At 72.6% G+C, this 56,868-nt stretch carries 49 protein-coding genes, 1 tRNA gene and 2 pseudogenes (2 of these 52 running past the window's edge); 20 read left to right on the forward strand and 32 right to left on the reverse strand.

The window, feature by feature from the left end; translation table 11 throughout:
* Both EKH77_RS12715 and EKH77_RS12720 read right to left on the reverse strand, forming a co-directional pair.
* Nucleotides 1-1,482, reverse strand: partial view of an SUKH-4 family immunity protein gene (locus EKH77_RS12715; protein WP_126914508.1) — the 5' portion only. It extends 1,146 nt beyond the left edge of the window; 1,482 of the gene's 2,628 nt are visible here — the first part of the coding sequence; its start codon is at nt 1,480-1,482; the stop codon falls past the left edge of the window.
* The gene (locus tag EKH77_RS12720) at nt 1,476-2,468 is read right to left on the reverse strand and encodes an SMI1/KNR4 family protein (protein ID WP_126914509.1); all 993 of its coding nucleotides are present in this window, start codon (nt 2,466-2,468) and stop codon (nt 1,476-1,478) included. Before EKH77_RS12720 ends, EKH77_RS12715 begins: the two co-directional genes overlap by 7 nt.
* Nucleotides 2,469-2,800: 332 nt before the next feature.
* Here EKH77_RS12720 and EKH77_RS12725 point away from each other — a divergent pair, with 332 nt between their 5' ends.
* The 3 genes from EKH77_RS12725 (at nt 2,801) to EKH77_RS12735 (ending at nt 5,326) form a co-directional block, all read left to right on the forward strand.
* Nucleotides 2,801-3,331 (forward strand): YwqJ-related putative deaminase, encoded by a 531-nt coding sequence (locus EKH77_RS12725; protein WP_126914510.1) that lies wholly within the window; start codon nt 2,801-2,803, stop codon nt 3,329-3,331.
* 9 nt (nt 3,332-3,340) lie between these two features.
* Nucleotides 3,341-3,847 carry an SUKH-3 domain-containing protein gene (locus EKH77_RS12730; protein WP_126914511.1) on the forward strand — a complete coding sequence of 169 codons (507 nt, stop codon included), beginning with the start codon at nt 3,341-3,343 and terminating at the stop codon, nt 3,845-3,847.
* Nucleotides 3,848-4,117: 270 nt separating this feature from the next.
* Entirely contained in the window at nt 4,118-5,326 is a 1,209-nt protein-coding gene (locus EKH77_RS12735; RefSeq protein ID WP_126914512.1) for an IS110 family transposase, read from the forward strand.
* Nucleotides 5,327-5,400: 74 nt separating this feature from the next.
* Here the strand turns inward: EKH77_RS12735 and EKH77_RS12740 are convergent.
* A pseudogene (locus EKH77_RS12740) lies at nt 5,401-6,776 on the reverse strand (sensor histidine kinase).
* A 167-nt stretch (nt 6,777-6,943) separates the two neighbouring features.
* On the opposite strand from EKH77_RS12740, the gene EKH77_RS12745 reads away from it, so the two are divergent.
* The 6 genes and pseudogenes from EKH77_RS12745 to pth all read left to right on the forward strand — a co-directional run bounded on the left by EKH77_RS12745 (nt 6,944) and on the right by pth (nt 11,534).
* A complete protein-coding gene (locus EKH77_RS12745; protein WP_126914513.1) occupies nt 6,944-7,624 on the forward strand; it encodes a hypothetical protein in 681 nt (226 codons plus the stop codon).
* 23 nt (nt 7,625-7,647) lie between these two features.
* A tRNA-Gln gene (locus EKH77_RS12750) sits at nt 7,648-7,720 on the forward strand.
* 118 nt (nt 7,721-7,838) lie between these two features.
* Complete coding sequence (glmU, locus tag EKH77_RS12755; protein WP_126914514.1) at nt 7,839-9,296, forward strand: bifunctional UDP-N-acetylglucosamine diphosphorylase/glucosamine-1-phosphate N-acetyltransferase GlmU; 1,458 nt, start codon at nt 7,839-7,841, stop codon at nt 9,294-9,296.
* 73 nt (nt 9,297-9,369) lie between these two features.
* Nucleotides 9,370-10,347, forward strand: a complete 978-nt coding sequence (locus tag EKH77_RS12760) for a ribose-phosphate diphosphokinase (RefSeq protein ID WP_126914515.1) — start codon at nt 9,370-9,372, stop codon at nt 10,345-10,347.
* 219 nt (nt 10,348-10,566) lie between these two features.
* Nucleotides 10,567-10,848 (forward strand): annotated as a pseudogene (locus EKH77_RS12765) (50S ribosomal protein L25); the annotation flags it as partial.
* Between the two features lie 95 nt (nt 10,849-10,943).
* Complete coding sequence (gene pth / locus EKH77_RS12770; protein ID WP_126914516.1) at nt 10,944-11,534, forward strand: aminoacyl-tRNA hydrolase; 591 nt, start codon at nt 10,944-10,946, stop codon at nt 11,532-11,534.
* 63 nt (nt 11,535-11,597) lie between these two features.
* On the opposite strand, the gene ppc is transcribed toward pth, so the two are convergent.
* Entirely contained in the window at nt 11,598-14,321 is a 2,724-nt protein-coding gene (ppc, locus tag EKH77_RS12775) for a phosphoenolpyruvate carboxylase (protein ID WP_126914517.1), read from the reverse strand.
* A gap of 202 nt (nt 14,322-14,523) precedes the next feature.
* On the opposite strand from ppc, the gene EKH77_RS12780 reads away from it, so the two are divergent.
* On the forward strand, nt 14,524-15,525 hold the full coding sequence (locus EKH77_RS12780; protein ID WP_206279850.1) for an acyl-CoA desaturase: 1,002 nt from the start codon (nt 14,524-14,526) through the stop codon (nt 15,523-15,525).
* Entirely contained in the window at nt 15,522-16,217 is a 696-nt protein-coding gene (locus tag EKH77_RS12785) for a TetR/AcrR family transcriptional regulator (RefSeq protein WP_126914518.1), read from the forward strand. Before EKH77_RS12780 ends, EKH77_RS12785 begins: the two co-directional genes overlap by 4 nt.
* 158 nt (nt 16,218-16,375) lie before the next feature.
* On the opposite strand, the gene EKH77_RS12790 is transcribed toward EKH77_RS12785, so the two are convergent.
* Nucleotides 16,376-17,209, reverse strand: a complete 834-nt coding sequence (locus tag EKH77_RS12790) for a trans-aconitate 2-methyltransferase (RefSeq protein ID WP_430980990.1) — start codon at nt 17,207-17,209, stop codon at nt 16,376-16,378.
* A 56-nt stretch (nt 17,210-17,265) separates the two neighbouring features.
* Here EKH77_RS12790 and EKH77_RS12795 point away from each other — a divergent pair, with 56 nt between their 5' ends.
* On the forward strand, nt 17,266-17,763 hold the full coding sequence (locus EKH77_RS12795; RefSeq protein WP_126914519.1) for a MarR family winged helix-turn-helix transcriptional regulator: 498 nt from the start codon (nt 17,266-17,268) through the stop codon (nt 17,761-17,763).
* On the opposite strand, the gene EKH77_RS12800 is transcribed toward EKH77_RS12795, so the two are convergent.
* The 4 genes from EKH77_RS12800 to galT all read right to left on the reverse strand — a co-directional run bounded on the left by EKH77_RS12800 (nt 17,722) and on the right by galT (nt 22,171).
* Nucleotides 17,722-18,510: a helix-turn-helix transcriptional regulator gene (locus EKH77_RS12800; RefSeq protein WP_240667336.1), complete on the reverse strand. Its 789-nt coding sequence runs from the start codon at nt 18,508-18,510 to the stop codon at nt 17,722-17,724. The two genes, EKH77_RS12795 and EKH77_RS12800, sit on opposite strands and share 42 nt — an antisense overlap.
* A 483-nt stretch (nt 18,511-18,993) precedes the next feature.
* Nucleotides 18,994-20,142, reverse strand: a complete 1,149-nt coding sequence (gene galK, locus EKH77_RS12810) for a galactokinase (RefSeq protein WP_126914521.1) — start codon at nt 20,140-20,142, stop codon at nt 18,994-18,996.
* Complete coding sequence (gene galE, locus EKH77_RS12815) at nt 20,139-21,128, reverse strand: UDP-glucose 4-epimerase GalE (RefSeq protein WP_126914522.1); 990 nt, start codon at nt 21,126-21,128, stop codon at nt 20,139-20,141. The genes galK and galE overlap by 4 nt, the downstream gene beginning before the upstream one ends.
* Complete coding sequence (gene galT / locus EKH77_RS12820) at nt 21,125-22,171, reverse strand: galactose-1-phosphate uridylyltransferase (protein ID WP_126914523.1); 1,047 nt, start codon at nt 22,169-22,171, stop codon at nt 21,125-21,127. Before galT ends, galE begins: the two co-directional genes overlap by 4 nt.
* A gap of 96 nt (nt 22,172-22,267) precedes the next feature.
* On the opposite strand from galT, the gene EKH77_RS12825 reads away from it, so the two are divergent.
* Both EKH77_RS12825 and EKH77_RS12830 read left to right on the forward strand, forming a co-directional pair.
* Nucleotides 22,268-23,923 (forward strand): sodium:solute symporter family protein, encoded by a 1,656-nt coding sequence (locus tag EKH77_RS12825; RefSeq protein ID WP_126914524.1) that lies wholly within the window; start codon nt 22,268-22,270, stop codon nt 23,921-23,923.
* A gap of 9 nt (nt 23,924-23,932) precedes the next feature.
* Nucleotides 23,933-24,172, forward strand: coding sequence for a hypothetical protein (locus EKH77_RS12830; protein ID WP_126914525.1), 240 nt, complete (start codon nt 23,933-23,935; stop codon nt 24,170-24,172).
* On the opposite strand, the gene EKH77_RS12835 is transcribed toward EKH77_RS12830, so the two are convergent.
* From EKH77_RS12835 to EKH77_RS12845, 3 genes are all read right to left on the reverse strand, one after another.
* Nucleotides 24,111-24,860: a response regulator transcription factor gene (locus tag EKH77_RS12835; RefSeq protein WP_126914526.1), complete on the reverse strand. Its 750-nt coding sequence runs from the start codon at nt 24,858-24,860 to the stop codon at nt 24,111-24,113. The genes EKH77_RS12830 and EKH77_RS12835 overlap by 62 nt on opposite strands.
* Nucleotides 24,861-25,097: 237 nt before the next feature.
* Nucleotides 25,098-26,921: a PQQ-binding-like beta-propeller repeat protein gene (locus EKH77_RS12840; RefSeq protein WP_240667337.1), complete on the reverse strand. Its 1,824-nt coding sequence runs from the start codon at nt 26,919-26,921 to the stop codon at nt 25,098-25,100.
* A gap of 347 nt (nt 26,922-27,268) precedes the next feature.
* A complete protein-coding gene (locus tag EKH77_RS12845; RefSeq protein WP_126914528.1) occupies nt 27,269-29,071 on the reverse strand; it encodes an ABC-F family ATP-binding cassette domain-containing protein in 1,803 nt (600 codons plus the stop codon).
* Nucleotides 29,072-29,311: 240 nt separating this feature from the next.
* On the opposite strand from EKH77_RS12845, the gene EKH77_RS12850 reads away from it, so the two are divergent.
* Nucleotides 29,312-30,400 (forward strand): acyltransferase family protein, encoded by a 1,089-nt coding sequence (locus tag EKH77_RS12850; RefSeq protein ID WP_164737791.1) that lies wholly within the window; start codon nt 29,312-29,314, stop codon nt 30,398-30,400.
* On the opposite strand, the gene EKH77_RS12855 is transcribed toward EKH77_RS12850, so the two are convergent.
* From EKH77_RS12855 to EKH77_RS12905, 11 genes are all read right to left on the reverse strand, one after another.
* Entirely contained in the window at nt 30,389-31,309 is a 921-nt protein-coding gene (locus tag EKH77_RS12855) for a 4-(cytidine 5'-diphospho)-2-C-methyl-D-erythritol kinase (RefSeq protein ID WP_126914530.1), read from the reverse strand. The two genes, EKH77_RS12850 and EKH77_RS12855, sit on opposite strands and share 12 nt — an antisense overlap.
* Nucleotides 31,306-32,196 carry a 16S rRNA (adenine(1518)-N(6)/adenine(1519)-N(6))-dimethyltransferase RsmA gene (rsmA, locus tag EKH77_RS12860; RefSeq protein ID WP_126914531.1) on the reverse strand — a complete coding sequence of 297 codons (891 nt, stop codon included), beginning with the start codon at nt 32,194-32,196 and terminating at the stop codon, nt 31,306-31,308. The genes EKH77_RS12855 and rsmA overlap by 4 nt, the downstream gene beginning before the upstream one ends.
* Nucleotides 32,193-33,491 carry a ubiquitin-like domain-containing protein gene (locus EKH77_RS12865; RefSeq protein WP_430981030.1) on the reverse strand — a complete coding sequence of 433 codons (1,299 nt, stop codon included), beginning with the start codon at nt 33,489-33,491 and terminating at the stop codon, nt 32,193-32,195. Before EKH77_RS12865 ends, rsmA begins: the two co-directional genes overlap by 4 nt.
* Nucleotides 33,492-34,028: 537 nt before the next feature.
* A complete protein-coding gene (locus EKH77_RS12870) occupies nt 34,029-34,937 on the reverse strand; it encodes a TatD family hydrolase (protein ID WP_126914533.1) in 909 nt (302 codons plus the stop codon).
* Between the two features lie 50 nt (nt 34,938-34,987).
* Complete coding sequence (locus tag EKH77_RS12875; protein ID WP_126914534.1) at nt 34,988-35,434, reverse strand: hypothetical protein; 447 nt, start codon at nt 35,432-35,434, stop codon at nt 34,988-34,990.
* Nucleotides 35,435-35,620: 186 nt separating this feature from the next.
* A complete protein-coding gene (rsmI, locus tag EKH77_RS12880; protein ID WP_126914535.1) occupies nt 35,621-36,472 on the reverse strand; it encodes a 16S rRNA (cytidine(1402)-2'-O)-methyltransferase in 852 nt (283 codons plus the stop codon).
* A gap of 34 nt (nt 36,473-36,506) precedes the next feature.
* The gene (locus tag EKH77_RS12885; RefSeq protein WP_126914536.1) at nt 36,507-36,959 is read right to left on the reverse strand and encodes a DUF6299 family protein; all 453 of its coding nucleotides are present in this window, start codon (nt 36,957-36,959) and stop codon (nt 36,507-36,509) included.
* Nucleotides 36,960-37,050: 91 nt separating this feature from the next.
* The gene (locus EKH77_RS12890; RefSeq protein WP_126914537.1) at nt 37,051-37,902 is read right to left on the reverse strand and encodes a DMT family transporter; all 852 of its coding nucleotides are present in this window, start codon (nt 37,900-37,902) and stop codon (nt 37,051-37,053) included.
* A gap of 117 nt (nt 37,903-38,019) precedes the next feature.
* The gene (locus EKH77_RS12895) at nt 38,020-39,639 is read right to left on the reverse strand and encodes a penicillin-binding transpeptidase domain-containing protein (RefSeq protein WP_126914538.1); all 1,620 of its coding nucleotides are present in this window, start codon (nt 39,637-39,639) and stop codon (nt 38,020-38,022) included.
* 134 nt (nt 39,640-39,773) lie between these two features.
* Nucleotides 39,774-41,543: a dolichyl-phosphate-mannose--protein mannosyltransferase gene (locus EKH77_RS12900; RefSeq protein WP_126914539.1), complete on the reverse strand. Its 1,770-nt coding sequence runs from the start codon at nt 41,541-41,543 to the stop codon at nt 39,774-39,776.
* Between the two features lie 69 nt (nt 41,544-41,612).
* A complete protein-coding gene (locus EKH77_RS12905; RefSeq protein ID WP_126914540.1) occupies nt 41,613-42,089 on the reverse strand; it encodes a DUF6415 family natural product biosynthesis protein in 477 nt (158 codons plus the stop codon).
* Nucleotides 42,090-42,210: 121 nt separating this feature from the next.
* Here EKH77_RS12905 and EKH77_RS12910 point away from each other — a divergent pair, with 121 nt between their 5' ends.
* Entirely contained in the window at nt 42,211-43,551 is a 1,341-nt protein-coding gene (locus EKH77_RS12910; protein ID WP_126914541.1) for a hypothetical protein, read from the forward strand.
* A gap of 74 nt (nt 43,552-43,625) precedes the next feature.
* Here the strand turns inward: EKH77_RS12910 and EKH77_RS12915 are convergent, their stop codons facing one another.
* Nucleotides 43,626-44,441 carry a DUF6159 family protein gene (locus tag EKH77_RS12915; RefSeq protein WP_126914542.1) on the reverse strand — a complete coding sequence of 272 codons (816 nt, stop codon included), beginning with the start codon at nt 44,439-44,441 and terminating at the stop codon, nt 43,626-43,628.
* A 397-nt stretch (nt 44,442-44,838) separates the two neighbouring features.
* On the opposite strand from EKH77_RS12915, the gene EKH77_RS12920 reads away from it, so the two are divergent.
* Both EKH77_RS12920 and EKH77_RS12925 read left to right on the forward strand, forming a co-directional pair.
* Nucleotides 44,839-45,540 carry a hypothetical protein gene (locus EKH77_RS12920; RefSeq protein ID WP_126914543.1) on the forward strand — a complete coding sequence of 234 codons (702 nt, stop codon included), beginning with the start codon at nt 44,839-44,841 and terminating at the stop codon, nt 45,538-45,540.
* Nucleotide 45,541: 1 nt separating this feature from the next.
* Entirely contained in the window at nt 45,542-45,895 is a 354-nt protein-coding gene (locus EKH77_RS12925) for a GntR family transcriptional regulator (RefSeq protein ID WP_126914544.1), read from the forward strand.
* Here EKH77_RS12925 and EKH77_RS12930 read toward each other — a convergent pair.
* The 5 genes from EKH77_RS12930 to EKH77_RS12950 all read right to left on the reverse strand — a co-directional run bounded on the left by EKH77_RS12930 (nt 45,833) and on the right by EKH77_RS12950 (nt 50,566).
* Nucleotides 45,833-46,675, reverse strand: a complete 843-nt coding sequence (locus EKH77_RS12930) for an SDR family NAD(P)-dependent oxidoreductase (protein ID WP_126914545.1) — start codon at nt 46,673-46,675, stop codon at nt 45,833-45,835. The two genes, EKH77_RS12925 and EKH77_RS12930, sit on opposite strands and share 63 nt — an antisense overlap.
* A gap of 10 nt (nt 46,676-46,685) precedes the next feature.
* Nucleotides 46,686-47,885: a serine hydrolase domain-containing protein gene (locus EKH77_RS12935; protein ID WP_126914546.1), complete on the reverse strand. Its 1,200-nt coding sequence runs from the start codon at nt 47,883-47,885 to the stop codon at nt 46,686-46,688.
* A gap of 96 nt (nt 47,886-47,981) precedes the next feature.
* Nucleotides 47,982-48,704, reverse strand: coding sequence for an energy-coupling factor ABC transporter ATP-binding protein (locus EKH77_RS12940; protein WP_126914547.1), 723 nt, complete (start codon nt 48,702-48,704; stop codon nt 47,982-47,984).
* A 52-nt stretch (nt 48,705-48,756) separates the two neighbouring features.
* Complete coding sequence (gene cbiQ / locus EKH77_RS12945) at nt 48,757-49,521, reverse strand: cobalt ECF transporter T component CbiQ (protein WP_126914548.1); 765 nt, start codon at nt 49,519-49,521, stop codon at nt 48,757-48,759.
* 1 nt (nt 49,522) lies between these two features.
* On the reverse strand, nt 49,523-50,566 hold the full coding sequence (locus tag EKH77_RS12950; protein ID WP_126914549.1) for an energy-coupling factor ABC transporter permease: 1,044 nt from the start codon (nt 50,564-50,566) through the stop codon (nt 49,523-49,525).
* Nucleotides 50,567-50,873: 307 nt separating this feature from the next.
* On the opposite strand from EKH77_RS12950, the gene EKH77_RS12955 reads away from it, so the two are divergent.
* Complete coding sequence (locus EKH77_RS12955) at nt 50,874-52,118, forward strand: GmrSD restriction endonuclease domain-containing protein (protein WP_126914550.1); 1,245 nt, start codon at nt 50,874-50,876, stop codon at nt 52,116-52,118.
* 116 nt (nt 52,119-52,234) lie between these two features.
* On the opposite strand, the gene EKH77_RS12960 is transcribed toward EKH77_RS12955, so the two are convergent.
* From EKH77_RS12960 to EKH77_RS12970, 3 genes are all read right to left on the reverse strand, one after another.
* Nucleotides 52,235-53,434, reverse strand: coding sequence for a MarP family serine protease (locus tag EKH77_RS12960; protein WP_126914551.1), 1,200 nt, complete (start codon nt 53,432-53,434; stop codon nt 52,235-52,237).
* Between the two features lie 209 nt (nt 53,435-53,643).
* Nucleotides 53,644-55,860, reverse strand: a complete 2,217-nt coding sequence (locus tag EKH77_RS12965; RefSeq protein ID WP_126914552.1) for an MMPL family transporter — start codon at nt 55,858-55,860, stop codon at nt 53,644-53,646.
* 110 nt (nt 55,861-55,970) lie between these two features.
* Complete coding sequence (locus EKH77_RS12970) at nt 55,971-56,570, reverse strand: TetR/AcrR family transcriptional regulator (protein WP_126914553.1); 600 nt, start codon at nt 56,568-56,570, stop codon at nt 55,971-55,973.
* Nucleotides 56,571-56,719: 149 nt separating this feature from the next.
* Here EKH77_RS12970 and EKH77_RS12975 point away from each other — a divergent pair, with 149 nt between their 5' ends.
* Nucleotides 56,720-56,868, forward strand: the 5' end (the start) of a protein-coding gene (locus tag EKH77_RS12975) for a S41 family peptidase (RefSeq protein WP_126914554.1). Its footprint extends 3,112 nt past the window's final position; the window shows 149 of its 3,261 coding nt (coding positions 1-149); the start codon lies at nt 56,720-56,722; the stop codon falls past the right edge of the window.

Genomic DNA, 56,868 nt, shown 5'->3' on the forward strand with positions numbered 1-56,868 from the left:
CGCCGCGTGCACACCACCGCCGGGCGGCTGCGGCGGCGCGGCGGGGGCGCCGGGAGCACCAGGGGCTCCCGGCATACCGGGCCCGCCCGGGCTCGCCAGCATGGTCGCCGCGTGGGCGACCCCGCCCGGCCCCTGCGGGGTCCCGGGCTGCGCGGGGGCGCCGGGCGCGCCGGGCGGGGCGGGGGGCACGGGACCGCCGGGGCTCGCCAGCATCGTGGCGGCGGCGTGGGCGTCGCGGCCGGGGGTTTGGGGGGTGGCGGCGGGGTCGGCGCCGGGGGCACCAGGGACCGGTGGCATGCCGGGCTGGCCGGGGGCACCGGCGGGGGCGGGGACGCCCGGAGCACCCGGAACCGGCGCGCCCGGGGCCTGACCCGGGGCAGCCGGAACACCCGGCGCCGGGACGGGCGGGACACCCGGCCGGCCGGACTGGGCCGGGGCCTGCGGCGCACCGGGCTGACCGGCGGCGGAAGCCGACGGCATCCCCGGCTGCGCCGGGGCACCCGGAACCGGCGGCACGGCGGGCTGACCCGGCATGCCCGGAACCGGCGGCATCCCCGGCGCGGCACCCGGAACCGGCGGCACGCCGGGCTGACCGGGGGCACCGGACGCCTGCGCGCCCGGCACGCCAGGCTGACCCGGGACACCCGGCGCGGCGGGCGCACCCGGGACACCGGGCGCCTGCGCACCCGGCGCGTCCAGGCCGTCGATCGCCGGGGCGATCGCCGTGCGCGGCAGGGCGCTGCCCTGCGGCAGGAGCTCGGTCTTGGCCTCCGGGCGCGTGCTCGGCGGCGGGGTGTCGTCGAGGTCCGAGCCCGAAAGGGCGGGAGCCAGGACCGTGGCGGGCAGGCCGACGGACAGGTCGTCGTCATCGTCGTCCGGCCGGACGTCCGCCCCCGCCCACGGCTCGGCCGCACCCGGCGCCGCCGCAGCGTCCTCCGCGGAAGCCGGCGCCTTGACCAGCCCGGGACCGGGCACGGACGAAGGCGCGGCCACAGGCTCAGGCGCGTCAGTCACAGGCTCGGGCTTGACCTCCGGCTCAGCCTCCGGCTGCGCGGGCACCGACACCTGCGACGACGACCCCGACCCCGACCTCCGGTCCGGAATCCCCATCGCGTCCGCCGCGTCCTGCAGCCACTGCGGCGGACTCAGCAGGAACGACGTCGCCTCCAGGTCGAGCCGCCGCGGCGCGGCGTCACCCGACCCCGCCGCGGGCTGCTCCTCCACCGTCCCGTACTCCTCCTCGTACCGCCGGATCACCTCGCCCACCGGCAGCGCGGGCCACAACGTCGTCTCACCGCTGTCCCGCGCGATGACCAGCCGCACCCGGCCGCCGTCGCCCCGAGGGCCGTCCTCACGGTCCTCCGCCCAGCAGACGAAGCCCAGATCGAACTCCCGGACCTGCACCTCCCGCTGGAGATAGGCCGGCACATCGCCGTTGACCCAGCGCTCCGCGCGCTCCTGCGCCTGCGCGAACGTCACCATTGCGCCGATCGTCCCTCCACCGGGACGGCGTGCGCGAAGCCACCGTCCACCATCAGGTTCGCCACCGTCTCCAGCTCCGGCGGACCACCCGCCAGCCGCGACAGGAACACGTCGAAGTCCTCGCCGCAGGGCAGCAGCAACCGCTCCACCCTGTCCCGCACCGTCCAGCCGTCACGGTCGCGCGCGTCGTCGTACGGGCAGAACCACACCGAACCGGTCGCCTCGCCCCGGACCTTCACCGCCAGCACACCGCCCTGCACGAAGGCGACGCCCAGATAGTCCTTGGTGAAGTGGTCACGCAGACACTTGTTGACGTACACGAGGTCGTTGACCGCCGCCTCGTCACGAACCGTGAAGAACGGCTGGTCCAGCAGCAAACCCAGCTCCGCGTCGAGCGCGGCGCCCACCGGCGCGCAGCCGCCCGCCGCCTTCAGGAACGCCCGGTACGCACCGGGCAGCCGGTAGCCGAGATCCTCCTCGACACCCTGGACCTGCTCCTCCGTCACCGCCAGATCCCGCTGCGGCAGCGCGAAATGCACCGGACGCGTCTCCTGCAGCGGACGCGTCCCCCGCTTCTCCTGATCGACGGCGGCCGAAGCCAGCCCACCGTGATGCCGCAGCAACGCCTTGACCTCCACGGGAACCAGCTCCAGCCGGCGCGTCCCCGCGACGTGGTGCCACGTCCAGCCGTGCGGCGTCACCACCGGCGACAGACTCGCCCACAGCTCATGGCCGTCGGCATGCTGCGCGGCGTTGGCCGACACATAGTCGGTCAGCCGCAGCTCGTCGACGCCGAAACCCTCCGGCGGCTCGGCGATCTCCGCGGCCGCCCGCGCATACGGCGAGAAGTCCGGCAAACCGTCGTCGTCGACGCGCACGCCCTTGGGGTGACGGCTGCGACGCACCGGATCCGGGAAGTGCACGACCTGCCCGGCATAGGCCGCGTTCGGTGGCGCGGCCTGCTGCCCGAGCCGACCTGTCGTCATGGCGGAAGCCCCCTGCTGAACTGTCTCCCCCACCGGACCCCGAAGAGCCCCGCGGGCCTGCTGAACACCCCGGCCATGCGGCGAACGCCGGGAACACTCGTGCCCGACAGCCTATGCGCTGCCGCAAGAAGCACCCCGCCCGCGAAGCCGCACCCGTATGCGAATGCGTACGAACCCCGTGCACCGACGACCGGGACGCGACGACTAGTGACCTCACGGTGACCGTTCGACACACCAGACCCGTACAACCCCGACCTGCCTTCCACACCCGCCGCCCCGTTTGGCAGGCTGATCCCCGCAACAGGGGGATTGCACGGGAGGGAAGAACCGCCATGCACACGACTCAGGAACGGCACACCGACACGAGCGCCCCAGGCGACCCCCGGCTCACCTGGAGCTCCACCGAGGACGCCGAGCGCCCGCCCGCCCTGCTCCACCGCCGCGACGGCTTCCTGCCCGCCGTGGCCGCCGCCCTGTCCGTCCGCGGCGAAACACTCACCTGCACCGCGGCCAAATCCGACCAACCGCCCAGACTCCACCCCCTCGTCCAGGACTTCCTCGACACCCTCACCCACGAACGCCGCGAACGCTTCACCGGCCGCTGCCCCGAAGCCGTCCTCCTCACCCGCTACCTCACCGCCCACGAAGCCGGCCGCAGCAAACGCGCCGCCCGCAAACCCCTCACCCACGGCGAAGCACGCCGCGCCCTCAAACAAGCCAAGGTGACCGCCCGCCACATCCGCGAGGACGGCGACCCCCGCCACGGCGGCTACGCCCCGCCCTGCCGCTCCTGCACCGAACTCCTGGCCCACTTCGGCGTACGGGCCGTCGACCCCGCCGCCCCCACCAACGGCAGGAACTGACCCCCCACCATGCGCGCATTCGACCGCACCGCCACCGACCGCTTCCCCGTCGCCGTCGACGCCGCCCTCCGCGAATCGGGCTGGCAACCGGGCCGCTGGGACATCAAGGCCGCCGAGAACTGGGCCGACGCACTGCGCGCCCACGTCTCCCCCGCCGGACACCGGCACACCGTCTTCCCCGCCGCCGTCGAGGCCTGGGCGGAATTCGGCGGACTGCACATCACCGGGGCAGGACCGGGCCGCCACATCGCCCCCACCCCCTTCCACATCGACCCCCTGCACGGCCTCCACCTCGCCCGCACCGTCGCCGACCTCGGCCGCGCGCTCGGCACCGAGGTCTGCCCCCTCGGCCAGGAACTCGACGGCCAGGCCCTCCTCGCCATCGACGCCCACGGCCGCGTCTACAGCCTTGACCACACCGGGGACTGGTACCTCGGTTCCGACATCGACCACGCGATCGGAACCCTCGTGACCGGCGTCAGGCCATCACGACTGTCGGCGGCCGGACCGCTCTAGCGGGAGCCCCCGTTATGTTCTCCGTGGTCCTGCAAGAGGGCCGCTGGCCTCCGGGTCCGGCATGACTGTTCCCCCCTGTCGAACGGATGACCTGGGGGGTGGTGTCACCGGGCCCGGGAGGTGCCGTCGGAGACGCTGATAAGAGGTCCGACTACCGCCTGGCCTGGTGCAACGCCAGGCCGCTCGCGGGCGGCAGGTCTGCATAACGTGGATGCGCGCGTACGACACCGACGCCGAGGCCAGCACCGGCAACGTTCCTGGAAGGGTGCGATGTTCGACACCGAAGACGTGGGCGTCTTCCTCGGCCTGGACGTCGGCAAGACCGCTCACCACGGCCACGGACTCACCCCGGCCGGCAAGAAGGTCTTCGACAAGCCGCTGCCCAACAGCGAGACGAAGCTGCGGGCGGTGTTCGACAAACTGACCGCCAAGTTCGGCACCGTGCTCGTCGTGGTGGACCAGCCCGCATCCATCGGCGCCCTCCCGCTGACCGTCGCCCGCGACGCGGGCTGCCAGGTCGCCTACCTGCCCGGACTGGCCATGCGCCGGATCGCCGACCTCTACCCCGGCGAAGCGAAGACCGACGCGAAAGACGCCGCGGTCATCGCGGACGCCGCCCGCACCATGCCGCACACCCTGCGCTCGCTGGAACTCACCGACGAGATCACCGCCGAGCTGACCGTGCTGGCCGGCTTCGACCAGGACCTCGCCGCCGAGGCCACCCGCACCTCCAACCGGATCCGCGGCCTGCTCACCCAGTTCCACCCCAGCCTCGAACGCGTCCTGGGGCCACGTCTCGACCACCAGGCCGTGACGTGGCTGCTGGAACGCTACGGATCCCCGGCCGCCCTGCGAAAAGCCGGACGCCGCAGGCTCGTGGAACTGATCCGGCCCAAGGCTCCCCGCATGGCCGCCCGGCTGATCGATGACATCTTCGACGCCCTGGACGAACAGACGGTCGTGGTTCCGGGGACCGGCACGCTCGACGTGGTCATCCCGTCCCTGGCCCGCTCGCTCACGGCCGTGCACGAACAGCGCCGGGCCCTGGAAACCCAGATCAAGACCCTGCTGGAGGCTCACCCTCTTTCCCCGGTCCTGACCTCGATGCCGGGGGTCGCGGTCAGGACCGCAGCCGTCCTGCTGGTCACCGTCGGCGACGGCACCAGCTTCCCCACCGCCGCCCACCTCGCCTCCTACGCCGGCCTCGCCCCGGCCACCAAGTCGTCCGGGACCTCGATCCACGGCGAACACGCACCCCGAAGCGGCAACCGGCAGCTCAAACGGGCCATGTTCCTGTCCGCGTTCGCCGCCCTGCACGACCACGCCTCCCGCACCTACTACGACAAATGCCGGGCCCGGGGGAAAACTCATACGCAAGCCCTCCTCCGCCTCGCCCGGCACCGCATCAGCGTGCTCTTCGCGATGCTCCGCGACGGCACCTTCTACGAACCACGCACCCCCGAAACCACCCCCGCATAACCCACCCAGCCTTGACGAAGGACATAGAGGCCCCCCCCGGCCGGGGCGGGGCAAACCCCCGCCCCCGGAACCCGCTACGCCGCCGCCGCGTCCGGAATGACCGCCGACACCCGGAATCCCCCCGCGTCCGTCGGCCCCGAAACAAACACCCCGCCCAGCGCCGTCACCCGCTCCCGCATGCCCACCAGGCCATTGCCACCACTCGGCAACCCCGCGTCCGTACCCGCACCGTCCGACGGCCCGTTCTCCACCTGCAGGGCCACCTCCGCGTCCCGGTGCGCCAGCCGCACGACCGCCTTGGCACCCGGAGCGTGCTTGTGGACGTTCGTGAGCGCCTCCTGCACCACCCGGTAAGCGGTCCGCTCCACACCCGGCGCGTACGAACGCTCCGCGCCCACCACCGACAGCTCCACGGCCATCCCCGCCTCCCGGGACTGACCCACCAGGTCCTCAAGCCCCTCCAGCGTCGGCCCGCCGTCCACCACGGCCACCACGGGGGCGCCCGGCACGCTCGCCGCCGCACCCGACGCCGCCCGCACCCGCGCCGACGCGGCCACCGCCACCTCCGCCAGCCGCTGCGACTCCGCCGCCCCCGGCCGCTCGGCAGCCGGCGCACCGTCCTGCGACGTCCGCAGCACGCCCAGCATCTCCCGCAGCTCCGTCAGCGCCTGCCGCCCCATGTCACCCACCAGCCCCGCGTTCCGCGAGGCCTTCTCCGGATCCTTCAGAGCCACAGCCTGCAACGCGGCAGCGTGCACCACCATCAACGAGACCCGGTGCGCCACCACGTCGTGCATCTCCCGGGCGATCCGGGTCCGCTCCTCGTTACGGGCCCACACGGCCCGCTCCTCCGCCCGGTCGGCCAGCAGCGACAGCTCCCGCTCCAGACCGTCCGCCCGCTCCCGCAGACTCTCCACCAGCCGACGTCTCGCCCCCACGTACAGCCCCATCAGCACCGGAGGCGCGGTCAGCCCCAGCGCCAGCAGCACGGAGATCGCGAGCATCGACCACCAGCCAGGGTGGTAACCGTCCTGCGCCATGTCCTGATGGAACCGGGCCACCGCCACGACCAGCGTGCCCAGCAGCGACGCCGCCGACAGCACCACGATGATCCGCCGGGGCACCTCGGAGGCCGCCAGCGAGTAGAGACCGACGATGCCGAGCAGGAAACCCAGCTCGGCCGGAGTCGTCGCTATGGAGAGCAGCACCACGGCGACCGGCCAGCGCCGCCGCACCACCAGAGCGGCCCCCACGGGCACGCCTATGAGCCCCCGAGCACGGCGGGCATCCCCACCTCGTGCGCGAAGGAGACGCCCTCCAGCAGACACTCCAGAGCCGACACCAGAGCCAGCGCCACATCGAGCACCATGCTCCGCCGCCGAGCCCACCACCACGGCCCGGAGGGCGCGCCCCGCGCGCCCTCTTCCACGATTGCCCCCGTTGCGGTCATACCACCCAGACTACGGGCGGGCGCCATCGGTTTTCCCGTGCGCGCGGCAGCCACGTGGGTGCACGGAGCGGATCCGAACGGGGGCGAAAGCTGCACGTTTCGCCCGAACTGTTGAATCGATCGCGGATTCGATGCGTCCGGTGGGGCCGGGCGCGGAGGCTGGCGTCATGGTTCCACCGAAGACGGACATGCAGGCCCGCGCCCGCGAGCTACGGCTGGCCGGGAAGACGTACGACGAGATCGTCGCCGAGCTGGGTGTGGCGAAGAGCTCGGTGTCGCTGTGGGTGCGGGATCTTCCGAAGCCGCCGAAGACACACCAGCAGATGCACGAGATGCGGGAGGCGCGCTGGGTCCCGCACAGACGGGCTCAGGCGATCAAGCGGATCGCGACGAAGCTGGAGGCCGCGTACGAGATCGGCCGGATGACGGACCGCGAGCTGTTCCTGGTCGGAGTCGGGCTCTACTGGTCCGAGGGCGCCAAGAGCAAGCCCCACCGGCTCAGCGAGCGCGCCACCTTCATCAACAGCGACCCCGGGATGATCCGGGTGTATCTGGCGTGGCTGGCACTGCTCGGCGTGGAGCCGGAGCGGATTCAGTACCGCGTGATGATCCACGAGAACGCCGACATCACACGGTCCGAGAAGTTCTGGGCGGATCTGGTCGGCGTCGACACCGCGACGCTCAAGAAGACGACCCTGAAGAAACACAACCCGAAGACGGTCCGAAAGAACGTGGGTGAGGACTACCACGGCTGCCTCGTCATCGACGTCCTGAAGAGCGCCGATCTGTACCGTCGCATCGAAGGCTGGTGGTACGGCATAGTAGTGGGGGTCGAGGCGGCGATCTAGGAATCGTCCGTTTTGGCCTGCTTTCCGCCGTAGTGTAATTGGCAGCACGGGAGCTTTTGGTGCTCTTCGGTCCGGGTTCAAGTCCTGGCGGCGGAGCTTAAAGTTCGAATCCCCGGGTCCTGACCTCCCAGGTCAGGACCCGCGCGCGTTTCGACCTTCTTACGCCCCGGTATCCTGCGGATGTCCACCCCCCTCGAAGCCGAAGGGCACACCCGTGAGCGCCAACCGCCCGGCAGCCGTCGTCGTCCTCGCAGCGGGTGAGGGCACCCGCATGAAGTCCGCGACCCCCAAGGTCCTCCACGCGATCTGCGGCCGCTCCCTCGTCGGGCACGTCGTCGCCGCCTCCCGTGAGCTCGACCCCGAGCACCTCGTCGTCATCGTCGGCCACGCCCGTGAGCAGGTCTCCGCGCACCTCGCCGAGATCGACCCCGAGGTCCGTACCGCCGTGCAGTACGAGCAGAACGGCACCGGCCACGCCGTGCGCATGGGCCTGGAGGAGCTGTCGAACAGCGGTATCGCCCTCGACGGCACCGTGGTCGTCGTCTGCGGCGACACCCCGCTGCTGACCGGTGAGACCCTGAAGCGCCTGGCGGACACCCACGCCGCCGACGGCAACGCCGTGACCGTGCTCTCCGCCGAGGTGCCGGACTCGACCGGCTACGGCCGCATCGTGCGGGACGAGGCGACCGGTGCCGTGACCGCGATCGTCGAGCACAAGGACGCCACCGACGCGCAGCGCGCCATCCGTGAGATCAACTCCGGGGTGTTCGCGTTCGACGCCCAGCTGCTGACCGACGCGCTCGGCAAGGTCCGGACGGACAACAGCCAGGGCGAGGAGTACCTGACCGACGTCCTGGGGATCCTGCGCGAGGCCGGGCACCGGGTCGGTGCGGCCGTCGCGGGTGATCACCGGGAGATCCTGGGCATCAACAACCGCGTCCAGCTCGCGGAGGCCCGCAAGCTGCTCAACGAGCGGCTGCTGCACGACGCGATGATGAGCGGTGTGACGGTCGTGGACCCGGCGACCACCTGGGTCGACGTGACGGTGACGTTCGAGCCGGACTCGCTGGTGCAGCCCGGCACCCAGCTGCTGGGGGCCACGCATGTGGCCTCGGGTGCCGAGGTCGGCCCGAACACGCGGCTGACGGACACGACGGTGGGCGAGGGTGCCCGGGTGGACAACACCGTGGCGGACTCCGCCGTCATCGGCGAGGGCGCGCTCGTGGGCCCGTACGCCTACCTGCGGCCGGGGACGAGGCTGGGCCGGAAGTCCAAGGCCGGTGCCTACGTCGAGATGAAGAACGCCGAGATCGGCGAGGGGACGAAGGTCCCGCACCTGTCGTACGTGGGCGACGCGACGATCGGCGAGTACACCAACATCGGCGCCGCGAGCGTCTTTGTGAACTACGACGGCGTGGCCAAGCACCACACCACGATCGGCTCGCACTGCCGGACCGGATCGGACAACATGTTTGTGGCTCCGGTCACGATCGGGGACGGCGCGTACACCGCCGCCGGCTCGGTCATCACCAAGGATGTGCCCCCGGGCTCGCTGGCCGTCGCCCGTGGCCAGCAGCGGAATATCGAGGGCTGGGTGGCCCGCAAGCGTCCCGGGAGCGCGGCCGCGCAGGCCGCTTCCGCGGGCCTGCCGGACACCGGCGACGAGCAGTGACCGTGACACCGGCACGCCGCGCGGGGCGTACCGTGATAAGCGCACACAAAGCGACATCCAAGGAGACTGTGCTGTGACCGGGATCAAGACGACCGGCGAGAAGAAGCTGATGCTCTTCTCCGGCCGCGCCCACCCCGAGCTTGCCGAGGAGGTCGCGCACCAGCTGGGCGTCGGCCTGGTCCCGACCAAGGCCTTCGACTTCGCCAACGGCGAGATCTATGTCCGCTTCCAGGAGTCGGCGCGTGGCGCCGACTGCTTCCTGATGCAGAGCCACACGGCTCCCATCAACAAGTGGGTCATGGAACAGCTGATCATGATCGACGCGCTGAAGCGCGCGTCGGCCCGCAGCATCACGGTGATCCTGCCGTTCTACGGCTATGCCCGTCAGGACAAGAAGCACCGCGGTCGTGAGCCGATCTCGGCCCGTCTGATCGCGGACCTGATGAAGACGGCCGGTGCCGACCGCCTCCTGACGGTCGACCTCCACACCGACCAGATCCAGGGCTTCTTCGACGGCCCGGTGGACCACCTGTTCGCGCTGCCGATCCTGGCGGACTACGTGGGCGCCAAGGTGGACCGCGACAAGCTGACGGTCGTCTCCCCGGACGCCGGCCGTGTGCGTGTCGCCGACCGCTGGTGCGACCGTCTGGGCGCGCCGCTGGCGATCGTCCACAAGCGTCGTGACAAGGACGTCGCCAACCAGGTGACCGTTCACGAGGTCGTCGGTGACGTCAAGGGCCGCGTGTGTGTGCTCGTCGACGACATGATCGACACGGGTGGCACGATCTGCGCCGCCGCCGACGCGCTGTTCGCGCACGGTGCCGCGGACGTGATCGTGACCGCGACGCACGGTGTGCTGTCGGGTCCGGCGGCGGACCGTCTGAAGAACTCGAAGGTGAGCGAGTTCGTGTTCACGGACACGCTGCCCACCCCGGGCGAGCTGGAGCTCGACAAGATCACGGTGCTGTCGATCGCGCCGACGATCGCCCGCGCCGTGCGCGAGGTCTTCGAGGACGGTTCGGTCACGAGCCTCTTCGACGAGCTGGGCTGAGTCGGGCCGAGTGCTGTAACGATCATGCAGTCGCGTCGGTGACGCGGTGATCGATTTCTGAGCGGCCTCCCCCGCCGGGTAGACTCCTGGAGTTGCTCGGCGAGGGAGGCCGCACTGCTGTTCGCAGTGTGCGGCGGTCCGTTATCGACGCGCTCTTCGTAGCAGGCCTGTCGTGGGCCGGGTGACCGTCCACAACAGCTGTTACTCGAGGAGTGCACCATGGCTGAGATCAAGCTCACCGCCGCCGTCCGCACCGACTTCGGCAAGGGCGCCGCCCGCCGTATCCGTCGCGCCGACCAGGTTCCCGCCGTCGTCTACGGCCACGGTGCCGAGCCGGTTCACGTTTCCCTGCCGGGTCACGACCTGATGATGGCCCTGAAGAACCCGGGCGTCGTCCTCTCCCTGGACATCGAGGGCCGCAACGAGGTCGTCGTCCCGAAGCAGGTTCAGCGCGACCCGCTGAAGGGCTTCCTGGAGCACGTCGACCTGCTGGTCGTCAAGGCCTGAACCACGCCCCTCGCGGGTTTTCTTTCCGACCGCCGTCCCGTTCCCTCGCCGGAGCTGGGCGGCGGTTGGCGTATGAAGGAGGTATGCGCATGACGGACGACTCCAGCCCCTGGCTGATCGTGGGCCTCGGCAATCCCGGCCCGGAGTACGCGGGAAACCGCCACAACGTGGGGTTCATGGTCGCGGATCTGCTGGCGGAGCGGATGGGCGGCAAGTTCAAGGCGCACAAGGCGCGGGCGCAGGTCGTCGAGGGCCGGGTCGGCCCGCCGGGGCCGGGGAGCCGCCGGGTGGTGATCGCCAAGCCGATGTCGTTCATGAATCTGTCGGGTGGTCCGACGACCGCGCTGCGCGACTTCTACAAGGTGCCGGTGGAGCGGATCGTGGCGGTCCACGACGAGCTGGACATCGATTTCGGGCAGCTGCGGCTGAAGCTCGGTGGCGGGGACAACGGCCACAACGGTCTGAAGTCCATCACCAAGGCGATGGGGCCGGACTACTGCCGGGTGCGGTTCGGGATCGGCCGGCCGCCGGGGCGGATGCAGGTGGCGGATTTCGTGCTGAAGGACTTCTCGTCCACCGAGCGCAAGGAGCTGGCCTTCGAGGTCGACCGTGCGGCGGACGCGGTGGAGACGCTGATCGTGGACGGTCTGGAGCGGGCGCAGAGCACGTACAACTCGTGACCGGGTGCGCCGGACGGGCAGGGATCGTCGCGATCCCTGCCCGTCCGGCGTTTCCGTGTGGGATCAGCCGGTGTTGCGGAGGCCCGCCGCGACGCCGTTGACGGTCAGGAGCAGGGCTCGTGACAGCAGCGGGTCCGCGTCCCGGCCCTCTTCGGCGGCGCGTCGCTGGCGGTCCAGCAGCGTCACCTGGAGGTAGGAGATCGGGTCCAGGTAGGCGTCGCGGATGTGGAAGGTCTGGCGCAGCACCGGGCTCGCCGCCAGCAGCTCGTCCTCGCCCGTGATGCGCAGGACTTCCTGCACCGTCAGCTCGTGCTCCGCCCGGATGGTGGCGAAGACGTGCTTGAGGTCGTCGGGGACGAGGGTGTCGACGTAGTGCTGGGCGATGCGCAGGTCGGTCTTGGCGAGGGTCATCTCGACGTTGGACAGGAAGTTCTGGAAGAAGTGCCAGTGGGTGTGCATTTCGTCCAGGACGGTGTCCAGGCCGGCTTCGCGGGCGGCCTTGAGGCCGGAGCCGACGCCGAACCAGCCGGGGACGATCTGGCGGGACTGGGTCCAGCCGAAGACCCAGGGGATGGCGCGGAGGCCGTCGAGGCCGGCGCCGGAGTCGGGGCGGCGGGAGGGCCGTGAGCCGAGGTGGAGTTCGGCGAGCTGGTCCACCGGTGTGGAGGCGAAGAAGTACGCCGGCAGGTCCTTGTCCTCCACGAGGCGCCGGTAGGCGGCGTGGGCGGCGTCGGAGACGGTGTCCATGGCCGCGTCCCAGCGGGCGAGGGCCTCGTCGGACTGGCGGGGGGCGGTGTGGAGGGCGGAGGCCTGGAGGGTGGCGGCGACCGTCAGCTCGAGGTTCTCGCGGGCGAGTGCCGGGATGAGGTACTTGTCGGAGATGACCTCGCCCTGTTCGGTGACCTTGATCTCGCCTTCGAGGGTGCCCCAGGGCTGGGCGAGGATCGCGTCGTGGGTGGGGCCGCCGCCGCGGCCGACGGTGCCGCCGCGGCCGTGGAAGAGGCGGAGGCGGACGCCGTAGCGGTGGGCGACGTCGCGGAGGCGGCGCTGGGCGCGGTGGATCTCCCACTGGCTGGTGGTGATGCCGCCGAACTTGGAGGAGTCGGAGTAGCCGAGCATGACTTCCTGGACGTCGCCGCGGAGGGAGACCAGGCGTCGGTAGGAGGGGTCGGCGAGCATTTCGTCGAGGAGGCGGTCGGCTTCCTTGAGCTCGTCGGTGGTCTCCAGGAGGGGGACGATGCCGATCTTCGCCCAGCCGGCGTGGAGGTCGACGAGGCCGGCTTCGCGGGCGAGGACGGCGGCGGCGAAGACGTCGTCGGCGCCCTGGCACATGGAGATGATGTAGGACTCGACGACCTCGGGGCCGAACTTCTCCAGGGCTTCGCGGATGGTGCCGAAGACGCCGAGGGTCTTGGCGCCGGCCGCGTCGAGCGGTGCCGGGCTGGGGGCCAGGGGGCGGCGTGAGCGGAGTTCCTTGGCGAGGAGCTTGCGGCGGTAGTCGCGGGGCATGTCGGCGTAGCGCCAGGATTCCTCGCCGAGGCGGTCGAAGAGCTGGCCGAGGGCGTGGTGGTGGGCGTCGGCGTGTTCGCGGACGTCCATGGTGGCGAGGTGGAGGCCGAAGGCCGCGAGGGTGCGGATGGCTCGCTCCAGGCGGCCGTCGGCGATGAGGCCGCCGCGGTGGACGCGGAGGGAGTCCTGGATGAGCTGGAGGTCGGTGAGGAGGTCGGCGGCGCCGAGGTAGTCGCGGCCTTCCTGGTGGGGGGTGCCCTTGGCGAGTCGCTCTCGGGTGTTGACGAGCTTCTGGCGGACGCAGGTGGCCTTCAGGCGGTAGGGCTCCTCGGCGTTCAGCCGCTTGTAGCGGGGGCTGATCTCGGGGAGCGCTTCGAGGTCGCGCTGGAGGGAGGTGAGGAGTTCCTCGGTGGCGCCGCTGTTGCGGATGGAGTTGGAGAGGGCGCCGCGGAGGGCGTCGACGAGTTCGAGGGCGTCGGTGATGCCGTGCTCGTGCTGCAGTATCAGCACGTCCCAGGTGACCTGGGGGGTGACGTTGGGGTTGCCGTCGCGGTCGCCGCCGATCCAGGTGCCGAAGGTGAGGGGGCGGGTGCCGGCGGGGAGGCCGACGCCGACGCGGTCGAGTTCGGCGGCGAGGTCCTCGAGGACGTCGCCGACGGCGTCGGCGTGGAGTTCGTCGAGGTAGTAGATGGCGTTGCGGGCCTCGTCGGTGGGCTCGGGGCGGGCGACGCGCAGTTCGTCGGTCTGCCAGAGCAGGTCGATGTTCTCGGCGAGGCGGAGGTCGGTGCGGCGCTTGTCGCCGGTGCCGGTGGCGGGGGTGTCGAGGAGTTCGGCGATGCGGCGGAGCTTGTTGAGGACGCTGCGGCGGGCGGCTTCGGTGGGGTGGGCGGTGAAGACGGGGCGCACGCCGAGGTTCTCGACGGTCTGGCGGAGGTGCTCGGGGTCGGCTTCCTTGAGCTGGTCGGCGGTGCGGGCGAGGATCGAGCCCTTGGCGTCGCGCCGGGCGCGCAGTTCGCGGCCGCGGTGGACCTGCTCGGTGACGTTGGCCAGGTGGAAGTAGGTGGAGAAGGCGCGGACGAGCTTGGCGGCGGTCTCCGGGTCGGTGCGGGCCAGGAGCGCGGCGGCGGCCTCGCCGTCCGTCCGGGTCAGTGCCCGTACCCGTTCGACGAGGTCGAGGAGCTCTTCACCCTCCTGGCGGACCAGGGTCTCCCCGAGGAGATCACCGAGACGGCGGATGTCGGCGCGCAGGGCGGCATTGGTCTGGTCGGCACTGCTCACAGGTGCTGCTCCTTGCAGAGTTTCCGGCACTTCTGGAGGGGTGGCGGACCGCGCTGTCCGACGGCAACAGCATAGGTCGCCGCCCGACGCGCGGTTGCCCGTGGCCCTCTTGCTCACGCGCCCGGCCCTGCCATACTTACGAAGCCGTAGGTTACGGAACCGTAGGAACCGTGACCAAGATCCGACCCCCATGAGGGAACCCATGACTGCAAGCCCCGACGTGCTCGAAGACGCGCCGAAGGCCCAGGAGACCTCGCTCCCCTCCGCCACGCTGGGCGGGGAGCAACGCCGGTCGATCGAGCAGTTCACCCTGCTGCTGTTCATCGTCGTTCCGTTCGTCGCCCTGCTCGCCGCCGTTCCGCTGGCCTGGGGCTGGGGGGTGAGCTGGCTGGACCTGGGCCTGCTCGTGGCCATGTACTACATCGGCTGCCACGGCATCACGATCGGCTACCACCGGTACTTCACCCACGGCGCTTTCAAGGCCAAGCGGCCGCTGCGGATCGCGCTGGCGGTCATGGGCTCGCTGGCGGTCGAGGGCCCGGTGGTCCGCTGGGTCGCGGACCACCGCAAGCACCACAAGTTCTCCGACGCGGAGGGTGACCCGCATTCGCCGTGGCGTTACGGCGAGACCGTCCCGGCCCTGCTGAAGGGGCTGTGGTGGGCGCACGTGGGCTGGATGTTCGACCAGGAGCAGACGCCGCAGCAGAAGTACGCGCCGGATCTGATCAAGGACCCCGCCGTTCGCGCGGTCTCGCGGCAGTTCGTGCTGTGGACGATGGTCTCGCTGCTGGTGCCCCCGCTGGTGGGCGGGCTGGTGACCTGGTCGTGGTACGGCGCGGTGACGGCGTTCTTCTGGGGTTCGCTGGTGCGGGTGGCGCTGCTGCACCATGTGACGTGGTCGATCAATTCGATCTGCCACGCGGTCGGCAAGCGTCCGTTCAAGTCGCGGGACCGTTCGGGGAACGTGTGGTGGCTGGCCGTGCTGTCGTGCGGCGAGTCCTGGCACAACCTCCACCACGCCGATCCGACGTCGGCGCGGCACGGTGTGCTGAGGGGGCAGCTGGACTCCAGCGCCCGTATCATCCGCTGGTTCGAGCGGGCGGGCTGGGCGTACGACGTGCGCTGGCCGAACGCCGCCCGGATCGAGTCCCGGCGGGCGTCCGGGGAGAAACGGGATAAGGAGGATGCCGCGCACGCGGCATGATTGACAGCGTGGCGATCGACAGCAACACCAGTGACAAGGACCTGCCCGCTGCCTCCGGAAGCAGGCGCGGCCGGCCCCGCCGTGTGCGGATGACCGGTGCGGAGCGCCGTGAGCAGCTGCTGGACATCGGTCGCACGCTCTTCGCCGAGCGGGGCTTCGAGGGGACGTCGGTGGAGGAGATCGCGGCGAAGGCCGGGGTCTCCAAGCCGGTGGTCTACGAGCACTTCGGCGGCAAGGAGGGGCTGTACGCGGTGGTCGTGGACCGTGAGATGCGGCGGCTCCTCGACATGGTCACGGGCGCGCTGACGGCGGGCCACCCGAGGGAGCTGCTGGAGCAGGCGGCGTTCGCCCTTCTGGACTACATCGAGAAGTCCACGGACGGCTTCCGGATCCTGGTGCGGGATTCGCCGGTGGCGCAGTCGACGGGTACGTTCGCGTCGCTGATCAGCGATATCGCCACGCAGGTCGAGGACATCCTGGGCCTGGAGTTCAAGGCGCGCGGCTTCGACCCGAAGCTGGCGCCGCTGTACGCGCAGGCGCTGGTGGGCATGGTCGCCCTCACGGGCCAGTGGTGGCTGGACGTCCGCAAGCCGCGGAAGGCGGAGGTGGCGGCGCACCTCGTGAACCTGGCCTGGCACGGCCTGGACGGCCTGGAGCCCAAGCCCCGCCTGGTAGGCCACCGCAAGTCCTGACCCGCCCGGGCCGGGTGGCCCCGCCCCGGGGCGCCCCGGCCCCCGGGTGGGGGTCTGGGGGCTTGCCCCCAGGAAACGGGAGGGGGCGGGACCGGGGCTCACTCCCGCCGCGACGGTGATCAGCCACCGCCGGGGAGCCCGGCGGTGCCGAACCCTGCTCAGGCCGGCGCGGCCTTCCGTGCCACCACAAAAATCCGCCGGAAGGGGAACGGCGTTCCCGCCGGGCCCGCCGGGTAGGCGTCCCGCAGGAGCGCCCCGTACTCGGCGAGGAACGCCTCCGTGGCGGGCGGATCATCGGCGAGGCCGGTCAGGACCGGCCGAAGCCCCGTGCCGCGGACCCAGTCGAGGACGGGGTCCTCGCCCGTCAGGACGTGGACGTACGTCGTCTCCCACGCGTCCACCTCGCAGCCGAGCGCCGTCAGCTCCTCCAGGTACGCGGCGGGCGGGCGTACGTCGAGGGTGCGGCGGCCCGCCGCGCCCAGGCGGTCGCGCCAGCGCGGGGACGCGCACAGCTCGCGCAGCAGCGCGTGGCTGGGGGCGTCGCCGTTCCCCGGGACCTGGAAGGCGAACGTGCCGCCGGGCGCGAGGCCGGCCAGCCAGGCCGGGAAGGCCCGTACGTGTTCCGGCACCCACTGGAGCGCGGCGTTGGAGACGATCAGGTCGTAGTGGCCGTGCGGCGGCGTCCAGTCCGTCAGGTCGGCGTGGGCGAAGTCGATACGGCCGCCGCCGGGTGTCGGGCCGGAGTGGGCGGCGGCCTCGGCGAGCATGGGGGCGGAGTTGTCGTAGCCGGTGATGTGGGCGTCCGGCCAGCGGTCGGCGAGCAGCGCCGTGACGTTGCCGGCGCCGCAGCCGAGGTCGGCGATGCGGGCGGGCCGGCCGCCCCGGCCCGGCGGTTCCGGTACTCGGGCGAGCAGTTCGTGGAAGGGCCGGGTCCGGTGCCCGGCGTGGCGGAGGTACTGGCCGGGGTCCCAGTCGGGGGTTTGGCGCACCATGGGACCTATCTTGACATCAAGAGACTTCATGTCGACAGACCTACTACACTGATCCCATGGAGGACGAGGTCGATCGGCTGGTCGCGGCGTGGCGTCGAGAGCGCCCCGATCTCGACGTGGAACCACTCGAAGTGCTCAGTCGCGTCTCCAGACTCGCCCGGCACCTGGACCGGGCGCGCAGGATCGCCTTCGCCGAGCACGAGCTCGAGCCCTGGGAGTTCGACGTCCTGACCGCCCTGCGCCGCGCCGGGGACCCGTATCAGCTCTCCCCCGGGCAGCTGCTGACGCAGACCCTGGTCACCTCGGGCACCATGACCAACCGCATCGACCGGCTCGCGAAGAAGGGCCTGGTCCAGCGGGAGCCGGACCCCAGCGACCGACGCGGGGTGCTCGTCCGGCTCACCGCCGAGGGGCGGGACCGCGCGGATCAGGCGCTCGCCGGGCTGCTCGCCCAGGAGCGCGCGATCCTCGGCGAGCTGTCGACCGGCCAGCGCGCGGAACTGGCGGGTTTGCTACGCCAGTTGACCGCCCCGTTCGACAACGTCCCCGGCTAGGTCCACCGGGCCCACCCCGGCCCGGCGGGCCAGCGCGACGGCGGCCAGGGTGGAGTGCACCCCGAGCTTGCCGAGCACGTTCTGCATATGGGTGCGGACCGTGTGCGGGGAGAGGTAGAGCCGCTCGGCGACGGCCTTGCGGCCCAGCCCGGCCACCATGCAGCGCAGCACCTCGCGCTCGCGCGGGGTCAGCGATTCCACCAGCCGTTCGCTCTCCGTGCGGTGCTTGCGCGCGGCCGTCAGCTCGCGCAGCACGCCCGTCAGCAGGGCGGGCGGGAGGTGCGTCTCGTCCCGCAGCACGCCTCGTATCACCGACAGCAGGCGTGAGAGCGAGCAGTCCTTGGCCACCCAGCCGCCGGCTCCCGCCTGCAGCGCGGCGGCCGCGCGCCGCGGGTCGTCGCGCTCGGCCAGGACGACCGTGCGCACCCCCGGATGGCCCGAGCGGACCCTCGCCACCAGCGAGATGCCGTCCACCGCGCCCTCGCCCTGCCCCGAGCCGTCCTGGCCCGGGCCCCGCGACTGCGCGGGTACGTGCGCGACGTCCGGGCCCACCGTGCCGAGGTCGGCATCGATCAGCAGCACGTCGAAACGCCGCCCTTCGCCCGCCGCGCGCTCCAGCGCGCGCAGCGCCGCCGGCCCGCTGCCGGCCGCCGAGACGTCCACGTCCTGCTCCGCCGCGAGGGCGGCGGCGAGCGACTCGGCGAAGATGCGGTGGTCGTCGACCACCAATACCCGAATACGTGCCACAACCACCCCCATGTCCCGGTAGGCGGAGGCAGTGCGGGTACGGCGCCCGAACCCGGGGCCGCCACGCGCGCACGGCCGCCGCCGTGCCCTGACAACCACCCCGCCCCGGGCGTCGTACCTGCCTGTCTCGCCCCCTGATCAGCGCCGGCCCCCACCGGCACTGTGCATCAGCGTACGGCCGGGGTCGGGCGACGGAAGCCGATTGGCAAAACTGCTTGACCCGGGTGTTTATCGTGAGCTTTATGTTCAGTATTGAGGCGGTGAACGACTCGGAACGACGTGATGTGGTCCTCGCACGACTCCGCGCGACCAATACCGAACGTTCGTCCGTCATGCGGGCGTTGCGGGGCACATCCGTCGAGCGCAGGGGGCTCCGCCCCGGACCCCGGACGCGACTGCGCCGCGATTGAGGACCGCGCGCCCAGCGCGGACAAGGGGGCTGGGGCACAGCCCCAGGAAACCGTGAAAGGGCGGGACCGGGGCTTATCCCACCCGCCGCGCGCCCTCGCCCGCCTCCACCGCGAAGACGCGCGGCGTGGCGTATCCGGCGGCCGCGAAGGCGGCCGTCACGGCGCGTTCGACCGTGTCGGCCGTCGTCTCGTCCGTGAGGACGACGGCCGAGCCGCCGAAGCCGCCGCCCGTCATCCGTGCGCCCAGCGCGCCCGCGCCGGTCGCCGTGGCGACCACCAGGTCCAACTCGGGGCAGGAGACGGCGAAGTCATCCCGCAGGGAGGCGTGTCCGGCCGTCAGGAGGGGGCCGGTGGCGCGGGGGTCGCCCGCGTCGAGCAGCGCGGCCACGGCCCGTACGCGCTCGTTCTCGGAGACGACGTGCCGCACCAGCGCGCCCGCCCCGGGCACGGCCCGCAACTCCCGTACCGCCACGTCGAGTTCCCCGTACGGGACATCACGCAGGGCGCGCACCCCCAGTGCGCGCGCCGCCGCCTCGCACCCCGCGCGCCGCCGTGCGTACTCGCCCTCCCCCAGGTCGTGTTTGACGCGCGTGTCGACGACCAACAGGCGCAGGCCGTGCGCCGCCAGGTCGAAGGGGAGGTGGCGCCGGGTGAGATCCCGGGTGTCCAAAAAAAGCACGTGGCCGGCCTCGCAGCACGCCGCGGCGGTCTGGTCCATGATCCCGCAGGGGACGCCGGCGAAGGCGTTCTCGGCCCGGCGCGCCAGCCGGGCCAGTTCCGGGCGGGCGAGCCCGAGCCCGTACAGCCCGTCGAGGGCGAGCGCGGTGGCGACCTCCAGGGCGGCGGAGGACGAGAGCCCCGCCCCCACCGGCACGTCGCTCTCCACGTGCAGGTCCGCGCCCGCCACGGCGTGCCCCGCCTCGCGCAGTGCCCACAGGACGCCCGCCGGGTACGCGGCCCAGCCCCGCACCGCCCCCGGCCGCAGCTCGTCCGGTGCCACGGTCACGACGCCGCCCGGTATGTCCGCCGAGTGGAGCCGCAGCCGTCCGTCGGCGCGGGCGCGGGCCGCCACCCCGGTGCGCAGGGGCAGGGCGAGCGGCATCACGAAGCCGTCGTTGACGTCCGTGTACTCGCCGATGAGGTTGACCCGGCCGGGCGCCGCCCAGACGCCCTCGCAGCCGGTGCCATACACACCCCGGAAGGCAGTCGCAGCGGCGGTCATGGGCGTTTCCGGGCAGCGGCGCCGTGCCGCGCGAAGTCCCAGGCGTCCTCGACGATCGAGACCAGGTCGGGGCGGCGCGGCCGCCAGCCGAGCAGCCGGTGCGCCCGTTCGGCGGAGGCGACGAGCACGGCGGGGTCGCCCGGCCGGCGGGGGCCGGTGGTCTCCGGGACGGGGTGCCCGGTGACCTTGCGGACGGTCTCGACGACCTCGCGGACGGAGAAGCCGCGCCCGTTGCCGAGGTTGCAGATCAGATGCTCGCCGGGGCTGGCGGCGCCGAGGGCCAGGAGGTGGGCGTCGGCGAGGTCGGCGACGTGGATGTAGTCGCGGACGCACGTGCCGTCGGGGGTCGGGTAGTCCTCGCCGTGGACGGAGATCGCCTCGCGCTCCCCCAGGGCGACCTGGAGGACGAGCGGGATCAGGTGGGACTCGGGCGCGTGCCGCTCGCCGTGCCGCCCGTACGCCCCCGCCACGTTGAAGTAGCGCAGGGAGACGGCGGCCAGGCCATGGGCCGCGCACTCCCCGGCGATCATGTGGTCGACGGCGAGTTTGGTGGCGCCGTAGGGGTTGGTGGGGGCGGTGGGGGCGTCCTCGGTGACCGGGACGGCGGCGGGTTCGCCGTAGGTGGCGGCGGTGGAGGAGAAGACGAGGGTGCGCACGTTCGCGTCCCGCATGGCGGTGAGCAGTTCGAGCGTGCCGCCGACGTTGTTGCGCCAGTACCGGTCGGGGTGCGTCACCGACTCCCCCACCTGCGAGAACGCGGCGAAGTGGAGCACGGCGTCATGGCCGGCGACCAGCTCGCGGGACGCCTCCTGCACCCGGCCCTCGACGAAGCGAGCCCCTTCGGGCACGGCGTCGCGGTGGCCGGTGGAGAGGTCGTCGAGGACGGTCACCCGGTGGCCGGCGGCCAGCAGATGCGCGGCCACGACGCTGCCGACATAGCCGGCACCGCCCGTGACCAGGTACGTTCCATCGCCTTCGGGGCTCATGCGCTCGCCACCTCGCGTAGTCGGCCGGCCGCGGCCTCCGGCCGCACGTCGTTGATGAACACGTTCATGCCCGCCTCCGAACCCGCGACGAACTTGAGCTTTCCGGGGGCCCGGCGGCTGGTGAAGAGCTCGAGGTGGAGCGCGAATTCACTCCTGTGGGGGTGCCGGAAGGGCGCCTGGTGCCAGCCGGAGACATAGGGCGTCGGTGGCTGTCCTGGGCCGAAGATCCGGTCGAAGCGGCGCAGGAGCTCCAGGTAGACCCGGGGGAACTCCGCGCGGGCCGCGTCGTCGAGGGACGGCAGGTCGGGCACCCGGCGGCGGGGGTGGAGCCGGATCTCGTAGGGCCAGCGGGCGGCGTACGGCACGAAGGCCAGCCAGTGCTCGCTGTCGAGGACGATCCGGCGGCCGTCGGCGAGCTCGTCGGCCACGACGTCGTCGAAGAGGTTCCGGCCGCCCGTGCGCTCGCGGTGGGCGGCGGCGGAGTCGAGCATCCGCCCGGTGCGCGGGGTGACGAAGGGGTAGCCGTAGATCTGGCCGTGGGGGTGGCCGAGGGTGACGCCGATCTCGTGGCCGCGGTTCTCGAAGCAGTAGACCTGTTCGACGGCGGGGAGCAGGGCGAGTTCGGCGGTGCGGTCGGTCCAGGCGGCGAGGACGAGCGCGGCGCGGTCCTCGTCCAGGTCGGCGAAGGAGGCGTCGTGGTCGTCGGTGAAGCAGACGACCTCGCAGCGGCCGCTGTCGCCGGAGAGGGCGGGGAAGCGGTTCTCGAAGACGGCCACCTCGTAGGCGCGGTCGGGGATTTCGGTGGGCCGGCCGTCGCGCGAGGGGCACAGCGGGCAGGAGTCGGCGGCCGGGTGGAGGGGGCGGTCCTGGCGCTGGGCGGCGATGGCGACGCCGTCGCCGACGAGCGGGTCGTGGCGGATCTCGCTTGCCGCAGCCGGGAGTTGGAGTGGGCGCCGGTCGGCGGTGTCACGCACGGCGTCGTCGCGGGAGTCGAAGTAGAGCAGTTCGCGGCCGTCGGCGAGCCGGGTCGCCGTTTTCTTCATCCGACGTCTCCTCACACACCTTCACACATAACCGAACACAAGGAATCATGACCCGACAGCACGGTCAACAGCGCCCGAGCGACCGAGAGGTGAAGCATGCGCTATTCGGCCGAGAGTCTGCGGCTCCCCGTCAACTGGCTCGACTACGTCATCCTCGCGAGCTACTTCGCCGTGGTCCTGGGCATCGGCGTCGCGGCGCGCCGTTCGGTCCGTACCAGCCTGGACTTCTTCCTCTCCGGCCGGTCCCTGCCCGCCTGGATCACCGGGCTCGCCTTCGTCGCCGCCAACCTCGGCGCCACCGAGATCCTGGGCATGGCCGCCAACGGCGCCCAGTACGGCGTGTACACCGTGCACTGGTACTGGATCGGGGCGATACCGGCCATGGTCTTCCTGGCCCTGGTGATGATGCCGTTCTACTACGGGTCGAGGGTCGGCTCGGTGCCCGAGTTCCTGCTGCGGCGCTTCGGGCCCGCCTCGCATCTGCTCTCCTCGGTGATCTTCGCGGTGTCGTCGGTGCTGATCGCGGGCGTCAACCTCTACGCGCTGGCGCTGGTGCTGCGGGCGCTGCTGGGCTGGCCGCAGGGCGTGGCGATCGTCGTCGCGGGTCTCTTCGTCCTGGCGTACATCACGCTCGGCGGGCTGTCCTCCGCGATCTACAACGAGGTCCTCCAGTTCTTCGTCATCCTGGCGGCGCTGGTGCCGCTGACGGCCGTGGGCCTCGCGCGCGTCGGCGGGCCGGGCGGGCTGTGGGACGCGCTCTCCGCCGAGCGGGGCGAGGACTTCCTGAGCGCCTGGGGCGGTACGGGCATCGGCCACGCCAATCCGCTGGGAGCCAACTGGCTGACCATCGTGCTGGGCCTGGGCTTCGTGATGAGCTTCGGGTACTGGACGACGAACTTCGCCGAGGTGCAGCGGGCGCTGTCCGCGAAGGATCTGGGCGCGGCGCGGCGGACGCCACTGATCGCGGCCTTCCCGAAGCTGCTGGTCCCGCTGGTGGTGGTCATGCCGGGGCTGATCGCCCTGGTGCTGGAGCCGTCCCTGGGCCGGGCCGGCAGCGGGCTGAGCTACAACGACGCCATCCCCGTGCTGATGCGCGACCTGCTGCCCAACGGCATGCTGGGCGTCGCGGTGACGGGCCTGCTCGCGGCGTTCATGGCGGGCATGGCCGCCAACGTGTCGTCCTTCAACACGGTCTTCACCAGCGACATCTGGCGGGCGTACGTACGGCCGGGCCGCCCCGACGCCTACTACCTGGCGACCGGCCGCGTGGTGACGGCGCTCGGGGTGTTCGCGGGGATGGGCACGGCGTTCATCGCCTCGTCCTTCTCCAACATCATGAACTATCTCCAGACGCTGTTCTCGTTCTTCAACGTGCCGCTCTTCGCGGTCTTCGTCATCGGGATGTTCTGGCGGCGGGCCACGGCCGCGGCGGGCTTCTGGGGGCTGCTGTCGGGCACGGCGGCCGCGATGGTCAACTACTTCTGGCTGTACCGGCGGGGCGTCATCGGCATCCCCACGGACCAGGGCGCCAACTTCGTCTCGTCCATCGTGGCGTTCGGCGTCGCGGCCGTCGTGATGCTCGTGGTCTCGCTCGTCACCGAGCCGAGGCCCGCCGGGGCGCTGACGGGGCTGGTGTACGGGACGGCCGCCGCGCCCGTCGAGGACGGGACCGTCTGGTACCGCAGGCCCGCGCCGCTCGGCTGGGGCGCCGTGCTCCTGGCCGCCCTCTGCTACGTCCCCTTCTCGCTGTAGGAGCAGAGCATGAAACGCGCCTTCGACATACGGCGGGTCATCGGCGGCCTGTTCACCGGCTACGGGCTGCTGCTCACCGCCGCCGGGCTCGCCGCCTCCGACGCGGACCTGAGCAAGGCCCAGGGGGTGAACGTCAACCTCTGGGCCGGTCTCGGCATGCTCGCGTTCGGCGGTCTCCTCCTCTGGCTCAGCCGCCGCCCTGCTGACCCGGCACCCCCCGGCCGGGCACCGGGGGACGGGGAGGACTGACCGGCGCGGGAGCGCTCGCGGCACCGCCCGTGGCGCGGTCCAGCAGGCCCGTACGGGCGGCCAGGGCGGCCGCCTCCAGCCGCGAGCCCACCCCGAGCTTCATCAGGACGCGCTGGACGTGGGTGCGGGCCGTGCTGGGCGCTATCCCCATGCCCGCGGCGATCAGCCGGGTGTCCTCGCCCTCGGCGACCCGCACCAGGACCTCGACCTCGCGCGGGGTGAGCAGCTGGAGCAGCCGCGCGCCCTCGTCGTCGGGCTGGGTGGCGGGGTTGAGGAGCTCGGTGAAGGCGCCCTGGAGCAGCTGGGGCTCCACGGCGGCCTCGCCCGCGCGGGCCTTCATCATGGCCCGCTCGACGCCTTCGATGCGTTCGTTGTGCCGGACGTAGCCGGAGGCGCCGGCGGCGAAGGCGGCCGCGATGCCCAGGGGGCTCGGCACGGGGCCGAGCACGACGACGGCGACCTGGGGGCGCTCCCGTTTGATCCGGACGACCGGGTCGAAGGCGCCCGGCTCGGCCGGGGACGCCGTGCCCAGCAGGCACACCTCGGGGGCGCGGCTGATCACCAGGTCGGCCGCGCCGGCGCTGGGCGCGGCCGCGGCCAGTACCCGGTGCCCGCGCAACTTCAGTGCCGAGGCGAGGGCCTCGGCCAGCAGACGATGGTCGTCGACGACCATGAGCCGCACGCCCATTGAGCTTCCCCCCTGTCGCCCGCTGCCGCCCACTGCCGCTCGCGCACGTCTCCCCGGCACCCTCTTGCCCGGGAAGCTACACGCTTGTTCGACGTTCCGCGCCCCTTACCGGTGAGAAGTCCCCCGGAATGCCGAAATCCCTGCCAATCACGTGTACTTCGCGACTGAAACGGATCGTTCAGGCATGCACACGCGGCGGGCAGGGATACGGCTGGAGTGCTCGTCAAGCGATCAGTATCAACTACCGCCGAAAATCATCACCAGATACTGCTTCCCGAAACTCACGGAGCTGGGCTTGTTGGCGAAACTGCCGCCCAAGTAGAGGCGGCCCTGGGACCAGAGGGTCGGCTGGATGGTCGGCGAGAGCATGCGCTCGCTCTGCGCCGACGCGGCCGGATTCTTCAGCAGGACATCGGTCTTGAACGACTTCGGATCGATCCGGACCACCTGGCCGCCGGCCTTGTAGGTCGGGTCCTGGTAACCGATGGGGTAGCCGTCCTTGTCGACGCCCAGCGGGGTCAGCGTGGATCCCGGGAGGCCCTCGGCCTTGCCCCGGGACTGGCCGGTGGCCAGGTCGAAGCCGACGATCTCGTTGACGCGGCCGACCTGCTGGGCGTTGCCGCTGGAGTGCTCCTCGGAGGGCAGGAAGAGGGTGTCCTTGGTGACGGCGAGCTTGGTGCAGCCCTCGACGTTCGTCGAGGGGCACTTCGGCGTGAATCCGCCGTTGCCCGTGGAGATCTTGGAGCGCAGCTTGCCCTCGGTGGCGCTGTCGTCGATCGCCAGGAAGTCGGAGGCGCCGCTGCCCTTGTCCCCTCCGGCGTCGACCGCGATGACCAGCGGGTCGGTGGACGCGATGTGCACCCACTGGAGGCCGGCGGGGGCCTTGTAGACGGACTTGGGCGCGCCCGACGCCGGGTCGAGGGTCTGCACCTGCATCTGGGGGCGCGCGTAGTCGCCGCAGCGGCGGACGGCGACGAGCTTGGAGCCGCCGCCGTAGCCGTCGTCCCGGCAGTCGTCGCCCGGCTTGGGCTTCCACAGCTCCTTGCCGCCGTCCAGCGACCAGGCGGCGCCGCCCGACGTGCCGCCCGCGGCGACGGTGCCGCCGCCGACGGTGACCTCGCCGAAGCGGAGGTCCTGGTCGCCGCTCTTGGCGGACTTCTGCCAGAGCTTCTTCCCGTTGTTCAGGTCGAGGGCGACGACCTGGGTGCACTGGGCGTTGTTGGCCTTGCTGTCCTTGACGACCAGGGCGGTCTTGCCGTCGGCCGTGGTCTGCTGGGACGGCCAGCAGATCTCGCCGTCGAGCGGGACCTCCCACTGCTTGCCGCCGGAGAGGCCGTAGCCGACGATCTTGTAGATGTCGGCCTTGGCGAAGACCTTGTCCGTCGCCCACATGCCCTTGACGCTGATGAGGTCGTCGGCCTTGGGCTGGTCGACGGTGAAGAGCAGCTTGCCGTCGACGGTCTTGGGGGCCTTGCCGCCGCCGCCCTGGGCCTGGCCGCCCTGGGTGCCGGCGCTCGAGCCGGCCTCGGTCTTCTTGTCGTCGTCACCGCCGCCGCCCTTGGTGGCGAACCAGATGCCGCCGCCGGCGACGACCAGTACGGCGGCCACCGCGCCGGCGATGAGCGCCATCCGCTTCTTGGGGCCGTTGCCGCCCGGGGCGCCGGTGGGCGCGCCGGCGGGGAACTGGGCGGTGGGCCCGTATCCGCCGTACTGCGGCTGCGGCTGACCGGGAACGCCAGGGGCGCCGGGCGCACCGGGGGCGCCGGGGTAGCCGTAACCGCCGGGGGCGCCGGCCGGGCCGGGGTAGCCGTAGCCGGGAGCGGCGGGCGCGGCCGGGTAGCCGTAGCCGCCGGGGGCGGCGGGCGGCGGGGCCTGCGGGGCGGCGCCCGGGGCGGGCGGGACCGCGGGGGCGCCGGGCGGGGGGTTCTGCGGGGCGCCCGGCGGCGGGACCGCGGGCGTGCTGAGCATCGTGGGCGGCGGGGCCTGGGGCGGGGTCTGCGGGGCCGCGCCCGGCTGGGGCGGCTGCGGCGGCTGCTGGGGCGCGCCGGCGGGCGGGGGCACGGGCGGGCTGACCATGGTGGGCGGCGGGGCCTGCGGGGCGGCGCCCGGGGGCGGGCCCTGCGGCGGCTGCGGGGCGCCGAAGCCGCCCCGGGGGTCCTGAGGTGCGCCGAAGCCGCCGCCCGGCGGTCCCTGCGGTGGCTGGGGGGCTGCGGCGGCTGTGACATCAGCTTTCCTCTTTACGCGCGACCGGGGCTTCCTGCACCGCATGAATCCCGCCAGTGTGCGGCAGGCGAGCGGGTGTTCTTTGTACCACCCGGCGCGGACACCCCAAGGGCCGATCCCGGATGTATCCACCACCTGAGACCGGCCCGTGACGAGACTGTTGCGCCTGACGGCGCCTTACGGCCTCAGGCGTCCTCGGCGAGTTCGAGCCAGCGCATCTCCAGCTCGTCGCGCTCGTCGGCCAGTTCCCGCAGCTCGGCGTCGAGCTTGGCCACGGCCTCGAAGTCGGTCGCCTGCTCGGCGATCCTCGCGTGGAGCTTGGCCTCCTGCTCGCTGATGCGGTCCAGGCGGCGCTCGATCTTCTGGAGCTCCTTCTTCGCCGCGCGGGCGTCGGCGGCGGGCTTGGCCTTGACGGCGGCGGGCGCGGCAGGGGCGGCCGGCGCGGCGGCCTCGATGACGCGCTGGCGGCGCTCCAGGTACTCGTCGAGGCCGCGCGGCAGCATCCGCAGCGCCCGGTCGCCGAGCAGCGCGTAGACGCGGTCCGTGGTGCGCTCGACGAAGTACCGGTCGTGGCTGATGACGACCATCGAGCCGGGCCAGCCGTCGAGGAGGTCCTCGAGCTGGGTGAGGGTCTCGATGTCGAGGTCGTTGGTGGGCTCGTCGAGGAAGAGGACGTTGGGCTCGTCCATCAGCAGGCGCAGGATCTGCAGGCGGCGGCGCTCACCGCCGGAGAGGTCGCCGACGGGCGTCCACTGCTTCTCCTTGGTGAAGCCGAACTTCTCGCAGAGCTGTCCGGCGGTCATCTCCCGGCCCTTGCCGAGGTCGACGCGGTCGCGGATCTGCTGGACGGCCTCCAGGACGCGCTTGGCCGGGTCGAGTTCGGCGACCTCCTGGGAGAGGTAGGCGAGCTTCACGGTCTTGCCGACGACGACCTTGCCGGCCGCCGGCTGCTTCTCGCCCTCGGTGCGGGCGGCCTCGGCGAGGGTGCGCAGCAGCGAGGTCTTGCCGGCGCCGTTGACGCCGACGAGGCCGACGCGGTCGCCGGGGCCCAGCTGCCAGGTGAGGTGCTCGATGAGCGACTTGGGGCCGGCCTGGACGGTGACGTCCTCCAGGTCGAAGACGGTCCTGCCGAGCCGGGAGCTGGCGAACTTCATCAGCTCGGAGGTGTCGCGCGGCGGCGGCACGTCGGCGATGAGCTCGTTGGCGGCCTCGATGCGGAAGCGGGGCTTGCTGGTGCGGGCGGGGGCGCCGCGGCGCAGCCAGGCGAGCTCCTTGCGCATCAGGTTCTGCCGCTTGGTCTCCTCGGTGGCGGCGATCCGCTCCCGCTCGGCGCGGGCGAAGACGTAGTCGCTGTAGCCGCCCTCGTACTCGTGGACGGCGCCGCGCTGGACGTCCCACATGCGGGTGCAGACCTGGTCGAGGAACCAGCGGTCGTGGGTGACGCACACCAGTGCCGAGCGGCGGGCCTGGAGGTGGCCGGCCAGCCAGGAGATGCCCTCGACGTCGAGGTGGTTGGTGGGCTCGTCCAGGACGATGAGGTCCTGCTCGGAGATGAGCAGCTTGGCCAGCGCGATGCGGCGGCGCTCGCCGCCGGAGAGCGGGCCGATGACGGTGTCGAGGCCCTGCGGGAAGGCGGGCAGGTCGAGGCCGCCGAACAGGCCGGTGAGCACGTCGCGGATCTTGGCGTTGCCGGCCCACTCGTGGTCGGCCATGTCCCCGAGGACCTCGTGCCGCACGGTCGCGGCCGGGTCGAGGGAGTCGTGCTGGGTGAGGACGCCCATGCGCACGTGACCGGCGTGGGTGACGCGGCCCTTGTCGGCGTCCTCCAGCTTGGCGAGGATGCGGATGAGCGTGGTCTTGCCGTCACCGTTGCGGCCGACGACGCCGATCCGGTCGCCCTCGTTCACCCCGAGGGAGATGCCGTCGAGCAGCGCACGCGTGCCGTACACCTTGTCGACGGCTTCCAGATTGACCAGGTTGGCTGCCATGCCGCTGCCGCTCCTTGTTCGATGGGACTGCCTCCAGGATCCCACGGTCGGCCGGAGCCCCCGACCGGGCCCGGGACGGCGCCGTTCACGGCACTCGGCCCGGTCCGCCGCAGAGCAAGATCGCTGGTAGATTCCCCCGGTCCGCGCCAGTATCCGCGCATTTCCGTCCGGCCAGAAAGACATCGCGTGAGCCTTATATCGGAGGCCGTTCCTCAGGCCGGTTCGGCTCCACGTCCCCGGATGGCGGCCTCGCGGACACGGCTGGAATCGCTCACCGGTCTGCGGTGGTTCGCGGCGCTCCTCATATTCTGTTACCACTTTTCGTACGAGCAGTACGGCGCCGGTACCGCGAAGCATCTGCGCGCGCTGAAGGACGCCACCTTCGCCGGCCCCTCGGCGGTCTCCTTCTTCTTCATTCTCTCGGGCTTCGTGCTCGCCTGGTCGGCACGGCCCGGCGACCCGGTCCCCGGATTCTGGCGGCGGCGTTTCGCCCGTATCTACCCCAGCCACCTGGTGACCTTCGGCATCGCGGCGCTGATGCTGGTCTGGATGGGGAAGAGGCTCGAGACCGGCCTGGCGCTGAGCAATCTCACCCTGACCCAGTCCTGGGTGCCCAACGACGAGGACCGGTGGTTCGCCTACAACGGCGTCTCATGGTCGCTCGGCTGCGAGTTCTTCTTCTACCTCTGCTTCCCGCTGCTGATCTCGGCGATGCGCCGGCTGCCGCTCGCGGGCCTGTGGGCCGTGGTCGGCCTCGGGAACCTCTTCGTCCTGCTGCATCCCCTCACCACGGGCTTCTTCCTGCGGACGGCGGGCTGGGAGGAGAAGTTCACGCTGTACATGTTCCCGCCCGTGCGGCTGGCCGAATTCGTCATCGGTATCGCACTCGCCCTGCTCGTGAAGAAGGGCGCCTGGCGCGGCCCGGGCCTGGTGGCGAGTGTCGCGCTGTCCGTGGGAGCCGTCCTCGCCCTGGCACATCTCATGCCGGAAAAATTCCACTGGGTCGCGGTCACGGTGGTTCCCTTCACCCTCACCGTCGCGGCGGCCGCGCGCGCGGACGTACGGGGCGAGGAATCCCCGTTCCGGAACCGGTTCGTGGTGTACCTCGGCGAGGTTTCCTTCGCCTTCTATCTCCTGCACGAAATGGTCATTTTCAGCACGAGCCATTTCCTGAGGCTGCACCACGTCACGGTTCCGCTGGCCGTGCACGCCACCCTGGTCATGGCGATCTCACTGGGCGGTGCCGTTCTTCTCCACGAGTACGTGGAGAAGCCGTGCGTGAAGTGGCTGGGTCCCCGGGCGGAACGGATCCGTCGCTCAGGCCGATGAGCGGGCGGTCCCGCACACCGTCGCCCCCGGCACCGGGCCGGAGGTGACGCGGACCGCGCGGCACGTCCCGGAGGACCGCAGCGCGTCGGCCACCTTCTCGGCCTCCGCCTCCCCGGCGGTCAGGAACGCCGTCGTCGGGCCGGAGCCCGACACCATGGCGGCCAGCGCCCCGGCCTCCTCGCCCGCCGCCAGCGTCGCGGCGAGCGACGGGCGCAGGGAGACGGCGGCCGGCTGGAGGTCGTTGCTCACGGCGGCGGCCAGCGCCGTCGCGTCGCCGGTGCGCAGGGCGGCCAGCAGGGCGGCCGACGGCTCCGGGTCGGGTACGGGCGTGGTGCCGCGCAGCCGGTCGCATTCGGCGTAGACGGCGGGCGTGGACAGGCCGCCGTCGGCGACGGCGAACACCCAGGAGAAGGTGCCGCCCGTCTCCAGCGGCGTCAGCAGCTCGCCCCGGCCGCGGCCGAGGGCCGCGCCGCCGACGAGGCTGAAGGGCACGTCGCTGCCGAGCTCCGCGCAGATCTCCAGGAGCTCCTCGCGGGAGGCGCCGGTGCCCCACAGGGCGTCGCAGGCGAGGAGGGCGCCCGCGCCGTCCGCGCTGCCGCCGGCCATGCCGCCCGCGACGGGGATGTCCTTGTCGATGTGGATGTGGACGTTCGCCTCGCGGCCGTGGCGGGCCGCGAGGGCGAGGGCCGCGCGGGCGGCCAGGTTGGTGCGGTCCAGGGGGACCTGGGCGGCGTCCGCGCCGGAGCAGGTGACGCGCAGCTCGTCGGCGGGGCGGACGGTGACCTCGTCGTACAGGCCGACGGCCAGGAAGACGTTGGCCAGGTCGTGGAAGCCGTCGGTGCGGAGAGGGCCGACGGCGAGCTGGACGTTGACCTTCGCGGGGACGCGGACGGTGACGGACGCGGTCACAGCGCGGCGCCCTTCTTCTCGGCGATGGCGGCGAACTCGTGCACGGTCAGCGCCTCGCCGCGGGCCTGCGGGGAGATCCCGGCGGCGACCAGCGCGGCCTCGGCCGCGGCGGCCGAGCCCGCCCAGCCCGCCAGCGCGGCGCGCAGCGTCTTGCGGCGCTGGGCGAAGGCGGCGTCGACGACGGCGAAGACCTCGGCCTTGGTGGCCGTCGTGTCGATGGGCTCGGTGCGCCGGACCAGCGAGACGAGGCCGGAGTCGACGTTGGGCGCCGGCCAGAAGACGTTGCGGCCGATGGCGCCGGCCCGCTTGACCTCGGCGTACCAGTTGGCCTTGACCGAGGGGACGCCGTAGACCTTGTTGCCCGGCTTGGCGGCGAGCCGGTCGGCGACCTCGGCCTGGACCATGACGAGGGTGCGCTCGATGCTGGGGAAGCGGTCCAGCATGTGCAGCAGCACGGGCACGGCGACGTTGTAGGGCAGGTTGGCCACGAGGGCGGTGGGCGCCGGGCCGGGCAGCTCCTGCACCTGCATGGCGTCGCTGTGGACGAGCGCGAAGCGGTCGGCGCGCTCGGGCAGCCGCTTGGCGATCGTCCCGGGCAGCGCGGCGGCCAGCACGTCGTCGATCTCGACCGCCGTGACGCGGTCGGCCGCCTCCAGCAGGGCGAGGGTCAGCGACCCGAGCCCCGGTCCGACCTCGACGACGACGTCGTCGGGCCGCACCTCGGCGGTCCGGACGATGCGCCGGACCGTATTGGCGTCGATCACGAAGTTCTGGCCGCGCTGCTTGGTGGGGCGCACCCCGAGGGCGGCGGCCAGTTCGCGGATGTCGGCCGGGCCGAGCAGGGCGCCGGACTCGCCGGACTCGTCTGTGCTGGGGCTGGAGCTCACCCGTGAAGTTTACGGCCGCACACGGGCCAGGGACTCGCCCCCCGGCTGACGTACAGCTTCTTGGCCCGCATGGTCTGCTCCTCGGCCGGGGCGTCCTGGGGGCGGCCGTCGCCGCCGAGGGACTGCCAGGTGTGGGTGTCGAACTGGTACAGCCCGCCGTAGGTGCCGGACGGGTCGACGGCGTCGGGCCGTCCGCCCGCCTCGCACTGCGCGAGCCCGTTCCAGTTGAGCCCCTCCGCGCCCTGCACGGTGGTGGGCCGGGCCTTGGTGCCTACCTTGACGATCTCGACGCGGGGCCGGCGGACGACCTCGGAGCGGATCTTCTTGGGCTTCTGCTTGACGCCGTTGACGGTCCGCAGGGAGTACGTGACGCGCTCGACGCCCTTCTCGCCGCGCTGGGCGACGACCTCGGTGCCCTTGTAGAGCGAGGGGTCCTCGCGGCGCTCGGTGGAGAAGTCGATGGGCTCCTCCTTGACCTCCTCGTCGGCGGAGATCCGCATGACGGAGATCGTCTGGCCCTCGCGGGGGAAGCTCTCGGGGTCGACGGAGGTGGTGTCCTCGCCGCGCAGGCCGATGCCGGCCTGTTCGATGGCCTCGCGGACGGTCGCGGCGTTGGTGCGGACGGTGCGTTCGCGGCCGTCGGCCATGAAGGTGACGGTGCGCTCGGTGCGGACGTCCAGGTCCAGGCCCTTGCGGCCGATGGGCGCGGAGCGGGAGGCGGACAGGTAGGCGCCCTCGGCCCGGACGCCGAGCTGGCGCAGGGCGCCGTCGACGGTGCGGGCGGTGGTCCACACCTGGCGGCGCTCCCCGTCGAGGGTGAGGGAGACGGGCCGTCCGTAGCGGACGATGACGCGGTCGCCGGAGGCCAGGTCGTGGTGGCGGCCGGGGGCGACGATGTCGTGCTCGCCGACGGCCATGCCCTCGTCGGCCAGCAGCTCCTCGACGTCGCCGGCGAAGGTGTGGAGGGTGCGGGGCCTGCCGTCGACGCTGAGCTGGACGGCTTTGTCGCCGGCGATGAAGGCCGACGTCCCGCCGGCCAGGAACGCCACGACGAGCGCCTGCGGCAGCAGCCGCCGCAGCGGCTCGGCGCCCCGCTCGCGGGGTGCCGCACGGCTCCCGGACCGCTCGCCCGCCCCGGCCCCGGGCCGGGGGGCGGCGCTCCGCGCCGAACGCTTGCGTCCGCCGTTCGCGGCCGCCGCCGCCCGCCGCGAGGCGGCCCGGCCACCGGGGGCGGGCACGACGGCGCCACCGGGGTCGGCGTCGGCGCCGAGCCCGGTCACGGGCGGGCCCGTCACGGGGAGGCTGTCGGCCACGGCGGCCCAGGCGGGGGCGTGGGGCCCATAGGTCTCGGGGGCGCCGTGGGGCCCGGGGGCGCCTGGCCCCCCGTAACCCCCCGGAGGGGCGATCGCCTGCCGGGGCAGCTGCGCCTGCCCGAAGGGCTCGTACGGCTCGTACGGCTCATAGGGGTCGTAGCCCTCGTGGGCGCCGTGGCCGTGGCCCCCGTACGCCGCGCCGTACCGCTCGGGCGGGCCCGACGGACCGTGGGCACCCTGCTCCCCGTGCGGCCGGTACGGCTCGTACGCCCCGAGCGGCTCGAGGTCCCCGTACGGCTCGTACGGCGGCGGCGCGTACGGCTCGGGCGGCGGCCCGTACGGCTCGCGGGGCGCGTACGGGTCGTACGACGGGGTTCCCGTCGCGGCGCGGGGTGCAGCGTGGGGGCTGCCCGGTGCATGACTCACGACACTCCACAGGTCCGGCTAGGCCCGGGACTGTAGCGGAGCCACCATCACCCACCAAAGTCGTATCGTCACACGGTGTCGCGCATATCGGTGTCAGTATCCGAAGACGCGTGCGGTATTGGCCGCTACGGCCGTGGCCAGGGCGTCCTCGGCGATGTCCTTCACTTCGGCCATCGCGCGCAATGTGACCGGAATGAGGTAGGGCGCGTTGGGCCGTCCGCGATACGGGGCCGGGGTCAGGAAGGGCGCGTCGGTCTCGACGAGGATCAGGTCGAGGGGGGCGACGGCCAGGGCGTCGCGCAGGTGCTGGGCGTTCTTGAAGGTGACGTTGCCGGCGAAGGACATGTAGTAGCCCGCCTCGGCGCAGACCTTCGCCATGGCGGCGTCGCCGGAGTAGCAGTGGAAGACCACCCGCTCGGGAGCGCCCTCCTCGGCGAGGACGCGCAGCACGTCGTCGTGGGCCTCGCGGTCGTGGATGACCAGGGCCTTGCCCTGCCGCTTGGCGATCTCGATATGGCGCCGGAAGGAGTACTCCTGGGCGGCCATTCCCTCGGGTCCGGTACGGAAGTAGTCCAGTCCCGTCTCCCCCACGCCGCGTACCTGGGGCAGGGCGGCGAGCCGGTCGATCTCCTCCAGCGCGGCGTCCAGGGCGGGCATGCCGCCGGGTTCGCGGGCACCCTGGCGGGACCAGCCGTCGGGGTCGCCGTGGACGATGCGGGGCGCCTCGTTGGGGTGGAGGGCCACCGTGGCCCAGACGGCCTCGTGGGCGGCGGCGGTCTCCGCGGCCCAGCGCGACCCGGCCAGGTCGCAGCCCACCTGGATCACCGTGGTGACCCCGACGGAAGCGGCCTTGGCCAGCGCCTCCTCGACCGTGCCCCCTTGCATGTCGAGGTGGGTGTGGGAGTCGGCGACGGGCACGGCCAACGGTGCCGGGAGCGGCGGGGGGACGTCCTTGGTGTCGTTCTTCCGCTCGCCGCTGACCGGTCCGTTGTTCGATGCCATGGCCGTGATTCTAGAGATCGCGTGATCCTAGAGATCGCGCGCGGCCGGGGTCACTTCCGGTGGAAGGGCCGCAGCAGGTCGGAGAGATGCCAGTGGTGACCCTCGCGGGGCTCGTGGTCGCCGCCGTCGTGCAGCGGTCCGGCGGCCGCCTGGAGGGTCGCCGGGACGGCCGTGCGCTCGTGGAGATGCAGGGCGTCGGCGACCACGGACACCTGCCCGGACCGCATGATGCGCACCGTGTGCGCGCCGCAGTTGACGCAGGTCGGGCGGGTGAGCGGCGACGGCACGCGCCGGTCGTCCGCGTAGTAGGTGACGAAGGGCAGGCCCTTCGCGTCCACGTGGTGCCTTATCTCGTACGACTGCTCCCAGCCGCTCCCGCATCGCATGCATACGAAGGAGTACGACTCGTGGGCCGGCTCGAACGCGGCGGCGGTCTGCTCCGTCGCCGTGCGGGTCGCGCGCTGGGCTCCGTTCGAAGCTCCTGCGGTCTCGCTCATGGCAGCTCCTCTTGTCCGCTGGACAAGTCTCTCCGGGACCGGACGTCCCACCACCAGGGAACGCCCATACCGGCGATGGCGCAGCAGCCTGACCCACGAATTGGGACAAACTTGGCGGCTCCATGCCCGAAAGCGTTGGCTGCCATGCCAGGGCTTTGCTTTTCAGGTTAGCCCTTTACCTTACTGTCAATCCCGCTGTGCGGCATTTTTTGCCGCTACGACCGCATCGAACACATCGCGCTTGGGTAGGCCTGTCTCCGCCGCCACGGCCGCGATCGCCTCCTTGCGGCGTTCGCCCGCCTCCTCCCGGACGCGTACACGCCGGACGAGCTCGGCGGCGTCCACTTCCTCGGGCCTGTCGGGGGCCCCTTCGACGACGATCGTGATCTCGCCCCGGACGCCCTCGGCCGCCCAGGCCGCCAGCTCGGCCAAGGGGCCGCGCCTGACCTCCTCGTAGGTCTTCGTCAGCTCCCGGCACACGGCGGCGCGGCGGTCCGCGCCGAAGACCTCGGCCATCGCGGCGAGCGTGTCGTCGAGGCGGTGCGGGGCCTCGAAGTAGACGAGCGTGCGGCGCTCGCCGGCCACCTCGCGCAGCCGGCTCAGCCGCTCGCCCGTCTTGCGGGGCGGGAAGCCCTCGAAGCAGAAGCGGTCCACGGGCAGGCCCGAGACCGCCAGCGCGGTGAGGACCGCCGAGGGGCCCGGCACGGCCGTGACCTTGACGTCCTTCTCCACGGCGGCCGCGACGAGCCGGTAGCCGGGGTCGGAGACGGACGGCATCCCCGCGTCGGTGACCAGCAGCACCCGTGCCCCGCCCACAAGGGCCTCGACCAGATCGGGGGTCCGGGCGGACTCGTTGACCTCGTTGTAGGAGACCACCCGGCCGGTGGTCCGCACCCCCAGCGCCTGGGTCAGCCGGCGCAGCCGGCGGGTGTCCTCGGCGGCGATCACCTCGGCGGCGGCGAGCTCGGCGGCCAGCCGCGGGGGCGCGTCGGCGACGTCGCCGATGGGGGTTCCTGCGAGTACGAGAGTTCCAGTCACGCTCCCATCCTCGCAGCTCGCCGGGGCCCGGGCCTCAGCCCCGGACGGCCCGCACGATCTTGATCTCCCGCTCCGGGAGCACCGCCAGGAACCGCGGCAGCGGAATCCCGCCCCTGTCGCGGCTGATCTGCAGCAGCGTGCCGTCCGCCCGCGCCGGGCCCGGCCGGAGCGACGCCGCGTTGGGGCGGGCCGAGTTGCGCCACCGGTGCCGGGCGCCGTCGCAGACGGCCTTGCTGCCGCCGATGCCCTCGGTATGGGCGTGCTGCAGGACGTTGCTGGCGACGTAGACGGTGCCGGTGTGCTCGACGACCTTGCAGCGGTAGGTGCCCGTCATGGTGAGGGTGCCGTCGGGGGCGAGGGTGGCGGTGGGGTCGATGGTCATGGCGCCCGTGGACCGGGGGGCGGGCGCGGCGGCCACGGGGGCGGCCGCGGCCAGGCCGGTGAGGACTCCCGCCGCGATGGCGTTGTGGATGATGCGGATGCGCATGGGCCAGGGATACCGGAACCATTTGCTCCGGTGTCCGCACCTCACCCGCGCGGCGGCGCGTCACGACGGCCCGTAGGGGTCGTACCGTCCGTCAGCCCGCGTGGAGCATCAGCCCGATGCCGACGACCATCAGCCCCGCCGCCGCGATCCTCGGCGCCCCGAACCGCTCCTTCATCACAACTGTGCCGATCGCCGCGCCCACGATGATCGACGACTCGCGCAGCGCCGCGACCGGGGCGAGGGGCGCCCGGGTCTGCGCCCACAGCACCAGCCCGTAGGCGAAGACGGACAGCAGTCCGCCGAGCAGCCCGCGCGCGGCGAAGGGACGGATCTGGTCGAGGAGGGCGCCGCGCCGGGCGGCCACCGCCCAGGCGGGGATCACCAGCCCCTCCAGGATCATCAGCCAGGAGATGTAGCCGAGCGAGGAGCCGGCGGCCCGTACGCCCAGGCCGTCGACGACCGTGTACGAGGCGATGGCGAGCCCGGTGGCGACGGCCGCCCCGATCGCCGCCCACCGGGGCCGGGTGCCCGAGCCCCGGATGCCCCACAGGGCGAGACCGGTCAGCCCGGCCGAGGCGACGGCGACACCGGCGAGCTGGCGGCCGCCCGCGACCTCGTGGGCGAAGAGCGCCGCGAGACCGGTGACCGCCAGCGGGGCGGTACCCCGGGCGATCGGGTACATCTGACCGAAGTCGCCGAGGGTGAACGACCGCATGAGCAAGGCCTGGTAGACGGTGTGGAGGACGGCCGAGGCGAGCAGGTACGGCCAGGCCCCGGCGGCGGGCGTCGGTACGAACGGCAGCAGCGCCGCCCCGCAGAGCGCCCCGCCGCCGCCCACGAGGGTGAAGGCGAGGAGCTGGTCCCTGATGCCGTGGGCGATGGCGTTCCAACTGGCGTGGGTGACGGCGGCGACGAGGACGGCGACGGCGACGAGCGGCGTCACGTGCCACCACCCCCGGCCCGGCGATCGGGTATGCGGCACGGAATGCTCATGACGCCCGACGCTAGCGGCGCCGCCCGGGCCGGGCGATGTCGTTTCCGTCACCCGAACCGTGTGACGTCACCCCGCGCGCAGCACGGCCGCGACGACCGGGCCGGCCGAGTCGCCGCCGTGGCCGCCCTGCGGGACGACGGCGGCCGCCGCCACGTCGTCGCGGTACGCGGCGAACCAGCCGTTGGGCGCGGTCTGTCCGTCGACCTCCGCCGAGCCCGTCTTGGCGCCGATCTCGCCGCCGAGGCCGGCCATCGCCCTGGCGCCCGTACCGGAGACGGCGGTGAGCCGCATCATCGAGCGCAGGTCGCGGGCGGCGCCGGGGGCCAGCGGGCGGGCGGCGCGGGCGAGTTGCCGGCCGTCCAGGGACGGGTCGACGAAGTAGGGCTGGTGGAACGATCCCTCGCGGACGGTCGCCGCTATGGACGCCATGTTGAGGGGGCTCATCTGCACCCGGCCCTGGCCGATGAGGGCCGCGGCCCGACCGGCGCCGCTGTCGGTGGGCACCCGGCCGTCGAACGTCGGGACGCCGGCCTTCCAGTCCAGCCCGATCCCGAAGACGTCGCGGGCCTCGTCGGCGAGGGCGCTGTCGGAGAGCTGCCCGGCGAAGGAGATGAAGGCGGTGTTGCAGGAGGCGGCGAAGTCCTGGGCGAAGGTGGCCCGGGGGTTCTCGCTGTTCTCGACGTTGTGGAAGGTCATGCCGTAGGTGGCGTTCTTCGGGCACGGCAGGGACTTGGCGGGCGCGGCCTTGCCCTGTTCCAGCAGCAGCGCGGACGTCACGATCTTCATCGTGGAGCCGGGCGCCGTCGTACCGCCCAGGGCGGCGTTGAAGCCGCCCTTCTTGGAGTTGGCGACGGCGAGGATCTCGCCGGTGCTCGCCTTGACGGCCACGACGGAGGCGTCGTTGTACTTGTTCACCGCGGCCTCGGCGGCGCGCTGGACGCCCGCGTCGATGGTGGTGCGCAGCTTGCCGGGCTTGCCCTCGGAGACGACGTGGAGGTTCTTGGGCGCGGTGCCCGCGGGTCCTTCGAGCCGGACGGCGACGGCGGGCTCGCCGCCCGCCTTCTCGCCGTACTTCTTGCGGAGGTCGGGCAGGACGGACGCCAGCGACGGGTGGTCCTTGGGGTCCAGCTCGGCGCCGCCCCGGTCCACGGCGACGACCTTGGACTCCTCGGTGGCGCCGGTGCGCAGCGTCCGGCCGGCGGTGAGCTCGGGGTGGACGACGGCCGGCCGCCAGCCGACCTTGGCCCGGCCGCCCTCGGCGGCGGCGCGGACGACGTCGAGCGAGGAGTCGTAGGTCCAGGTGGTGTGCTGCTTGCCGTGGACGACCTCGGCGCTGACGGAGAAGGGCACCTTCGTGCCGACGGCCGTGCCCTGCTTGAACGTCACCTTCTCGACGTGCGCGGTGTCGCGGTAGGCGGTCAGGGCGGTGGTCGCCGCCTGGACGTCGTCGGTGAGGCCGGCGGCCTTGCCGGTGTCGCCGGCCGCCCACGCGGCGAGGAAGTCGCGCGCGGTCTTCTCGGTCTCGCCGGATGTCGGCGGCCCGGTCCGGGCCGGTGCGGCTTCGGCCCGCAGGCCGCCCGCGCCGTCGCCCGTGACGGCGTCGACGAGGTTGTAGGCCCCCAGCCCGGCCGCGCCCACCACGGTCACGGTGGCGACACCTATCGCGATCTTCGCTCCAGTGCGCATGTTCCCCTGCCCCCTCCTGGTTTTAATCACCTGATTAAAACCTCGGACGGCACTCTACGGGATGAGGGTGACGCACGGTGTGAAACGACCGGAAACAGCCGCTTGGAACCGACGGGCCGTCAAACGGCCCTCGTTCAGATCCAGGTGTCGAACCACATCCGGTTGCGCCAGGCGTCCATGGGGATGGCCTGGCCGGTGTAGATCGGGAAGAAGTAGACGAAGTTCCAGGCGATGAGCAGGACGAGCACGCCCGCGCCGACGGCGCCCAGCGCGCGGCGCCGTTCGGGGGCTCCGGGCGGGCCGAGGATCGCCCCGACCATCATGGCCACCGCGAGGCAGAGGAAGGGCACGAAGACGACCGCGTAGAAGACGAAGATCGTTCGTTCCTGCCACATGAACCAGGGGAGATATCCGGCCATGACCCCGCACAGCACCGCGCCCGCCCGCCAGTCGCGGCGCAGCGCCCACCGGTAGAGCAGATAGACGACCGCGAAGCAGCCCGCCCACCACAGCAGCGGGGTGCCCAGCGCGAGGACCTCGCGGGCGCACTTGTCGGCCGTGTCGATGGGGCAGCCGGCGTTGCCGGGCTTGGGGGACTCGTAGAAGTACGAGACCGGCCGGGACTGGACCAGCCAGCTCCAGGGGTTGGACTGGTAGGTGTGCGGCGAGGAGAGGGTGGTGTTGAAGTCCCACACCTGCCGCTCGTAGTGCCACAGGCTGCGCAGCGGGTTGAGGACGCCGGCGAGGAAGCCGTCCGGGCTTTGGCCGCCCTCGGTCTCGGCCCAGTGCCGGTTGTAGCCGCTGTGCTGCCAGCCCGCGGTCTTGTCGTACGTGCCGCTGTGGGTGAACCAGCCCGTCCAGGAGGCGACGTACACGCCGACCGCGACCGGCACGGTCGAGGCGAACGCCCAGGGCACGTCGCGCCGCAGCGTGGACAGCCAGGGCCGCCGGGCGCCGGCGAGGCGTCGGGAGCCGACGTCCCACAGCACGATCATCAGGCCGAACGCGGCGAGGTAGATGCCGCCGTTCCATTTGGTGGCGAAGGCCAGCCCGAGGAACACCCCGGCGGCCAGCCGCCAGGGCCGCCACCCCAGCCGCAGCCGGTCGCCGACCCCGGCGTCGGGCAGGGGCGTGCCGTCCTCCCGCTCCGGCAGTGCGGCGGCGAGCCGGGCCCGCGCCCTGTCGCGGTCGACGAGCACGCAGCCGAAGGCGGCGAGGACGAAGAACATCAGCACGGTGTCGAGCAGCGCCGTGCGGCTCATGACGAAGTGCAGCCCGTCGACGGCGAGCAGCGCCCCGGCCAGGCACCCCAGGAACGTCGACCGGAACAGCCGCCGCCCGATGCGGCACAGCATCAGCACCGACAGGGTGCCGAGCACGGCGACCATGAACCGCCAGCCGAAGGGGTTCAGCCCGAACATCCACTCGCCGAGGGCGATGACCCACTTGCCGACGGGCGGGTGGACGACGTACCCGGGGGCGTCGGGGACGGCGGCGTGCCCGGCGACGATCTGGTCGTTGACGTCCTTGACGCTGTTCCAGTCGACCTCGTAGCCCCGCTTCAGCAGGGCCCAGGCGTCCTTGGCGTAGTACGTCTCGTCGAATATGACGGCGTTCGGGGAACCCAGATTCCAGAACCGCAGCAGCCCCGCGAACAGCGCCACGACCAGCGGCCCGGCCCACCCCATGGACCGCGCGAGCACCCGCGCCGCCCCCGGCCCGGCCCCCATCGCCTCCCACACCCGCGTCCCGGGCTCGGGAAACGCGGGCACGAGCCGCTCCCGCACATCCGGCCGCACCACACCCCCCGGATACCCGAACCGACGGAGTCTGCGCTGCCAGGGAAGCGGCTGCTCGTCCGTGGTCAGGCCCTGCCGGGAATGCGTCGCGGTGTCACTGGTCACCGCGCCATCGTAGGGAACGGACCTGTGAGGACGCGGGGGGCGCGTCGCGGACGGCCCTGCCGGAGCCCGCTAGGGCGCCGCGTGCGCCTCGCGCTGGTGGACGCCCATGCGGGTGGCGGCGTCCCGCATTCCGCCGGTGTCCTCCCGCCTCTCCGCCTCGCGCCGGTCGGCTTTGAGGTACGCGCACTGGGCGCACGGCAGCGCGACCCTCAGCTCGTGACATGCCCGGCCGAGGTCCCGCATGTGCAGCACAGCCGACCGCAGCCCGTCCCCGGGTCCCTCCGCGAGCACCCGCCGCGCCGCGTCGACCACCGACCGCGCCCCTTCCCCGTCCGGCGCCGTCGGCGGCATACATCCGGCGTGCGCCTCCGCGGCGGGCAGCAGTTCCTCGAGGAACCCGCGCAGGCACGAGGTGGTCTCCTGTACGTCCTCGTGCCGGGGCAGGGCGGCGGGGCGCGCGATCGCGCGGCGGATGGCGTCGGCGACGTACCGCGACATCGCAGTCGCGGTGTCCTCGGTTTTCAAGCCGCTGTTGATCGTGTCCACGGTCAGGGCTCCCTCGCAGAGATCGTCCGGTACGCAGAGGTAACACCGCTGACGGACCCCGCCGGTACCGTGGAAGCGAGGCGTGAACGTGAAAGCCATGAAAGCCGGCAGGAGTTGAGGCATGGCGAGCAACCCACGCACCCCGAACAAAGCCCTGGCCGCCCTGCTCGACCAGGCAAGGTGGTCACGCGGCCAGTTCGCGACGGCGGTGAACCGGACCGGCGCCGAGGCCGGACTGAGCCTGCGCTACGACCAGTCGGCCGTCTCGCACTGGCTGTCCGGGACGACGCCCCGGCGGGACGTTCGGCCCGTCGTCCTCGAAGCCCTCGCCCGCCGTCTGAAGCGACCGGTCACACACGCCGAGGCCGGGCTGCCCGCCCCGGACGGGCACGACGGCACGGGCACCCTGGAAGAGCTGATCGACGTCGGCAGGGCCGACATGGACCCGTCCCGCCGGGGCGTGCTCACGGCAGGCGTCTACTCGGCCGCGCTCGCGGTCCCGCTCTTCCCCGACCTCGCCGGAGGCGATCTCGAACATTCCCGCGACACCGGCCGCACCGTACGTATCGGCACGGGCGAGGTCGCCACGGTCCGCACCATGACCGAGAAGATCGCCGACATCCTCGACGAACTCGGCGGCGGCCACGCCCGCCCCATGGCGGCCGCCTTCCTGGTCAACACCGTCGCCCCGTACCTGAAGGCCTCGGCCCCGGAGAGCGTCCGCAAGGACATGCTGTCGGCCGCGTCCGACCTCGTCTATCTGACCGGCTGGATGGCGATGTACGAGCGCGAGCACGGCCTCGGGCAGCGCTACTACACGAAGGCCCTCAAGCTCGCCGGCGCGGCGGAGGACCACATCACGTACTGCCGCACCCTGCGCGGCATGAGCCTCCAGGCGTCGAACCTCGGCCACGGCGCCAAGGCCCTGGAGCTCGCCGACGCCGCCGCCGAGGCTTCACCGAAGGCCGGCCCGCGCCTTCGGGCCTTCCTCGCGGGGCAGCAGGCCCACGCCGCGTCGATGACGGGCGACCGTCACACCGCGTTCGCGCGGCTGCGCGAGACGGAGACCGCACTGTCGAAGGCGGACTCCCGGCGGGAGGCCATCGGCGGGTACGACGCGAGCGCGTACCACTTCCACGTGTCGCACGTGCTCTACGAGTTCAAGGACCTGGAGGGATCGGTCCGCGCCATGCGGGACTGTCTCAAGGTCCAGCCCCGCCGGGAACGACAGGGCCGCGTGCACTCCAACGCCCTCCTGGCACAGCGCCAGTTCGAGCTCGGCCACCTGGAGGCGGCGTGCGCCACGTGGCACGCCTTCCTCGACGACTACGTCCAGCTCTCGACGGCACGCGGCGACGAGCACTTCGCCACGATGCGGCGCCGGATCCGCCCGTACGAGCGGACGCGCGCGGTGCGGGAGCTCACGGAACGGGCCCGCGAGATCGCTCGTGCCAAGGCATGAGCCGCGTAAGGCAGCGGAACCCCATAGCGGAGCCACCCACCCGTTGAGATTTGCGCTGGCTCCGCCCGTCCCCCTCACGGCCGGAAACCCACCTGGGCCGCCGGTAGCGCGGAGCGGGAGAGGAAGGTGGGCGGGAGGGGGGTCGCGGAGGCGCGGTGGTAGAGGGTCATGCGGTAGATGCCCGACAGGGTGGACGAGGCGATGCCCACCAGGAGCCACAGGACGACCACTCCGCCCGCCACCGCGAGCATGACCGCGACGTCGTCCGTCTCGACAGCGAGGATCAGCGCCGCCACGCCCGCGAAGGCCACGAGAACGGTGGTCAGGAGTACCCGCGTGAACCCGGCGAGCTGGGCGCCCAGTTCCCGGCGGCCGAGGGCCAGCGAGCGGCGCAGGGTCGTGAGCAGCCCGGCGCCCTCGGCGACGAGGACCGGGAGGGCGAAGTAGGTCAGGAGCGACCAGGACAGCCCGGCCATGTCGAAGAGCCAGGAGACCCCGACCGTCGACTCGGCGGCCCGCAGCAGTACGCCGATGCTGTTGCCGAGCACGCTCCAGCAGGCGAGCGCCGGCATGCGGCGCAGCATCGCGCCCAGGGAGGCGCGGATCGTCGGGCGGGCGTCCTCCAGGAGGGCGTGCACGGAGTGGAGCAGTGCGGCGGTGAAGTAGGTGCCCACGCAGGACAGCAGGGCCAGCAGGGCGAACACCATGACCGTCTGAGATGTCGTCGGCGCCTCGTCGTTCAGCGCCCGGTCGCGGACGCCGCTCAGGGGCAGCAGCCACGCGGCCGTCACCACCGCCGCCAGCGCGGCGATGTTCATCGCCGGAAAGCACAGCAGTGCCGGCCGGCGCTTCAGCACCCCGAAGGCCGTTCTGACGATTCCGCGTTTCATGCCACCCCTTTTCAGCCAATCGAAGGCCGCATCCTTCCACGGCGGACGCAGGGCGGTGCAAGCTCAGCTTGTTCTATTACTATGCAAACAATTGGAGGTGCCAAGCCATGTCCATGTCCATGTCCACCGCACGCCGCCTACTCGTCGCCGTCCTCCCCTATCCCCTCGCCTGCGCCGCCGTCGCCTTCTTCTACCGTTCGCTCCGCGACCGGCTCCCGAATCCCATGGCCACGCACATCGGTTCCGGCAACAAGGCCGACGGGTTCGACGATCCGGGGGCGTTCCTCGCCGTCTCCCTCACCGTGTTCCTCGCCGTCGGCGTCGTGTTCGCCTTCCTGATCTGGCTGACGCGGTCGGCACCCGGGCAACAGCGCGGGGTCGCCGTGGCCGGGGCGGCATGGGCGTGGCCCTCGGGTGGATCGTCGTCGGCATCCTCCGCGCCAACGCCGACGTCGGCGCGGGCGGTGACGCGGCCGACGTCACGCTGCCCGGCTGGCAGGCAGGCCTGGCCTTCGCCGCCGGCGCCGTGTATGGCCTGCTCGGCTGGCCGGCCGCCGGCCGGGACAAGGCCCCCGCCCCCGCCACCGAGCCCGCCCCCGCCGACGCCGCGCGGCTGCCCCTCGCCGAGAGCGAGAGCGCGAGCTGGACCCGCGTCGCCGGGGGGCGCGCGCAGGTCGGTGTCGGGGCGATCACGCTGGTCAGCGCGGTGCTCATCGGGTTCGTCGCCGGCTGGCCCGCCGCGCTGATCTGCGCCGCCTTCGGCGTGCCGCTGGTCCTTCTCTGCCGGGTGCGCGTCAGCGCCGACCGGCGCGGCATCACCGTCACGCCCGCCGTACTGCCCTGGCCGCGCCTGAACGTGCCGCTGGAGCGGATCGAGGAGGCCGGCCACCGGTCCGTCGACGCCCTGCGCGACCTCGGCGGCTGGGGCTACAAGGCCCACCCCGGCGTCAGCGGTATCGTGCTGCGTTCCGGCGACGCGATCAGCGCCCGGCTCACCAACGGCAGCGAGTTCGTCGTCACCGTCGACGACGCGGCCACCGCCGCCGCGCTGCTCAATACCCTGGCCGACAGGGAGCGTTCCATCGGAGGGCGGGCCTGACATGTTGTTCCGCGTCGATCCGTCCTCCCCCGTCCCGCTCGGCGAGCAGATCGCCGGCGGGCTGCGGGGCGCCATCGCCGACGGCTCCGTACGCCCCGGCGAGCGGCTGCCGTCCGCGCGGGAGGTCGCCGCGTCCCTCGGCGTCAACATGCACACCGTGCTGCGCGGCTACCAGCAGCTCCGCGACGAGGGCCTCATCGAGCTGCGCCGAGGGCGCGGGGCCGTCGTGACGGGCGGCCCCGCCTCCGGGCGGGCCCGGCTCACCGCGCGGGCGCGGGAGCTCGTCGCCGAGTCACGCGCGCTCGGGCTCTCCGACGACGACATCGTCGACCTCGTCCGCACCGTCCTCGGATGACCGCCGCAGCGCCCGCCGCAGGCCCACGTTCCCGATCAGGATGCCGCCGTCCACCGGCAGCGTCACCCCCGTGATCCACGACGCGTCCGGCGAGGCCAGGAAGGCCACCGCCGCCGCGATGTCCTCCGGCCGCCCCACCCGCCCCAGCGGGTAGTGCTCGGCCGCCCGGTCCAGCGAGGCCTCCCGGCCCGCCCAGCCGGGCGTGCGGATCGTGCCCGGCGCCACGAGGTTGACCCGGACGCCACGGGCCGCGCAGTGGCCGGCCAGCGTCCGGGTCAGGCCGGCCAGGCCCGCCTTGGCGGCGCTGTAGGCGTGGTTGCCGAAGTCCTGCTCGCCATTGACCGAGCCGATGCTGATGACGGAGGCGCGGCCGCCCGCCGCCGACAGCAACGGCATCGCCGCCCGCACGCACCGGAAGGCACCGGTGAGGGTGATGTCCAGGTCGCGAGCCCACGCCTCGTCCGGGAAGTCCTCGACCAGCGGCGGGTCCGGGTGGAACGAGTAGGCGTTGTTGACCAGCACGTCCAGGCGCCCGTAGCGGTCGGCGGCGAAGGCCACCGCTGCCTCGACGGCCGCCCTGTCGCCGATGTCGCAGGCGAGCGCGTCGGCGGTGAGCCCGTCCGCCCGGAGGCCCGCCGCGGCCCGCGCCGCGCGCTCGCCGTCCAGGTCGGTGACGAGCACGCGCGCGCCCTCCGAGACGAAGCGGCGCGCCGTGGCCTCGCCGATGCCCCGGCCCGCGCCGGTGATCAGTACCGCGTAGCCCTCGAACCTTCCGGTCATGCGGCCAGCTTTACCCCGCCAGCGACCGCGCAACCGCCCGGACCAGCGCCTGGGCGCGCGGGTCCGCCGTGACGTTCTTCTGCATGCCGTTGGTGACATACCCGAAGGCGACGCCCGACTCGGGGTCGGCGAAGGCCAGGGAGCCGCCGCGGCCGGGGTGGCCGAAGGAGCCGGGGGCCAGCAGCGGGGACGCCGGGCCGTGGAGCATGTAGCCCAGGCCGAAGCGGGTGTTGACGACGAGGACGCGGTCCGGGCCCGCCGACTCCTCGGTGCGGGCCAGGGTCAGCGTCGCCGGGGCGAAGAGCCGGCGGCCGCCGTCGACCGGGCCGATCAGCGAGGCGTAGAAGCGGGCCAGCGCGTCGGCCGTGGCGATGCCGCCGGAGGCGGGCAGTTCGGCGGCGCGGTAGGCCGGGTCGTTCTCGTCGGCGGCGGGGGTGATGGCGCCGAAGGCGCGGCGGGTCAGCGAGTCCGGGTCGCGGTAGGCGTCGGTGACGGACGCCTTGGGGCGGACGCGCAGCCCGGCGGCGGCGGGCGCGGCGGGGGCCTCGATGTCGGCGATCCGGCCGACGCGGTGCCGCTCGGCGTCCGGCAGGCCTATCCACAGGTCCAGGCCCAGCGGCCCGGATATCTCCTCGGCCACCCACGTGCCCAGGGACCGCCCGGTCACGCGCGGGACCAGCTCGCCGAGCAGCCAGCTGTAGGTCTGGGCGTGGTAGCCGTGGTCCGTGCCGGGCTCCCAGGCGGGGGCCTGCTCGGCGAGGGCGCGCGGGCCGCTGACGCCGTCGATGGCCTCGGCGGGCGTGAGCGGGGTGTCCAGCGCGGGCAGCCCGGCGCGGTGCGCGAGCAGGTGGCGGACGAGGACCCGCTCCTTGCCGGCCGCCTTGAACTCGGGCCAGTACGTGCCCACGGGCGCGTCCAGGTCCACCTGGCCGCGCTGGTGCAGCAGGAGGAGGACGGCGGCGGCGACGCCCTTGGTGGCGGAGCGGACGATCTGGGCGGTGCCGTGCCGCCAGGGCTCGTCCCCGCCACCGGCGTCGCGCTCGTCCCCACCGTCGGCGTCGCGCGTGCCGGCCCACAGGTCGGCGACCTTCCGGCCGTCCCGGTAGACCGTCACGGCCGCGCCGCGCTCACCGCGCCGGGCGAAGTTCTCCGCGAAGGCGTCCCGGACCGGCTCGAAGCCGTCCGCCACCGCGCCCTGGACGTCCACCACTGTCTTCCGCTCCCACTGTGCCGATCACTACAAATCCATCCACCATGGTGCAACGTGCCCGGAAGTGGTCGTGGACGGGGGTCACCCTCCCATGGGTCACCTCCCCATGACCACCGAGCGCGGGTCGAAGCCGAACGGCAGCTCCAGGCGGTGGGCCCGCATGGTGTCCTCGTCGCAAAGCAGCTCCCCGGTGGGCCCGTCGGCGGCGATGACGCCGCCGCTGAGGATCACCGAGCGTTCGCACAGCTCCAGCGCGTACGGCAGGTCGTGGGTGACCATGAGCACGGTCACATCCAGCGAGCGCAGGATGTCGGCGAGCTCGCGCCGGGAGGCCGGGTCGAGGTTGGAGGAGGGCTCGTCGAGGACGAGGATCTCCGGCTCCATGGCCAGGACCGTGGCCACCGCCACCCGGCGCCGCTGCCCGAAGGACAGGTGGTGCGGGGGCCGGTCGGCGAACTCCGCCATGCCGACCCGGTCCAGGGCGGTGTGGACGCGCTCCTCCAGCGCCGCCCCGCGCAGCCCGGCGGCGGCCGGGCCGAAGGCGACGTCCTCGCGGACGGTCGGCATGAACAGCTGGTCGTCCGGGTCCTGGAAGACGATGCCGACCCTGCGCCGTACCTCGGCCAGGTTCGGCTTCGTCACCGGCAGCCCGGCGACCCGCACCGAGCCCACGCCGCCGCCGAGGATGCCGTTGAGGTGGAGGACGAGGGTGGTCTTCCCGGCGCCGTTGGGGCCGAGGAGGGCCACCCGCTCCCCGCGCCGGACGGTCAGGTCGACGCCGAAGAGGGCCTGGTGGCCGTCGGGGTAGGCGAAGGCCAGTCCGGAGACCTCGAGGGAAGGGGTCCCGGGGAAAGGGTCTCGGGGGAAAGGGTCATGTCAGGGTCCATCCCGTCAGGCAGACCGCCAGCGCGGCCAGCGGCAGCGCGGCCGCGTGCGTCCACTGCGCACGGGTCGCGGTCACGTCGTCGATCACGGGCATCACGCCCGTATACCCCCGGCTGACCATCGCCAGGTGGACGCGCTCCCCGCGCTCGTACGAGCGGATGAACAGCGCCCCGGCGGACTTGGCCAGCACCCCCCAGTGGCGCACCCCGCGCGCGGTGAAGCCGCGCGACTCCCGGGCGATGCGCATGCGCCGCATCTCGTCCGTGACCACATCGCCGTAGCGGATCATGAAGGACGCGATCTGGACGAGCAGCGGCGGCATCCGCAGCCGCTCCAGCCCCAGCAGCAGCGCCCGCAGCTCGGTCGTCGCGGCGAGGAGCACGGAGGCGGCGACGCCCAGGGTGCCCTTGGCGAGGATGTTCCAGGCGCCCCACAGCCCGGGCCCGCTGAGCGACAGCCCGAGCACATCCACCTTCTCGCCGGGCACGACGAACGGCATCAGCAGCGCGAAGGCGACGAACGGCACCTCGATCAGCAGCCGTCGCAGCAGGAAGCCGTACGGCACCCGGGCCACGCCCGCGACGGCCGCGAGCAGCAGCGCGTACAGCCCGAACGCCCACACCGCCTCGCGGGGCGTGGCGACGACGACGAGGACGAAGCAGAAGACGGCGGCGAGCTTGCAGTGCGGCGGCAGCTCGTGGACCGGTGAGCGGGCGTGGCGGTAGAGCTTGTGCGCGTGTCCGGCACCCATGTCAGACGGTCTCGGAGACGGGAGCAGCGGATTCCGTACGGCTCCTGCGGCGGCGGGCGACCACGAAGACGCCCGTGCCCACCGCGAGCGTCGCCCCGACGCCGATCACACCGGCCAGCCCGCCGGAAAGCCGGGCGTCGCCGACGTCCTTGACCTGGTAGTCCGCGAGCGGGGAGTCCTTGGCCGCGTGCTGCTCGGCCCTGGCGTCGATGCCCTTGTCGTGGGCGACCTTCTCCAGGCCGTCCGGGCTGGTGGACGCGTAGTAGCTGACGAACCCGGCGAGCGCCAGGGCCAGCACGAGACCCACACCGACGATCTTGCGGACCGGGCGGGGGGCGGCCTTCGACACCTCGACGGGGACGACGGTCCCGTCCGCGTTCCGGATCTCCAGCGGCTTGGCCAGCCCCCGCGCCCCGTAGACCAGGTCGGGGCGGACGGCCACGACCGCGCCCACGGTCAGCGCCGTGATGACGGCCTCGCCGACGCCGATGAGGACGTGGACGCCGATCATGGCCGTGGCGACCTTGCCGATGGGCACGTCGGTGGTGCCGCCCAGCGCGTAGATCAGGGTGAAGGCGCCGGCCGCCGCGGGGACGGACACCAGCGCGGCCACGAAGGCGGCGGCGGTCACGGAGGAGCGGCGGCGGGGCAGGGCCTTGGCCAGCAGCCGGAAGAGGGCGTAGGCGACGACCGTCGTGACCACCGCCATGTCGGTGATGTTGACGCCCAGGGCCGTGAGCCCGCCGTCGGCGAACAGCACGCCCTGCATCAGCAGCACCACGGATACGCAGAGGACCCCTGTGTAGGGGCCGACGAGTATCGCCGCGAGCGCTCCGCCCAGCAGATGCCCGCTGGTGCCCGCCGCGACGGGGAAGTTCAGCATCTGCACGGCGAAGATGAACGCCGCCACCAGCCCCGCGAGCGGCGCGGCGCGCTCGTCCAGCTCGCGTCGCGCGCCGCGCAGGCAGACCGCGACGGCGGACGCGGCGACGGCCCCGGTCGCCAGGGACACCGGGGCGTTGATGAACCCGTCGGGTACGTGCATGACGGTTCTCCGTCTCTCCGTCTCACCGGCCACCCGGGGCGGCCGTGATGTCCGGCCGTCGGTCCGGCCGTGAACCGCTCGATGATAGGGGCGTCCTGCGAACGAGTGGCAAGAGCGTGTGCGGCGCGCCTGCGCGCCCCTCGCCGGGGCCCGCGCCCCACCGACGGAACGGACAGTTCACTTCCGGGGCCAGTCGAGTGATTCGCCCACTTGCACGGCATATGTCCCGTTCATCTGCTCACTCGTCATGACGGCCATGCCAGCTCCGCGGCCGTGTCGGCTCCGCGGTGCCACCCAAGGAGGTCCCATGCGATCGCAGGAGATATCCGTGCGCGGGTTCCGGAGGCCGTTGCTCGCGTCCACCGTCGCCGTCGGCGCCCTGCTCCTGGCGGCGGTCCCGGGCGCCGCCGCCCGGACCGTGCCACCGACCGGCACGGACCACGCGCGGCCGCGGGCGGCCGGGCTGCCCGGCGACTACGACGAGACCGCCTGCGAGGGCCCGTCTCCGGACGAGGGGGACATCTACTCGCGGCCCCCCGTGCCCGGCCCCGAGTCCGACCCTCCCGGCGGCAAGCCCGCGCGGCCCAACCCCTCCGCCCCGGCCAAGCCCCCGGAGCGGGCACCGCACGGCTCCTCGGCCGGGGCCGCGCGCCACGGCCGCGCCCTGCCCGCGCGCGTGCCCACGAGGTGGCCCCGGAACCTGCCCGGCCGTGACGAGGCCACGCGCATGCTGGCCGATCTGGACGTCGCCGCCCTGCGGGGCGACGGCTACGACCGCCGCTACTTCGGCGCGACCTGCTGGGTGCGGCACGGCCTGGACCAGTGCACGACGCGCGAGGTCGCCCTGAAGCTCTACTCCGTCGTGCCGGCCACGCTCCGGGGCAAGTGCCAGGTCGTCGGCGGCCAGTGGCACAGCGAGTACGACAACAGGACGTTGGCCGACCCGGTGCACGTCGACGTCGACCACGTCGTGTCGCTGCGCAACGCCTGGGGCTCGGGGGCGCGCGAGTGGCCGGCGGAGAAGCGCCTCGAGTTCGCCAACGACCTGACGGCCTCCCCGGAGCTGATCGTGGTGTCCACGTGGGGCAACCGCCGCAAGGGCGACAAGTCCCCGGACCAGTGGCTGCCGCAGGACCCGCTCGGGCAGTGCCTCTACAGCCAGGCGTGGATCGGGGTGAAGGACTACTACGGGCTGAGTGTCACCCGGGCCGAGAAGGACAAGCTGCGGCAGGTCCTGGACGCCTGTCCCGCCCAGGCCCCCACGGACGGCCCCGGCCGCCCGAACCGCCCGAACCGCCCGGACCACCAGCCGCAGCAGCCCCAGGGGGACAGGCAGGACCGTCAGGACCGCCCTGACCGGCAGCCCCAGGGGGACCACCAGAACCGGCCCGACCGGCCCGACCGCCAGAAGGACCACGGCGGGCAGGACCGCCAGGACCGTCCCGACCGGCAGAAGGACCACGACCGGCAGGACCGCCCCGACCGGAACGACCGGAACGACCGGGACGACCGGGACGACCGCCACGACCGGGACAGCCGGGACGACCGCTGAGCGCTCCGCCGGAAGTCCGGTACGTCGTCTGCCGGTGCGTCGTGGCTGGTCGCGCCCACGCGGCGGTAGCCGCATACCGGCACTGTCCCGCGCCCCTTCGGGCGCTACCGGGCCACTTAGAGCGCGGCCCGGCTGCCGGTGCTGACCGGCGCGGTCGCCTGCGCCGCCCGCCGGGCGGCGTCGGCGACCTGGTCGGCGGTCAGCACATAGCCCGTCTCCGCGTCCGTCGTGGAGCGGGCGAAGACCACCCCGTACACCTTCCCGGTGGGGGTCAGCAGCGGTCCGCCCGAGTTGCCGGGGCGGATCGTGGAGCGGACGGAGAAGACCTCGCGCGTGGTGATGCCGTCGCCGTAGATGTCCTGGCCCTTGGCCCGGACCTCGTTGGCGACGATCGCCGCGCGCAGGTCGAGCCCGCCGTTCTCGGGGAAGCCCGCGACGACGGCCGCGTCGCCGCGCTTGGCGGTCTTGTCGAAGGGCAGCACGGGCGCGTCCAGACCGGGGACGTCCAGGACGGCGACGTCCGTGTCCGGGTCGAAGAGGACGACCTTCGCGCTGTACGCCCGCCCGACGCCGCCGACCTTCACGGTCGGGTCGCTGACGCCGGCCACCACGTGGGCGTTGGTCATCACGTGCTCGTGGGAGAAGACGAAACCGCTGCCCTCCTGGCCGCGCCGTCCGTCGCCGCCGACGTTCGCCACGCCCTCGACCTTGACGACGCTGCGCCGGGCGGCCCGGCTCGCGTCCGCGGTCACCATGTCGCCGGTGGGCTTCGGGACGCTGGTGGCGGGCTCACTCTCGAAGGGGTTGAACACCTGCGGGAACCCGGCCCCGGCCAGCGCGTCCGTCGTCCGGCTGAACCAGGTGGGCGCCTGCTCGGGCATCGCCCTGTGCACCGCGCCCAGCAGCTTCGACTCCTTGATCTCCCGGGTGAGGGAGGCGGAGTTCGCCGAGACGAGCACGCTCGCGGCCACCCAGCCGACCAGCAGCACGGCCAGCGACGCGGCGGCCGCGCCGGCTATGCCGTCGAGGCCGCGCACCGGCGCCCACGTCAGCCGGGACCGCAGCCGCCAGGCGAACCGGCCGGCGACGGCGTGGCCGATCACGGCCGGGATCAGCACGACCAGGACGGCGGCGACGGCCGCCAGGGACGTACCGGGCTCGAAGGGCTCCAGCGCGTAGGGCAGCGCCCACACGCCCAGCACCGCGCCGCCGAGGAACCCGGCGAACAGCACGACGCTCGCCACCAGGCCCCTGCGGTAGCCGGAGACGGCGTAGCAGAGGACGAGCAGCAGCAACAGCACATCGATCAGGTTCAACGCGAAGCCCTTTCCTTCACACGCGTCCCCCGACCGCGCCCACCTGCGTGGACTTAGGAAAACGCAGGCACAGCGGGTGGCGGTTCCCATTCCGCCCGAATTCATGGCGTACCCCACGTACCCCCCACCGGGGGTCTGGGGCGAAGCCCCGGGAAACGGTGCGGCCCGGCGGTGCCGAAGCACCGCCGGGCCAAAGGTACGCGACCGCGTCAGACGCGGACCGGCTCCCGCTCCCCGTCCGGGTCGGGCGAACCCGCGTCGGCGGAAGGCGCGAGCGTCTTCTGCAGCGCCTCACCCTCCACGTCCACGTTCGGCAGCACCTTCGCCAGCCACCCCGGCAGCCACCAGGCCGTCTTGCCCAGCAGGGCGAGGACCGCCGGCACGATCGCCATCCGGACCACGAACGCGTCGAAGAACACCGCGATCGCCAGGCCGAAGCCGATCATCTTGATCATCTGCTCGGACGAGCCGATGAAGCCCGCGAAGACGCTGATCATGATGATGGCCGCCGCCGTGACGACCCGCGCGCCATGGCGGAAGCCGGTCACGATGGCCTCGCCGGGACGCTCGCCGTGGACGAACGCCTCGCGCATCCGGGTCACGAGGAAGACCTCGTAGTCCATGGCCAGGCCGAAGACGACACCCACCATGAAGATCGGCATCATGCTCATGATCGGGCCGGTCTCCTCGACCCCGAAGAGCGAGCCGAGCCAGCCCCACTGGAAGACCGCGACGACGGCGCCGAGCGCGGCGACCACCGACAGCAGGAAGCCCAGCGCGGCCTTCAGCGGCACCAGGACGGACCGGAAGACGACCATCAGCAGCAGGAAGGCCAGGCCGACGACGAGCCCCAGGTAGGGCAGCAGCGCGTCGTTGAGCTTCTGCGAGACGTCGATGTTCATCGCCGTACCGCCGGTGACGAGGACCTTCGCGCCGGTGTCGGAGGCCAGCGCGCCGCGCTCGCCGCGGATCGCGTGGACCAGGTCCTCGGTCTGCTTGCTGGTGGGCTTGGACTTGGGGATGACCAGCAGGGTGGCCGTGTCACCGGCCTTGTTGAACTGCGCGGGGGTCACCATGGCGACGTCGTCGAGCTTCGCCAGGGTGTCGTGGGTCTTCTGCGCCGCGGCCTTGGGGTCCTTGGCGTCCTTCAGGTCCACGACGTTCAGCAGCGGGCCGTTGAAGCCGGGGCCGAAGCCCTCGCTCAGCAGGTCGTAGGCCTTGCGCTGGGTGGTGTTCTTGGAGGCGGCGCCGTCGTCGGGCAGGCCGAGCTCCAGGGAGGCGGCGGGCACGGCGATCGCGCCCAGGCCGATCACACCGGCCGCGAGCACCAGCAGCGGGCGGCGCAGCACGACGCGGGCCCAGCGGGTGCCCATGTTCGGCTTGTCGCCGGCGGCCGCGTCGGGGCCCTTCTTGCGGATCTTGCGGGGCAGCACCTGCTTGCCCGCGAAGCCCAGGAGCGCGGGGATGAGCGAGAGGGCGATGAGGACGGCGATGGTGACCGTGCCGGCCGCCGCCATGCCCATCTTCGTCAGCATCGGGATGTTGACGACCATGAGGCCGGCCAGCGCGATGACGACGGTGAGGCCCGCGAAGACCACCGCGGAACCGGCGGTGCCGACGGCGCGGCCCGCCGCCTCCTCGCGCTCGCGGCCCTCGGCGAGCTCCGCGCGATAGCGGGAGACGATGAAGAGGGCGTAGTCGATGCCGACCGCGAGGCCGATCATCATGGCGAGCGTCGAGGTGTTGGCGGAGAGGTCCAGCACGGGCGCCAGGGCGGCGATCGAGGAGACGCCGATGCCCACGCCGATGATGGCGGTGAGCAGCGGGAGCCCGGCCGCGACCAGCGAGCCGAAGGTGATCACGAGGACGACCGCCGACACGGCGATGCCGATGATCTCCGAGCCGCCCTCGGGCATCTGCTGGAGGACGCTGCCGCCGACCTCGACGGTCAGTCCGGCATCGCGGCCGTGCTGGGCGGCGTCCTTGAGCTCGGTGCGGGTGTCCTCGGTGAGGTCCGTGGACTTGACCTTGTACGCGGCGGAGGCGTACCCGATGGCCTCGTCCTTGTTGACGGCCTTGCCCTGGAACGGGTCGACCGCCATGGCCACCTGGGGGCCGCGCTTGATCTCGGCGACGACCTTCTCGACGGCCGCCTTGTTCTTGGGATCGGTGAGCTTCTGGCCCGCCGGGGCCTTGAAGACGACGCGGGCGGAGGCGTTCTGCTCGGTGTTACCGGGGAATCGTTTCTCCAGGAGGTCGAAGGCCTGCTGGGCCTCCGTGCCGGGTATGGAGAAGTCGTTGTTGGTGGACTTGGACGCCGTGGCGGCGCCCGCCCCGGCCAGGACCAGCAGCAGCACCCATATGAGGGCGAAGTACCAGCGCCGTCGGAAGGACAGCCTTCCGAGTCTGTAGAGGAACGTGGCCACGAGTGTGGTGCTCCCGTCGGATCGGTGGTGCAGGGAACTGGAAGTGGGAACCAGCCCGACGGGAGCGGTACGTCAGGTGGGGCCTCAGTGGGGGTGTAAGTGGGGGGCGGTCATACGCCGAGAGCGGGGATGATCACGGCGTCGACGTAGTGGGTGAGGAACTCGGCGTCGGGTGCCCGGTCCTCGATGAGCGGACGGGCCAGGAAGCCGCCGATCATCATGTGCGCGACGAACGGGATGGCGGGGTTGTCCGCCGCCAGCTCACCGCGCCGGACCGCGCGCCGGAGCATCTCGTCCAGCCAGCCCATCTCGGGCTCGACGAGCACCTCGCGCAACGCCCGGTGGAGTTCCGGGTTGGTGTGCACGGCGTGCCCGAGCCCGCGGAGCAGGGCGGTGTCCTTCTCCATCTGCTCGGCGTCGGCCTGGCACACCATGGCGTGGAGGTCACCGCGCACCGTGCCGGTGTCGACGCCCTCCAGGCTGCCCGGCTTGTTGTGCCGCAGGGCGTTGGCGACCAGCTCGGGCTTGCCCCGCCACTGGCGGTAGAGGGTCGCCTTGCTGGAGTGGGTCCGGGCGGCGACGGCGTCCATGGTCAGGGCGTCGTAGCCGACCTCGCGCAGGATCGCGAGGACCGCCTCGTAGAGCTCGGCCTCGCGTTCGGGGGTCAGCCGGGTGCGGCGGACCGCCGGCTTGGGTGATTCCGTGGACATGCCGCATCTTCCTTCCCCCCGTCGCCGTACGAAACGGTTTCGTACCGTACGAGCGTAAGCCCGGCCGTCATCGAAACGACATCGTTTCGATGGTGTTCTCCGTCACGAACCGAGTTGCCGGGGGATCTCGCGGCCGGAACCATTGATTCGTGAGCGATGCCTACATCCGCTTCCCGCACGTACACGGCGACCTTCTCTGCTTCGTGGCGGAGGACGACCTCTGGCTGGCCCCGCTCGGGCCGCCCGGGGCCGCCGCCGGGCGGGCCTGGCGGCTGACCGTGGACCGCACCCGGGCCGG

Source organism: Streptomyces luteoverticillatus (assembly GCF_003970715.1).
Taxonomy (GTDB): domain Bacteria; phylum Actinomycetota; class Actinomycetes; order Streptomycetales; family Streptomycetaceae; genus Streptomyces; species Streptomyces abikoensis.

Excerpts from the sequence above, each read along its gene's own strand:
- EKH77_RS12720 (WP_126914509.1), bottom strand. The coding sequence starts at position 2,468 with ATGACGACAGGTCGGCTCGGGCAGCAGGCCGCGCCACCGAACGCGGCC.
- EKH77_RS12725 (WP_126914510.1), top strand. The coding sequence starts at position 2,801 with ATGCACACGACTCAGGAACGGCACACCGACACGAGCGCCCCAGGCGAC.
- EKH77_RS12730 (WP_126914511.1), top strand. The coding sequence starts at position 3,341 with ATGCGCGCATTCGACCGCACCGCCACCGACCGCTTCCCCGTCGCCGTC.
- EKH77_RS12735 (WP_126914512.1), top strand. The coding sequence starts at position 4,118 with ATGTTCGACACCGAAGACGTGGGCGTCTTCCTCGGCCTGGACGTCGGC.
- EKH77_RS12745 (WP_126914513.1), top strand. The coding sequence starts at position 6,944 with ATGGTTCCACCGAAGACGGACATGCAGGCCCGCGCCCGCGAGCTACGG.
- pth (WP_126914516.1), top strand. The coding sequence starts at position 10,944 with ATGACGGACGACTCCAGCCCCTGGCTGATCGTGGGCCTCGGCAATCCC.
- EKH77_RS12780 (WP_206279850.1), top strand. The coding sequence starts at position 14,524 with ATGACTGCAAGCCCCGACGTGCTCGAAGACGCGCCGAAGGCCCAGGAG.
- EKH77_RS12785 (WP_126914518.1), top strand. The coding sequence starts at position 15,522 with ATGATTGACAGCGTGGCGATCGACAGCAACACCAGTGACAAGGACCTG.
- EKH77_RS12790 (WP_430980990.1), bottom strand. The coding sequence starts at position 17,209 with ATGGTGCGCCAAACCCCCGACTGGGACCCCGGCCAGTACCTCCGCCAC.
- EKH77_RS12795 (WP_126914519.1), top strand. The coding sequence starts at position 17,266 with ATGGAGGACGAGGTCGATCGGCTGGTCGCGGCGTGGCGTCGAGAGCGC.
- galK (WP_126914521.1), bottom strand. The coding sequence starts at position 20,142 with ATGACCGCCGCTGCGACTGCCTTCCGGGGTGTGTATGGCACCGGCTGC.
- galE (WP_126914522.1), bottom strand. The coding sequence starts at position 21,128 with ATGAGCCCCGAAGGCGATGGAACGTACCTGGTCACGGGCGGTGCCGGC.
- galT (WP_126914523.1), bottom strand. The coding sequence starts at position 22,171 with ATGAAGAAAACGGCGACCCGGCTCGCCGACGGCCGCGAACTGCTCTAC.
- EKH77_RS12825 (WP_126914524.1), top strand. The coding sequence starts at position 22,268 with ATGCGCTATTCGGCCGAGAGTCTGCGGCTCCCCGTCAACTGGCTCGAC.
- EKH77_RS12830 (WP_126914525.1), top strand. The coding sequence starts at position 23,933 with ATGAAACGCGCCTTCGACATACGGCGGGTCATCGGCGGCCTGTTCACC.
- EKH77_RS12835 (WP_126914526.1), bottom strand. The coding sequence starts at position 24,860 with ATGGGCGTGCGGCTCATGGTCGTCGACGACCATCGTCTGCTGGCCGAG.
- EKH77_RS12845 (WP_126914528.1), bottom strand. The coding sequence starts at position 29,071 with ATGGCAGCCAACCTGGTCAATCTGGAAGCCGTCGACAAGGTGTACGGC.
- EKH77_RS12850 (WP_164737791.1), top strand. The coding sequence starts at position 29,312 with ATGGCGGCCTCGCGGACACGGCTGGAATCGCTCACCGGTCTGCGGTGG.
- EKH77_RS12870 (WP_126914533.1), bottom strand. The coding sequence starts at position 34,937 with ATGGCATCGAACAACGGACCGGTCAGCGGCGAGCGGAAGAACGACACC.
- EKH77_RS12875 (WP_126914534.1), bottom strand. The coding sequence starts at position 35,434 with ATGAGCGAGACCGCAGGAGCTTCGAACGGAGCCCAGCGCGCGACCCGC.
- EKH77_RS12885 (WP_126914536.1), bottom strand. The coding sequence starts at position 36,959 with ATGCGCATCCGCATCATCCACAACGCCATCGCGGCGGGAGTCCTCACC.
- EKH77_RS12895 (WP_126914538.1), bottom strand. The coding sequence starts at position 39,639 with ATGCGCACTGGAGCGAAGATCGCGATAGGTGTCGCCACCGTGACCGTG.
- EKH77_RS12910 (WP_126914541.1), top strand. The coding sequence starts at position 42,211 with ATGGCGAGCAACCCACGCACCCCGAACAAAGCCCTGGCCGCCCTGCTC.
- EKH77_RS12915 (WP_126914542.1), bottom strand. The coding sequence starts at position 44,441 with ATGAAACGCGGAATCGTCAGAACGGCCTTCGGGGTGCTGAAGCGCCGG.
- EKH77_RS12920 (WP_126914543.1), top strand. The coding sequence starts at position 44,839 with ATGGGCGTGGCCCTCGGGTGGATCGTCGTCGGCATCCTCCGCGCCAAC.
- EKH77_RS12925 (WP_126914544.1), top strand. The coding sequence starts at position 45,542 with ATGTTGTTCCGCGTCGATCCGTCCTCCCCCGTCCCGCTCGGCGAGCAG.
- EKH77_RS12930 (WP_126914545.1), bottom strand. The coding sequence starts at position 46,675 with ATGACCGGAAGGTTCGAGGGCTACGCGGTACTGATCACCGGCGCGGGC.
- cbiQ (WP_126914548.1), bottom strand. The coding sequence starts at position 49,521 with ATGGGTGCCGGACACGCGCACAAGCTCTACCGCCACGCCCGCTCACCG.
- EKH77_RS12950 (WP_126914549.1), bottom strand. The coding sequence starts at position 50,566 with ATGCACGTACCCGACGGGTTCATCAACGCCCCGGTGTCCCTGGCGACC.
- EKH77_RS12955 (WP_126914550.1), top strand. The coding sequence starts at position 50,874 with ATGCGATCGCAGGAGATATCCGTGCGCGGGTTCCGGAGGCCGTTGCTC.
- EKH77_RS12970 (WP_126914553.1), bottom strand. The coding sequence starts at position 56,570 with ATGTCCACGGAATCACCCAAGCCGGCGGTCCGCCGCACCCGGCTGACC.